This window comes from Mesorhizobium sp. B2-8-9 (assembly GCF_006439475.1).
Classification (GTDB): Bacteria; Pseudomonadota; Alphaproteobacteria; order Rhizobiales; family Rhizobiaceae; genus Mesorhizobium.
In genome coordinates, this window is sequence record NZ_VFTQ01000005.1 from 1 (window position 1) to 55,426 (window position 55,426).

Genomic DNA, 55,426 nt, shown 5'->3' on the forward strand with positions numbered 1-55,426 from the left:
GGAGTAGGGGAGTAGGGGAGTAGGGGAGTAGGTCAAGAGTTTCAGGCCACGTAGACGCCGCGAATTCCCATCGCTAACTTACTCACTACTCACTACTCACTACTCACTACTGCCTTACTCCCTTTCCCTCACACATGCACGTCGCCGAAGGACAGCTCGCCGTCATCGGCGCGGACCAGGAACGCTGCGGCGAGCAGCGCGAGGTAGCAGCCGGCCACGCCGCACACGACGACGACACCGGGGATTGGGCCGAGCGTCGCCACCCGGAACGTGTCGACGAGCGAGGCGCCGAAGCCGATGGGAGAGCCTTCGCGCGACAGGCTCGGCGTGGTGATCTTCAGGATCCAGGCAAGCAGCAGGATCGTGTACATGAAGATGTAGTTGCGGCGCAGCCGGCGGATCAGCGCCGCGCGCTGCGTGATCAGGAAACGCGGCGAGCGCAGGCCTTCGCCGAGGATCGCGAGCCAGTTGGAAGCATAGTCCGGCTGCGGCGAAAAGATCTGCGCGAAGTAGTAGCGCTCGAATTGCCGCACACGGGCGCGGTAGACGTCGAAGAAGCGGTAGCGCCTCGCCTCGATCCACAACAGCAGCGTGATCAGGAGCATGGCGAACAAAAGCACGCCATGATGCGCGCTGGGCGTCGACAGCGATACCGACAGCATAGCCGCCACCACCGTGATCGCCCAGTTGCTGGTGCGGTCGAGCCGGTCGCGCCAGCCGGCCATGCGCGCGATCTCGGCGCGATGGAAATGCGACAGCGTCGTGGTGAATTCAGGAGAGCTGAGCTTCAGCGCCAGCGTGTCGGAAGCGCGCGGCGGCGCGGCCTTCTCGGTGGATCTTGCCGGCGCAGCCGCCTCTGTCGGCCTTGCCACAGCTGCATCTGTGGATTTTGCGGCATTCGTCTGGGCCATTCTGCCGGGCGCCTCCCGCCGCCATGGCCGGTCCTCGCCTTGACATCGACCGGCCACACCCCTGTCGCTTCAACGTGCGGCCGGCCGGAATGTTCCCGCCTTTTCAGGCGGATAAGTCAGGTTGCAAGCGGGAGACACCACCGTTCGCGCGTCGCGGAAAGGGCAGCACATCGGCCATCGGCCTGGCATGCTGGGCTGCCGCCACTGCCTCGATCACAAGGTCGAGCGCCGCAAGCGCCGCGCGGCTCGTTTCATCGTCGCCGCGCAGGTAATGGCAGGCCCTGTCGAGGTGCAGGTGGGCGGCGGCAAAGTCGCTTTTCATTAGCTTCTCCTTATTGCCCGCCACGGCGCGAACATCGCCGAGTCGCTTTACCGGGAAGCAAAAATCCGCGGCGGCATTTGATTAGAATTGTAGGAAGCGGCGCCGGAACTGCTGATCTCCCCCCTTGTGGGGGAGATGCCCTGCAGGGCAGAGGGGGGCGCCGTAGAGCACCAACTTCTGCCTGTCTCTCTTGCTGCATGTCCGATGTCGGACCTGCAGATGTTAACGCTTCTGGCTGTGAAGCCGCGTTCCTTCGCGCCTCCCTCTGTCCCGCCGGACATCTTTCCCACGACGGGAAGATTGGCAGCTCCGACGCCGTGCAACCGAACCACCGGCCAAACCGTTATGACGCGAAATCGAGGGGAGACAGCTTGTCCAAAATACTCAATCGGCGCCGGTCGGTCGTGTTAGCCGCCGCTGCGCTTCTGCTGATGCCCGTCGTCGCCTTCGCCGCCGAGAGGACCGGCATGTCCTCGGAAGGCATTTTCGTCGCCGAACTCATCCTGCTCCTTGTCGTCGGTCGCGGCATCGGCGAGGTTCTGGAAATACTGGGCCAGCCGGCGGTGATGGGACAGCTGATCGGCGGCATCCTGCTTGGGCCTTCGCTGCTTGGCTGGGTCTGGCCGGCGGCCGAGCGGCTGGTCTTTGCCGGTGACGCCTCGCAAAAGTCGATGATCAACGCCATCGCCCAGCTGGGCGTGTTGATGCTGCTCCTGCTCACCGGCATGGAAACGGATCTGCGGCTCGTGCGCCGCGTCGGCCGCGCCTGTTTTTCCATTTCGGCCGCCGGCGTGGCGGTGCCTTTCGCGCTCGGCTTCGTCGCCGCCCAGTTCATGCCGGCCACGCTGCTTGCCGCAGGCAGCGAACGCATCGTCGCCGGGCTGTTCCTCGGCACCGCGCTCTCCATCTCCTCGGTCAAGATCGTCGCCATGGTGGTGCGCGATATGAACTTCATGCGCCGCGACCTCGGCCAGATCATCGTCTCGTCGGCCATCATCGAGGACACGATCGGCTGGGTGATCATCGCCATCACCATCGGCATCGCCACCCAGGGGCGGATCCAGATCGGCAACCTGGCCTTCACGGTTGCCGGCGTCGCCCTCTTCATGGCGTTTTCCTTCACGCTCGGGCGCCGCATCGTCTTCGACGCCATCCGCTGGACCAACGACACTTTCCGCTCCGAATATGCGGTCGTCACCGTCATCCTCGCCATCATGGGCGCCATGGCCTTGATCACCGATCTGATCGGCGTGCACACCGTGCTCGGCGCCTTCGTCGCAGGCATCTTGGTCGGCGAGTCGCCAATCCTGTCGCGCCACATCGAAGGGCAGCTGCGTGGCATCATCACCGCCCTTTTTATGCCGGTGTTTTTCGGCGTCGCCGGACTATCCGCAGACCTCACTGTGCTTCTCGATCCTCAGCTTGCGCTGCTGACGGTGGCGCTGGTCATCATCGCCAGCATCGGCAAGTTTCTCGGCGCCTTTATCGGCGCCGAGGTCGCCGGCATGAGCCGCGCCGAGGGCGTCGCGGTGGGCTGCGGCATGAACGCGCGCGGTTCCACGGAGGTCATCGTCGCCTCGATCGGCCTGTCGATGGGCGTGCTGTCGCACAACCTCTTCACCATGATCGTCACCATGGCGGTCATCACCACCTTGGCCATGCCGCCGACATTGCGCTGGGCGCTGCGCCGCCTGCCGATGGGCGAGGGCGAGCAGAAAAGACTGGAGCGCGAGGAGATCGACCAGCGCGGATTCGTCGCCAATCTGGAGCGGCTGCTGGTTGTGGTCGACGAGGGCGTCGTCGGACGCTTCGCCGCCTATCTCGCCGGCGTCATCGGCGCCGGCAAGCCGATGACGGTGCTGCATTCGAGCGGCGAGACCGATGCCGAACCGACCGAAGGGTTGCATCTGGAGGAAATCGAGAAAGGCGCCGAAGACAGCCGTGAGGCGGCGAAGCAAGGCGACGAGACGCCGGTGCGCGAGGCCCCGGTCACCCGCCGCCAGCATGAGGAGCTCTCGGCCGAAGCTGTCACCAAGGAGGCGCGCAAGGGCTACGGCATGCTGCTCGTCGGCCTCGGCCGCGCCGTCACTTCCAAAGGGGCCTTCTCGCATCGGCTGAACGAGGTCGCCGGCGCCTTCGACGGGCCGCTCTGCCTGGTGTTGAAGCCGGCCACCGCCGGCCGCCAGATGCCTCGGCTCGGCCCGCGATCGGGCAAGATACTGGTGCCGGTCAACGGCACGGCCGTTGCCCGGCGCGGCGCCGAGTTGGCTTTGGCCGTCGCCGCCGTCACCGGCGCGCCCGTCAAGACGCTCTATGTCGCACGGGCCGGCCGCGACGAGCTTCGCGACACCGTCTCGCACCGCCGCAGGGAAGCCGTGCTGAAGGACATCGTCGCGCTTGCCGACCGCTACGGCGTCGAGATCGAGACGGCGATCCGCAGCAGAGCCGCCGCCGCCGACGCCATCGCCCGCCAGGCCGGCCGCAACGTGGCGTTGATCGTCATGGGCGTGGCTCGGCGCCAGGGCGAGGAACTGATCTTCGGCGAGACGACGACGGCCGTCCTGCAGCGCAGCCCATGCCCAGTGGTGCTGATCTCTGACGAGCGGGTCAAGCGCGACGAGAGCGACCGCGAGGCGGTACGCACGGGCACGGGGACCGGGTGAGAGGACTGGCTAATCTCCCCCACAAGGGGGGGAGACCATCAGCAGTTCTCAAGCCATCTGCAGTTTCTGCCGGCTCGGCTGCGGCGGGAAGGCGATTGCGATGCCGGCGGCGCCCAGCCCGATCAGCGCCGAGCCGATGAACAGCCAGTGGTAGCTGGCGGTGGCGTCGTAGATCATGCCGCCGGCGAGCGGCCCGAGCGACATGCCGAGGCTGGAGAGCATCGTGGCCGCGCCGAGGATGGTGCCGATGATGCGCAGACCGAAATATTCGCGCGCCAGCACCGCGTAAAGCGGCATCACGCCGCCATAGGTGGCGCCGAAGATGACGGCCAGAAGGTAGAACTGCTCGAGCTGGCCGACGGTGAGATAAGCGGCGATCACCAGGCCCTGGATAGCAAGCCCGGTGACCAGCACAGGCTTGACGCCCAGCCGGTCGCCGAGCACGCCGTAGAGCACGCGCCCGCCAAGGCCGGCCAGCCCCTCTACGCTGTAGATCGAGACGGCCGCCATCGGCGCCACACCGCAGGACATGGCATAGCTCACCATGTGGAAGATCGGGCCCGAATGCGCCGCGCAGCAGGCGAAGAAGGTGAGGCTCAGCACGATGAATTGCGGCGAGCGCAGCGCCTGGCCGACGCTCATGCCTGGATCGTCGGTGACGGGCGCCGGCGTGCCGTCGCTGGCTGCGACCGCCGCCGGTGGCTGGCGCACCAGCAAGACGGCGGGCAACAAAAGCACCCAGGCCATGACGCCGATGTCGAACATGGCGGTGCGCCAGTCATAGGCCGTGATCAGCCAGCGGGCGAAGGGCGAGATCGTCATCGGCGCGACGCCCATGCCGGCCGAGACCAGTGAGACGGCAAGGCTTCGGTTGGTGTCGAACCAGGCGGTAGTGAGCGCGATCATCGGCGCGAAGAAGGCGCTGGCCGCCAGCCCGACGATGACGCCGTAGCTGAGCTGGAAGACCAGCAGCGAGGTCGCCCGGCTCGCCACCACCAGCGACAGTCCAAGCAGCACCGCGCCCGCAAGCACCACGGGCCTGGCGCCGACCCGGTCATAGATCGCGCCCCAGGCGAAGCCGCCCAGACCCATCACCAGGAAATTCAAGGTCATGGCGCTGGAAATGCCGGTGCGCGACCAGTTCGTGTCGAGCGACATCGGCTCCAGAAAGATCGCCAGCGAAAACATGGCGCCGAGCGCCACGCAGGTCATCAGCGCGCCGGCCGCGACGATGACCCAACGATAGGAATGGTTCATGGTTTTCTCCATGCCGTAAGGCATCCTGTTTGATGCGGCACGGTTTTTCCAGTCTACCGGGCCGCTTGCGTCCGAAGGACGCCGGGGCGGGAGCCGATCCTACAATCTGGTTGCATTTTTTATCCGGATTTTTTTAAGGGCCAATTTCGTTGTCCCAGGCGCTGTCCCGCGAGTGGCTGAAGTGTCAGCAGCCGGCAGTACCCGTCATTGACCGCACACCCGTCCCATCTAGATTTACCCTCTCAACCAGGAGCATCCCATGGAACTCTATCGCGGCCGGCTCATCGATCACCTTCACCTGGTGGTGCGCGACATCGAGGCCAGCCGGCGTTTCTACAGCAGCCTATTCGAAGTGCTGGGCATCCCGATCGGCGGTGGCGCTGAGGACCATTTCTGGGCCGACGAGCTGTTCGTCTCGACCCCCGACAGCCGTTCCGCCCAAGGCGTGCTCACCGGCCGTCACCATCTCGCCTTCCAGGCGAAGGACCGCGCCATGGTCGATGCCTTCTACCAGGCCGGGCTCGCCGCCGGCGGCAAGGACAATGGCGCGCCGGGCGAGCGCCCCTACCACCCCGGCTACTATGCCTGCTTCCTGCTCGATCCCGACGGCAACAACATCGAGGCGGTGTTCCACGGCGAGGCCAAGCGAAGTGCCGCCGCGGTGGAGATCAGTTTTTAGCGAGCGGCGGGCCGTCGCTGTCCCAGCCTGCCAGCTCGAGACCCTCGCGTATTCTTTCGCGGTCCTCGGATCGCTCGATGCGCGTTTCCTCGATGATTTGCGCGATGGTGAGGCCGGGCTCGAGGGCGCGTCCTTCACGCACGCAGGCCAGCGCCTTCCCGGTATCACCGGCCAGGGCGTGGCACGTTGCCAGTCTCGCCCATTGCCAGGCGCTCTTGCGGGGCAGGCATGAGAAGGACGCAGCCGCTTCGCGGTAGCGCCCGAGGATCAGCAGCGCTTCGCCCCGATCGTAATAGTACCAGGTCGGATGCATCGGATTGAGCTGGATGGCCTTGTCGAGCAGGGCCAGCCCGGCCTCGCCGTCGCCACGCAGCGCCCGGAAGAAGCCGGTTTGGGCGAGCGTGTCCGCATCGTAAGGGTTGAGATCAAGCGCGCGGGCGAAGTGCTTCTCGACTGCGTCGTATTCGTCGCGCCCGCGATAGAGAAGCGTCAGCGCCAGCATGCGGTGGCAGCGCGCCTCGTCCGGGCTGAGCGCGATCGCATGCAGCGCACGGTCGCGCGCCTGGTCGAGCGCGGCGCGCGGCGCGTCGTTATAGCCGCCGATAATCACTTCGGCGAGGGCAAGATAGGCATGTGCCAGCCCTGATTGCGGATCAAGCTCGATCGCCTTGAGGAAATGCTCGCGCGCATCCTGGTTGACCCGTTCGCCGTAGCTGCGCAGCAGCTCCTTCCCCCGCAGGAAATGCAGATAGGCTTCGACATTGGCCGCGGCTGCGGGTAGGCCGCGCCGCATCACTGCGCTTTCGATATTGGTAACCAGGGCCGTCACGATGCGTTGCGCCACCATCGTCTGGAACGTGAAGATCTCGCCTTTGGCGAAGGTGAAGCTCTGGCCCCAGACGCGTCGCCCGGACGTCGTCTCGGTAAGCACCACGCGTGCGCTGTATTCCGCTTCGGAAGTCTCGACGCTGCCCTCGGCGAGGTAGTCGGCTCCGAAGCGCACGGCGGTTGCCCGGATGTCCTCGCGCGAATGCTCGGCCAAAGCGAAAGCGGAATGACGCGCCAGCACGGCGACTGTCTTGAAGTAGGAGAGCGCATTGGTGATCTCCTCGACCGCGCCGTCGAACAATGCCTTGGCAGTGCCGTCGACCGGATCGACCTGGAACGGCAAAATAGCCACCATCGGCTCCGCCCGGGCAGCAGGCATGGCGCCGACGGGCGCTGGTGCCGCCTCGATCTCCGGCTGGAACAGGTAGCCTCGCCGCGGTACCGTGCGGATCAGCGCCTGCGCCTCGTCGCCGATCGATTTGCGCGCATCACGGATTGACTGGGTGAGCGAGTCCTCTGAGGCGATGACGTCCGGCCAGATCGCCTGTAGCAGTTCGTCCTTGCTCAGCACCCGGCCGGGGTTACGCGTCAGAAAGGCGAGCAACTCGAAAGTTTTTGGCCGGACCGGCACAATCTCGCCGTCGCGCCGGAGCGTACCCCGGTCAAGATCCAGAACCGCGCCGCCGATCCGTAGCGCCAACCCGCCGCCTCATCGCCGCGCCTCATTGCGCGCCGTTCATGGGAACGGCAAATGCGGCTGAGGTCAAGCCGGAAACAGGTGCAAGCGCGAGACAATGCCGCGAAGGCGCAGCCGCGGCCGGGGGTGCCCGGAGGTCGGATCAGCCGATGTCTCGCTGGATGCCGCCTTTTCAAGATAGTTTAGCATCTCGTTGCTCTCGCCGAAGCACGGGCCGGCGAAACCGGTCGAGAGGAAACGAAGCAATTCCTCTCGCGCCAGCTGGGCGGGAGAGAACGGCGCGTCAGCGTTGATGTTCATGACCGACCTCCAGGTGCTCGTCGCAGTAATCGAAGCGCAAGGATTGCCGCGGCGAGCTTATTTGTCCTGAACGGCTGCTGATATTTTGCTGAATTCGATCGCCGCGCCCGCTTTACGATAGCGGCAAAGTCGGTTGTGACGCGTCGAAACACCCCGATACTTTCGGCGTGCCGATGGTCTGGCGTCGGGCGATGCCATCGATGGCCTATCTGGCGGGCGGCTTAACGCGGAACTCTCGTCGTGTCCGCACCATCCGCGACGCGGCGACGCAGGCGCTGGTGCGCTTCTATTCCTTCACCGCGCCCGTCATCGATGAAACATAGTGCTCGACGAAGAAGGAATAGAGCACCACCACCGGCAGCGAGCCGATCAGCGCGCCGGCCATGAGCGCGCCCCATTCATAGACGTCGGAGCGAACGAGTTCGGTGAGCACGCCGACCGGCACCGTCTTCTTCTCCGAAGACTGGATGAAGGTCAGCGCATAGATGAACTCATTCCAGGACAAGGTAAAAGCGAAGATGCCGGCCGAGATCAGGCCGGGCACCGACAGCGGCAGCACGATCTTGGTGAGGATCTGCCAGCGGCTTGCGCCGTCGATGAGCGCGCATTCCTCCAACTCGAAGGGAATCGAGCGGAAGTAGCCCATCAGAAGCCAGGTGCAGAACGGGATGAGGAAGGTCGGACAGGTGAGGATCAGCGCGAACGGCGTGTCGTAAAGACCGAGATTGAACACCATCACCGACAGCGGAATGAACAAGATAGAGGGCGGCACGAGATAGGCGAGGAAGACGGCGAGGCCAACCTGCCGCGCCCCCGAAAACCTCAGCCGCTCGATGGCGTAGGCGGCAAGCACGGCAGCCGCCAGCGACAGGAAAGTTGCGGCGGTCGAGATGATGATCGTGTTGAGCAACCAACCTGGATAGGAGGTCTCGAAGAGCAAATAACGGATGTGCTCCAGCGTCGGATGCACGACCCAGAACGGATTGTAGTTCACATAATCGGTCATCTCGACGTTGGGCTTAACCGCTGTGATCGTCATCCAGTAGAAGGGGAACAGGAGAACGATCAGAAACACCAGCAGTGGCAGATAGACCGTCACCACCCGCCGCGGCAGGCTTTGCAGGTAGCCCATGCCGCCTTCGTCGGTGTCCAGGCGCTCGACTTCTTTGATCGCGGCCATGTCAGTCTCCGCCGCCTTGCTGCCATCTGCGCCGTTGCAGCCCGAAATAGCTGAACAGGATCGCGGCCAGCAGGAAAGGAATCATGGCAACCGCGATTGCCGCGCCTTCGCCCAGTTGGCCGCCCGCAATACCGCGCTGGAAGGACAATGTCGCCATCAGATGCGTGGCGTTCACCGGCCCGCCGCGGGTCAGCACGTAGATCAGCTGGAAATCGGTGAAGGTGAACAGAACCGAAAACGTCATCGTGATGGCTATGATCGGCGTCAGCAACGGCAGGGTCACGTAGCGGAACAGCTGCCAGCGGCTGGCGCCGTCGAGCGTAGCGGCCTCGTAGAGCGATTGCGGAATGGTCTGCAGTCCGGCAAGCAGCGTGATGGCGACAAAGGGAATGCCGCGCCACACATTGGCCGCGATGACCGAGGCGCGCGCATTGGTCGGGTCACCGAGAAAATTGATGCGGTGGTCGATCAGGCCCATCTGCTGCAACGCCCAGGACAGGATCGAAAACTGCGAGTCGTAGATCCACCAGAAGGCGATGGCCGACAGCACCGTCGGTACGACCCAGGGCAGCAGCACGACGGCGCGGAAGAATGACTTAAAGGGCAGCTTCTCGTTGAGGATGAGAGCCAGCCAGAGGCCGAGCACGAATTTTAGGATCGAAGCGCTGACCGTGTAGAGCAGCGTGTTGAATACCGAGAGCCAGAAGACGCTGTCGCTCCACAGATATTCGTAGTTCTCGACGCCGATGAAGATGCCCGGCCGGCCGATGCGCGTGTCCGTGAAGCCGAGCCAGACACCGAGCCCGAGCGGATAGGTGAGAAAGACCAGGAGCAGCGCCGCCGCCGGCAGCATGAAGCCGAAGCCGAGAGCGTTCCTGCTCTCGGCGAGCCTCGAACGGATCGACGGGCGCGTCTGAACGGCAACGGACGGCACGGCCATGGCGCGGGCTCCTTCTTATGCGGGTGGAACTGTGGCTGACCGCGCTTGGCTCGAGTAAGCCGCAAAGCGCGGTCATCCTGCTTCAAACTGCGCCAGGATCAGACGCGGTAGTAGCGATTGGCGCGTTTTTCGGCCTCCTCCATCGCTTCCTGCGGCGTCGCCTGGCCCGTCACCGCCTTGGCGAACATGTCCACCAGCACGTAGTCAGCCATTGTCGCGGCGGATGCATAGCCGAGCGGCCCGGCATAGCCGTTGGGGCGCAGCGTCGCCGAGGCTTTCGCGTAGGCTGCATTGTTAGGATCGGCCTTCCAAACCGGGTTGTTGTCGAAGGCTTTCAGCGTTTGGCAGCAATAGCCCGCCGACGAAGTGATCCAGTCGGACATTTGCGGGTCCTCAAACATGAACTGCAGATAGGCTTTGGCGGCATTGGGGTAGGGCGTGTAGTTGAAGATGACGGCCGTGGTCACCTGGAAAAGCTCGACCGATTTGCCGACCGGACCGATCGGCATGTTGGTCGTGCGGATGTCCTTGGCGATCTCGGCCAGCTTCGGGTCCTTGTCCTTGTTGATCTTCGCTGTGTTGTAGGCTGAGATGCCGTTGGCGATCACGCTCACTTCCCCGGCCAGGAATGCGCGGTTGTTGTTGACGTCGAGCCAGCTTTCGGTGCCGGGGATGAAGGTCTTGTAGAGCTCCTGCGCATACTGGATCGCCTTGAGCGTCTCCGGACTGTTGATCGTCACCTTGCCGGCTTCGTCGACCATCTGGCCGCCGTGGCTCCACAGCAGCCAATGCGCGTAATTGTTGCCGTCGCCGACGCCGTGGCCATGGGTGAAGCCGGCGGGATGGCCTTTCGCCTTCAATGCCTTGCAAAGTTCCAGGAAACTGGCCGTGTCCTTGGGGAATTCGGAGAAGCCTGCCTCCTTGACCCAGCTTTCGCGGTAGACGATGGCGTTGCCGATGGTGGCCAGCGGCAAGCCGATGAACTTGCCCTCGCGCGTGGCATATTGTTTCGGGCCGTCGTACCAGCCGCCATGCTTCTTGCCGAGATGATCACCCAGTTCCGTCACATCGAGCAGCTTGTCGGGATACTGGTGCGGGTCGTCGAACCAGACGAACATCAGGTCGGGACCGGAGCCGACATTGGCGGCGACCGCCGCCTTGGGACGGATGTCTTCCCAGCTTTCCTTGTCGACGCGCACCTCCACGCCCGTCGCCTCGGTGAACCGCTTGGTATTCTTCAGCCACTGATCCTCGTCGCCCTGCACGAAGGGCGACCAGCGCAGCAGCCTGAGCTTGGCGCCTTCCTCGGGCTTGTAGGTCACGCCTTCCTGGGCGAATGCGCTCGAGCCGACGAAGCGGCTGCCCAAGGCTCCGGCCGCCGCGGCTGCGGTCGTGCGGATTACATCGCGTCTGGTGAACTTCATACTCGTTTCCTCCTGTTGCTCTGCCGTTGCCTGGTTTTATCGCGCCGTCTCGATTCGCTTGCCGGTCACGCCGTGGAACAGGTGGATCGGACCAGGGTCGACCGACAGCCGAATGGTTTCTCCCGGCGCGAAGGAATGGCGCTCGCGGAAATTGGCGACGATGTCCTCCCCGCCGACCGTGCGGCCGATGATCTGCACTTCCGACCCGGTCGGCTCGATCACCGCCACCTTGACTGGAATGCCGTCGTCGGCCAGCCGCAGATGCTCGGGTCGTACTCCGAGCACCATGGCTTCGCCGTTGCCAATCGAGAGAGGCTTCGGCAAAGGCACGGAAATGCCTCCTGCACCCCTGAACAACGGTGGGCCATCATTGGCGAATGCGCCCTTGAGCAGGTTCATGGCGGGCGAGCCGATAAAGCTTGCCACGAACAGGTTGTTTGGCCGGTCGTAGAGCTCGAGCGGCGGTCCGATCTGCTCGACGAGGCCGTCATGCATGACCACGATCTTGTCCGCCATGGTCATAGCCTCGACCTGGTCGTGGGTGACATAGACCGTCGTGGTCTTCAGCCGCTGGTGCAGTTCCTTGATTTCGGCCCGCATCTGCACCCTCAGCTTGGCGTCGAGATTGCTGAGCGGCTCGTCGAACAGGAACACCTGCGGATTGCGCACGATTGCCCGGCCCATGGCGACGCGCTGGCGCTGGCCGCCCGAAAGCTGGCGGGGATAGCGCGACAGAAGCGGCACCAGCCCGAGGATTTCGGCCGCCCGTTTCACCCCGGCATCGCTTTCAGCCTTCGGGACGCCCTTGAGCATGAGCGAGAACGCCATGTTCTCGGCAACCGTCATGTGCGGATAGAGCGCGTAGTTCTGGAAGACCATGGCGACGTCGCGCTCCTTCGGCGCAACGTCGTTGACGATACGGCTGCCGATCGAGATATGGCCGCGCGAAATCTTTTCCAGGCCGGCGATCATCCTGAGAAGGGTCGATTTTCCGCAGCCTGAGGGCCCCACCAGCGTGACGAACTCGCCGTCGTCTATGTCGACACTGACGCCATGCAGGATCTGGGTGGCCCCGAACGATTTGTAGACATCGCCAATCGCGACAGACGCCATCGAACTCCTCCCGATGGTCCCTGCGAATCTCGCGGGGAGCCGTTCCAATCAAGGTGTGGCTGAAACGGGTGCCGGCAAGCACCCACCACTGGCGTCGGCGACGTTTGCCCCTATTCCCCCGGGGTCACGCGACTGTGAAACGGTAGCGCTACCACATCCACCTGTAAAGCGGCGGCGCGCCTTGCTTACTTCCATCGTTGAAGACAGTTGAGCGAAGGCTGCGCTGAAGCGAAGTGGATCCAGCCAGTCGCCGGAGGGCGGCCGATTGATCTTCAAACGCCGCCGGTAGATATTAGACATCGTTAATGTAATAGATTTCAGCGTGTCCGAGAAAAGCCGAATCCTGCCGATTTACATCGCCAACGGGATTGGTCGTTATCCATCCAGGACGCGCGCATTACTTCCGCCATAGCGCAAGGAGCAGGGCGGTCGCTGCCGCTCTTGCCTTCGTTGTCAGCCTCCGCCCAGAAACGCCGCGATCAGCTTCAGCATGTTGCCGTCTCGGCCGAACTCTATCTTGTCGAAATCGCGGCTGCCCTGGCGCTGCGCCTTCGAGAGTTGGTCGAGATAGGCTGTCAACTCCGCCCGGACCTTCTTGCAGCCGGGATCGTTCTGGGCTGTGAGGCCGGTGCTGAAGGCGACGATCTTGTCCACCATGTCGACGATGCCGGCGCCATGCACCTTCTCATGCGCGATCAGCCCGGCGGCGAAGGCGTCCCAGCGCGCTTGCAAGGCTGAGCCAAGTTTCCGCGCCGGCTTGGGCAGCGTATAGGTGATGATCAGCTTCGGCCGCGCCGTCCTCAGCACGCAGGCGCCGCCTTGCGGCTGGTAGTCGCGCTGCCAGGTCAGCTTGAAGAAAGTGTGCGCGATGACACGCCGTTCGTTGCCGGCCGAATCCTTGCCGATCACCGGGCCCTTCTTGCCGATCGAGAGATAGAGCTGCTCCGCGCTTTCGCCCGAGACGGCATAAGTCTCGATTTTCTCGACGGGCTTCCAGTCGGCGAGCGCCGGCGTGGACGAAAGCAGGGCGGCGAGGAGGAGGGCGGGCTTCATGGGCGAGCCATAGCATTGGGCCTCGTTTGGTAGAAGCCGGCCCGCGGATTTTCGGAACCGGCTTCACCGGTCGATCGTTTTCCTGGGCAATCGACCCATGGGGAAGGACAAGATGACCCGCAACGAGATCATTTCCGTGCTTGGACCGGTCGACGAGGCCGTCATCGCCGATATCGCGCTCACCGGCGCCAGCCTCGAGGAATTGCGCGAGGCCTTCGCCTGGATTGGCGCCGACGAGGCGCTAGTCAATGAAGGTCGCGCCATGCCTGGCGCCCGTGTGGCGAAACTGATCGAGATCCTCGAACCGCCCGAGGATGAGCCCGAGACGCCGGGCGCGATGGAGTAGGGCGGCTGCCCATAGGTGCTTCTCCCTACTTGCCGCTCGAACCCCTCCTGTCATAGCTTTTGCCGCCTTGGCGGGAGGAAAGCCATTTGGACACCAATGTCGTCATCATCGGCGCGGGTCCTGCCGGGCTCGCCGTTGCTGCCTGCCTCAAACAGGCGGGGCAGGACTTCATCATCCTTGAAAGGGCCAATGAGGTGGCGCCCGCCTGGCGGCGGCATTACCGGCGGCTGCACCTGCACACGGTGAAGTCCTTTTCGTCACTGCCGTTCGTGCCGTTCCCGAAAAGCCACCCGCGCTACGTGCCACGCGAGAAAGTGGTCGCCTATATCGATGCCTATGCCGGGCGTTTCGGGCTCAGGCCGCGCTTCGGCGTCACCGTCAAATCGGTCCGCCGCGAAGGCGAGCGTCTGCTGGTCCAGACCGACGCCGGGCTGTTCAATGCCCGCAAAGTGGTGGTGGCCACCGGCAACAATGCCGAGCCGATCACACCAAGCTTCCCGGGCATCGAAGCCTTCAAGGGCAAGGTGCTGCACAGCGCCGCCTATACCGAGGCCGCGCCTTATGTCGGCAAGGACGTGCTGGTCGTCGGCATGGGCAATACGGGCGCGGAGATCGCGCTCGACCTGGCTGAAAGCGGTGCCAGGCCCACAATCTCGGTGCGCAAGGGCGTCCACATCGTGCCGCGCCAGCTGTTCGGCGTGCCGATCCAGATGGTGGGGATCGCCAGCCGGGCAATACCGCAGGCGCTGAACGACTGGGTGTTCCCAAAGATCCTCGATCTGGCGCTGGGCCGGCTGGAGAGCTACAGCATCGTGCGGCCGCGGCAGGGCATCATGCGGGGGATCGAAGCCGGCCGCATTCCGGTGATCGACGTCGGCACGGTGGCGGCGATCAAGGCCGGCCGGATCGGCATCGCACCGGATATCGCAAGCTTCACCCCGGACGGTGTGAAATTCGCCGACGGGTTGGAGAAGAAATTCGACGCGGCTATTTTCGCCACCGGCTACCGCCCGGCCTATGACAGCTTCCTGCCGGCGGAGCTCAGGCCGGACAAGAGCGGCGTGAACGCCCGCGCGACGGAGCTCGGCGTCTATCTCGTCGGCTTCTACAATCCGGTCACCGGCCTGTTGCGCGAAATCGGCATCGAGGCGCAGGCGGTGGCGAAGGATATTGCGAGACGGTGAGGGTTCACGCGGCCACCATGATAGGCCGAGTTCCGTCACGGCGCAGACCTTTCTGCGTTGATCTGCGCCCCGCCTGAATCGGGTGGCGCCGTCATTCGCCGCATGGCAAGCCAATCCACCAGCGAGGAATGCACTCCATGCTCACGCTCTACGATTATCTCCCGTCGCAAAATGCCTGGAAGGTTCGCGTCCTGCTCGGGCTGCTCGGCATCGCCTACGACACCCGCATCATCTCGATCTTCGAGGGCGAGTGCCGCACCGAGACGTTCCTGAAGCTCAACCCGGCAGGCGCAGTTCCGGTGCTCGGGCTGGACAATGGCGAGGCGATCGCCGAGTCGAACGCGATCCTCGCCTATCTCGCCGAGGGCACACCCTACCTTCCGTCGGACCGCTTTGCCCGCGCCAAGGTGATGCAATGGCTGTTCTTCGAGCAGTACCATATCGAGCCGGTCATCGGCTCGTTGCGCTACTGGACGCTGACCGGTCGGCTGGAGCGTAACCAGGCGATGGTTGCCGGCAAGCGCGAGGCGGGCGTGCGCGCGCTTGGCGCGCTGGAGCGCAGCCTGGCCGACACGCAATTCCTGGTCGGCAACGCGCTCACCATCGCCGACATCGCCGTCTACGCCTACAGCCACCGAGCCGAGGACTGCGGTTTCTCGCTCGCCGACTATCCCGCTGTCGATGCTTGGATGGGACGCGTCAGCGAGACGATCGGCCCGGATTATCCTGTGCATCCTTACAGCATCGATCCGCATTCGCACGCCTGAGCCGCCGGAACACAGCGGCGGACAGGGCGTTTTCCAAAGGCAGCGTGTCGTGCGTCGCCCAATCGGCGCCCGCCTGTTTCGCGTTGCGTTCCAACCAGAGCCATGGAGGTCCGCAATGGTTCGCACCATCCTCGCCGCAATCCTCGCCACCGGCATCATGAGCCTACCGGTCATGGCAGCCGAGCAATACTGGGTCGCCAGAGACGCCGTGTCGAAGCAGTGCGAGATCGTGCCGAAGAAGCCCGACGGCACGCTTGTCGTCGATCTCGGCAAGAAGAAATACGCCAGCGAGGGTGAGGCGAGGAAGGCGATGGAGGCGATGTCGGACTGCAAGAAAAAATAGGGCCGTTGCCCAATCCTCCCGAGGGAGATTAGCCAGCTTCTACCGGTCCACCAGAGACATCGTCCGCTCGTTGTAGCGCGGCCCTGACACCTTGTCGGGCGTCAGTGCCATGTCGAGCCCCAGCATCTCGGTGGCGTCGAGCGCGATATCGGCCGCCGCGACGTTCTCTTCCAGATAGGCCCGGCGCTTGGTGCCGGGGATCGGCACGATGTCGATGCCGAAATCCGGGCCTTTGGCGAGCAGCCAGGCGATCGCGATCTGGCCGGGTTTGACGCCCTTTGCCGCGGCGATGTCGCGCACCGTGGCGGCCGCCGCGATATTCAGGTCGAAATTCTCGCCTTGGTAGCGCGGATCGCCGCGACGGAAATCGCCTTCGGGATACTCCTCCGCACGCCTGACGTCGCCGGCGAGGAAGCCGCGGCCGAGCGGAGCGAACGGCACCAGGCCGATGCCGAGCTCCTTCAGCGCCGGGATGATCTCGGGCTCGAGGTTGCGCTCCCACAGCGAATACTCGCTCTGCAGCGCCGAGACCGGATGCGCGGCATGCGCGCGGCGGATGTTGGCAATGCCCGCCTCCGACAGGCCGAAGAAGCGCACCTTGCCCTGCGCCACCAGTTCGCCGACCGCGCCCGCGACATCCTCCATCGGCACGGCGGGGTCGACGCGGTGCTGGTAGAGGAGGTCGATGCGGTCGGTGGCAAGTCGCGAGAGCGAAGCGTCGACCACCTCGCGTATATGCTCGGGCCGGCTGTCGAGCCCGGCCTGCTTGCCGTCGGCGATGCGGAAGCCGAACTTCGTCGCGATCGTCACCTGATCGCGCCGGCCTTGCAGCGCGCGTCCAAGCAGCTCCTCATTGGCGAAGGGGCCGTAGACCTCGGCCGTGTCGAGAAAGGTGCAGCCGAGCTCGATCGCCCGGTGGATCGTCGCGATCGACTCCGCCTCGTCGGCCGGGCCATAGGCCTGGCTCATCCCCATGCAGCCGAGGCCGATGGCAGAGACTTCGAGTCCCTGGCTGCCGAGTTTCTGTTTGCCGAGGCTCATGCGTCTTGCTCCGCCGAATTTTCGATCCGGCTAAATTATAGGGCCGGACATGAATGCGTCCAGCGCTGGCCCTATTGGCGGCGCAATCGTCGCCATCCTTGCCGGTGGCGATTCCACTGTGGTGACGGCCAATGCGGCACGACAGGCTTGTCCTAATATTGCTCTGGCGCGAGTTGGTCGCCGGCCTACGCGCAACGCGGCGCCGCGATCTCGCCTGGATTGCGCTCGGCGGCGGTGGACTTCTGGCCTATGCGATCGCGGATATCGTCGTCGCCCTGCATGCCGCGGGTCCGAAGCTGCGGCACGACCAGCTTCTGTGGATGCTTGGACTGCCAGTCGCTTTCGCCGCGCTGGGATGGCTGGCGGGCAATGCAATGTCGCGCCTTTGCCTTTCTCGCGCCTTTGCCCCCTTCCTCAAGGCACTGCCGCTCGCTTCGGCGGAGCGCCGTCGCATGGCGGCGGTGGGAGCCTTCGCGCTCGGCCTTCCACTCACGCTGATGATCGCCACGGCGGTCGGCTTCGCCTGCGCCGTCATCGGAAAGCCGTTGGCGCCGGCCTGGGGCTTGGGCGCGGCCACCCTGTTTGCCTTGAGCTTCGGCACGGCAGGCCTTTCGAATATGGCCGTACCGTTCTGATCGGCCTGGCGGCGCTGGTGTTTTTCTTGTGGCACCGAACCCGACAGAGATATCGCAATGGCTGAAGTCCTCACCGTTAAAGAGCTCAGCGCCGGCTATCGCGGGCGCATTGTCGTTCGCGGCATCGGTCTTTCGCTCCATCGGGGCGATATAGTCGGCCTGCTCGGTGCCAATGGCTCGGGCATCTAGAGCAATTCCAGGAAAAGTGTGAGCGGTTTTCCGCCTGGAATTGCGGCAAAAACAAAGCTCTAAGCCATCGGCAGCATGCGGCGCATGATCAGCGAGGCGTGACCGCTGACGCCGTGGGCCGCTTCCCGGCGTTCGACCACTTCGAAGCCGTGCTTGCGGTAGAAGGCGATCGCGCGGTCGTTGCCTTCTATCACCTCCAGCGCGATGCTGGGGATGCCGGCATGCGCGGCAAGCACCGCATGCAGAAGGTCGAGCGCAAGACCGCTGCCGAAGGCCTGCGGCTCGATGTGGAGCCGCTGCAGCATCACATCGCCTTTTCCGTCCATTGCCGCCATCGCATAGCCGGCAATCGAGCCATCGGCGCGCTCGGCGACGAAGGACATCTTGTCCTCGTCGTCGAGCTCGGCCGCGAGCCTTTCCGGCGCGTGCCTTTCGTCGGAGAGCCTGGCCACGGTCTCGTCGCGCATGATCGGCGCATAGGTCCGCCGCCACGATTGGCCGAGCAGCCGCGACACATCGGCCAGGTCGTTCCTCGTCATCGCCCGGATGCGGGTCATGGTCGCCATCCTTGTTGGAGTCTGAAGATAGGGCGAAGCGATGGGTACAGCCAATCTCCCCCCTTGCGGGGGAGATGCCCGGCAGGGCAGAGGGGGGCTGTCCCGCCAGCCTATCCGCGCTTGGGATCTCCGCTTTACGCCGCGCTCGGCGCCAGCAATTCTTCGCGACGGCTTATCTTGCGGTCCAGAATCACAAGCTGGCGCGCGGTGTTGTTGCGCAGGCGCGCCCAGCCGCCATTCGAGCCCTGTTTCCATGGCGATGCGCCTGGCGTAGACGCTGGAACGCATGCTGGCTTTGCCGGTCGCGACCTTCACCGGGTCCTCGTAGGATAATCCGCTTTGTGAGAGTCGCCATTCGATAGCCCGCCGCCGAACCGATAAAGGTGGCAGCGGGCCATTGGAGCGACGGGCGTGCTGTCCCGCCGAGCAGGAGACGCTGCTCGCCACGATCTAAACCGGCTTTGCCAGGGACCGCGACTTACGGATTGGTAAGATCGCTCACGATCATGTTCCCAGGCCGGCCGGTGCCTTGCTGGTTTGCTCGAAAGCAGTTCCCTCTGGGCCAGGTCCGGCATCACCCGATTTTCCCGCCTCGCGAAATCGACGGGCAAAGATCATCAAGCGCCGCGCGGTGTTGTTGCGCAGGCGGCGCAGGCGCCATTCCAGCCCGGTCTCGGTGGTGATCCGCCTGGCATAGATGCTGGCGCGCATGGCTCTTTCGTCGGCGGCGATCTTGATCGGATCGTCGTAGAAGGCGCAGATCTTGTCGGCCGCCATGCCCGGCGTTTCGAGCCAGGCGGGGATATGAGTCGAACTGAGGCAATAGACATCGGTCAGTACCCGGTGGATGCCGTCGCCTTGCGCCGGGCAGGTCGTGGCGAACGCATCGCCGATGAAGACGACACCGTCGCGCCGATGGCCCTGCGTCGTTGTCAGGCCGACCTGCCTCACCTCGACCTCGCTGGCGACGACGAAGTTGCCGCATCGAGCCGCGATCTCCGGCATCAACGCCAGGAGCATCCTTTGCGGATCCTCACGGAACGACCGCACCCACGGATCGGCGACGGTCCGGTAGACGAACATGTTCGCGCGCACCCGCTCGCCGATCCGGAAGATGGTAAGAAAGGCAATGCGATCGGCGATCCGCCTTCCGTAGAAGGTGAGGGACGGCAATCCGAATTCCTGCGGCGTGACCGCGAGATCGAACCCCAACGTCAGCGAATGCGCCTTCGATTCCTCGACGCGCTCGACGCCGATCGCGCGCCGCACCGCCTCGCTATAGCCGGTGGCCACGACCAGCAGCCGGGCATCGATCACGGAGCCGTCGGTGAGCACCAGCCGCTGCCGGTCCGGTCCCGTGGAGACGTCCGCGACCTTGCCGATCGTCAGCGGCACTTGCGGAGGCAGCGCCGCGCGCAGGCCGTTGACCAGCGGCGTGTAGGAAAAGGCGTACTCCCAGCTTTGCTTGCGCTCGAACAGCTGACCGAAGCGGAAGACATGGATGTCTGTCATCGGGGTGACGAGAGACCTGAAAACCGGGCCCACGCCGAGTTTCTCGAATAGTCCCATCTGCTCCGCCCGGGTTTTCTCGGCCCGGAATTCGTCATGGTGGATACGATGCGGATCGATCAGCGCGATCTTGCGGCCCGCCTTGGCGAGCGACAGCGCCAGCACGGTTCCGGCGAGCCCCGCGCCGACGATCGCCACTTCGACCTCGGCCTGGCCGGCCGGCACGGCGGGTGCTTCGCGGTCCTCTATGATGCTCATTTGTGGTCTCCACGGCCCGCAGGCATGACGTCGCGCCGTTGGATCTGCTTCCAGCGCGGCGCCATTGCCGAACCATCTATGAATTCGAGCCCGCCCGCCTCGTTGAGCGTGTGCAGCTTGCGGCCGGCCCAGCCGGCAACGGGGTTGAGGATCGTTTCGACGACCTGCCCAAAGCTGCTCTCGTCAAGCTGAGTGACGCGCGCTATGCCGAGCGCGGCGCCATAGCTCCTGCGGCAGTCCTGCACCGGGCGAAGGAGTTGGCCGCCGCGGCTGACAATGCGGCCCGCCGGCCGCGCCGAGGCGATGTCGATCATAACGGGGTTCTTCGGGTGCGGCGTCCACGGCCCGCGGAAATCCGGCGCCGACCACAGATGCAACTGGTCCGAGAAGGCGCCGCCGCCGTCGCGCACCGTGGCGAACATCCACCAGCGCCCGCCATGCTCGACAAGCGTGGCGTCGCTGGCGATGATGTCCGACAGGAGCGTCGCTTCCTTGACCCAGCCGCCCGGGAAGGCGGTGGCGCGGTAGAGGTCGACGGTCCGGTTGGCGGAGCTTTCCGGCACCATCCACATCTCGCCCTCGCGCTCGAACACGAAGGGGTAGGAGAGATGGTAGGGCAGCTCCAGAACCGGCTTCGGAGTGCCGACTGGGCCGGACGGGCCAAACGCCACTGCCGACAGGATCGCCTTGCCGGTGCGGTGGATGTAGTCCTCGACGAACAGCGTCACCTGGCCGCGGTAAAGCACCGGGAACGGGTCGGCGTAGAAGCGGCTGCCGTCGTCCGGCAAATCGCGCCAGCCGGATTGCGGATGGGCGCGCAGTTCGTAGAGATCCTTGCCGCCGGTCTCGCGCCAGCCGACCCGCCAATGTGGGGCGTTGTAGCACAAATGATAGATCTGCTGGACGATGCGGCGTGCCGTCGCCTTGGCCGCACGCACACCGAGCTTCGTGGCCGACGGCATGGCTGACGGCGCCGTCTCGGATGGCGGTTCGGGCAGCACCGGAAGCGATGAGCGGGCGGCGCCGTTGACCGCCGCGACGATCAGGCTGGCGCTGCGCGCCAGCATGTCCTGGAAGGAAGCCAGCGCGATGCCGTGATATTCGGTGCCGAGCCGTCCCTCGGCGACTGTCGCGCCGTTCTGTTCCAGGCGGGCCAGCGGCGTGCGGCCGGCAAGGATCAGCGCCAGGAGGGCCTCCTCGCCGCAGACGCCATCATAGGCGAGCCGCCAGACCCGTCTGTCCTGCGGCTCGACGTCGCCGATGAGATCGATTGTGAGGTCGGCCGGCGCGGACGCTCTCGCATGGCCGGCCAGTGCCGAAAGCGGCACACGCCTGGCCGTCCCATTGGCGGGCAGGCGATGGATCAGCGTCTCAAGCTGGAACAGCGCTTCGGCTGCGCGCGGCACGCCGCCCGCCGCCGGACGGCCGTCGACCGCAAGCTCCACGCCGGGCAGCAGCGACAACCGCTCGGCCAGCGCCACATGAAAAGCGCGCACGCAATCGCCGTCGAGGCGCAGGGTCAGGCGCATCGCCAGCCCCGGGCACATCCGGTGCCGCCGACCCGGCTGGCCAGATCAAATTCCCGCCGCATGCGCACGATGTCTCCAATTTAGGCTGCACTTAGATTCTATTGCGTTGGTGCAAACTTCGTGCCAGAGCGGCCTCAATTTATGAACATAATTAACAGTGTTTTAATCGTTGCCGGGAATAGCTAGACCAACGCCGCATTTCTCGTTTGCCGGCCGATGGAGCGTTCTCGGAGCGACCTTTGCAATCACCCCTGCTCATGGTGCCTCAGCAGAACGCTCCGGAGGCGATCGCGCCGGCGCCGGCCTATCACGCGCCTGCGCCCGCGCCCGCCACGGTCGAGCTTGGCGATCTCGGCCGCATCCTGCTGCGCCGCCGCAAGCTGATCTTCGCCACCGTCGCGTTGCTCACTATCGCGACGCTGATCTACGCCTTCCTGACACCGGCGCTTTATTCCTCGACGGCGCAGATCATCATCGATCCGCAAGACCTCCAGGTCGTCACCAACGATGTCAATCCCAGTCGCATCTCGCCCGATGGCGGCATCACTCAGGTCGAAAGCCAGGTGAGTGTGGCGCAATCGAACGGCGTCCTGCTGCGCGCCATCAAGGCGACCAACCTGACCGAGAACCCGGACTTCAACGGGCAGGGCGGGCTCGGCGGCTGGCTGGGCATGTTCTTCGGCGCCAGCGACGGCGATAGGACGGCTGAAACGCTCGACGCGCTGCGCCGCCGCCTGGCGGTGAAGCGAGACGACAAGGTGCTGGTGCTCAACATCATCATCACGGCCAAGAGCGCCGACCTAGCGGCCGAACTCGCCAACGCCATCGCGCAGGCCTATCTCGACGACCAGGCCGAAGCGCGTTCGAAGGCCGCCGCCGACGCCTCCGACGCGATCAGCGCCCGGCTGGAAGACCAGCGCAAGCGCGTCGAGCAGGCTGCCAACGCCGTCGAGACCTACAAGGCCGAGCACAACATGGTGATGGCGGCCGGCAATTTGGTCAGCGATCAGGAACTGACCGACCTCAACACGCAATTGACAGCCGCCCAGACCCGTACCGCGCAGCTCAAGGCGCAGGTCGACCAGCTGCGCCGGCAGGGCGGCGCGCCGGACGCGACCTCCGAGGCGATGCGCTCGCCGGTCATTGCGAGCCTCAGGGCGCAGGAGGCGACGCTGGTCGACCAGATATCGCAATTCGGCACCGAGCTCGGGCCACGCCACCCCTCGATGATCTCCGCGCAGCAGCAGCTCAGCGATCTGCGCAAGCTGATTTCGCGTGAGCTCGGCCGCCTCGTCACCGCCGCCGAGACCGATTACGAGCGCGCGTCGGCCAACCAGAAGGCCCTGGAGGCCAAGGTGGCGTCCCTGAAAGGCAAGTCGCTCGACACCGACCAGGCCTCGGTGAGGCTGCGCGAGCTGCAGCGCGATCTCGATGCCGTGCGCACCGTCTACGCCAATTACCTGCAACGCGCCCAGGAAACGCGCGAGCAGACCAACGTCAACAGCACCAATGCCCGCATCATCTCGCAGGCTATGCCGGCGCTGAAGAAGAGCTGGCCGCCGAAGGGGCTGCTTATCTTCGGCGCCATCTTTGGCGGGCTGGCGCTGGGCATCGGCATGGCGCTGATCGCCGAATATCTGTCGCCGACCGTGCTGTCCGCCAATCAGATGCAGTCGGCCATCGACGCGCCGGTGCTGGGCGTGCTGCCGGGCAGGGGGCGCCGCCGCTCCGGCGCTGCCGCCCAGAAGACCGACGCCGTGGCCGGGCTCGCGCTGCAGCGCATCGCCGCCGCCACCAGGCGCCCGCCGGACTGGCCGCTGGTACCATCCATCCTGGTGGCATCGCCGCCCGAGGATAAGGCTGAGCGGTCGAGGGTGGCATGGCAGCTCGCCAACGCGGCGGCGGCCAGGGGGCGCCGCGTGCTGTTCATCGACATAAATGCCGGCAAGGGCCAGAAGGACCCGCAGCCCGGCGTGCTCGACGTGCTGCGCGGCGAATACCCACTCGACGCGGTCAGCCGTTATGCGCCCGGCAGTTCCGTGGCGCTGGTCAGCCGGGGGCGGCCGACCGCGGTGTTCCAGGAAGCGCAGGCGCTCTATTTCGCCCATCGGATGTTGGCCGAGGCCAATCACAGCTTCGAGCTCGTCGTCATCGACGGCGGCGCGCTTGCCGACGACCTCAACGTCCTGCCGCTGGTCGCCATGGCTGACGAGATCCTACTCGTCGCCCGGCTGAATGCGACGCCGATGCGCGACGTCGCCGCGACCTCGGAAGCGGTATCCGTCATGGGGCGGCTGCCGACCGGCGCCATGCTGGTCGACGAGGCGGCCTGACATGGCCTCGATCCTGGCTGGTACCGCCCGGCCTGTTTCGGCTTCGGGCTATGGCATGGCGGGCCCGCGCACTGTCCCAGTCGACACGCTGACCCGTCTTGGCCTGACTATCGCGGTGCTGCTTCTGTTTTCCGTCTCCGGCGGCATGCTGTGGCTCGCAGGCTATAATTACGACGGCCTGCAAGGCAGCCCGCTGAGCAAGATCCACCCTTCCACCTATCTCTTCGTGCTCGTCTTCGTCTGGCGCTCCTGCATCTTCGGCAATCCGGTCGGCTATGTGATCCATGTCACGAACAGGCGGCCGGCCACGATGCTGATGGCGGTGATCTCGACCGTGCTTCTCTTCGTCGTCATCCTCAGGCAGCGTCCCGGCATGGCCGGCATGATCGACACTTTCGTCGCCCCGGCGCTGATCGTGCTGCTGCTGAGCGAGGATGACGAGAAAACCTTTGCCTGGCTGCAGGCGGTCATCCATGTCGTCATGACGGCGAACGCGCTGCTGGCGCTGTTCGAGTTCGGCACCAAACATCTGGTGTTCCCCTACAGGTTCGACGGCGCGGTGTTCGTCAACGATCTGCGCTCCACCGCGCTGCAGGGGCACCCGCTCTCCAATGCCACGGTCACCTCGATCTATGTGCTGTCGCTGCTATCCGGCTCGCGTTCCCTGTCGACGCCGCTCAGGCTGGCGCTTGTCGGCCTGCAGTTCTGCGCACTGGTCGCCTTCGGCGGCCGCTCGGGCATGGTGCTGACGATCCTGCTCAGCGGCGTTTATTTGCTGATCCAGGGCCTGGCGCAGCTCAGCACCGGACGCGTCAACCTCTTGGGCGCCGCGCTGGCGATCATGCTCGCCGCGCTGCTGCCGCTGGCCATCGCGCTTGCCGGCTATTACGGCTTCTTCGACGCGCTGCTCGAACGTTTCGTCTCCGACAGCGGCAGCGCCAACGCCCGCGTCGAGATGTTCGATCTCTTCAGGCATCTGGAATTGCGCGACCTGATCGTCGGGCCCGATGTCGACCTGCTCGACAGCATGCGCCGCATCACCGGCCTTGAGCAAGGCATCGAGAACCCGATCCTGCGCCTGACGCTCTACCAGGGAGCGTTCTTCACGCTTTTGATCTTCTTCGGCTTCGCGCTGTTCATGCACGAGGTCGCGCGCCGCTGCCATTCGGGCATCTGGCTGCCAATGCTGGGTTGGCTCATCCTGCTCAACACCTCCGAAAGCATCGCCTCCAAGACGACGCTGATGACCAAATTCGTGGTCATCGCGCTGGCGCTTTATCGGCCGGCGAGGCCTGTTGCGCGTCAAAGGACGCAGGCGAAGGAACGCGGCGAGTCTCGCTACGCATTCGCCGCCAGATGGAAACCAAACCCTTAGCGCGGTTTGGTGATTCAGCAAGTCAAGCGCGCGGCATCCTCAGCCCGAGCGCCTCGACCATCGCGGGATCGAGCGCGCGCGTGGTGTCGTCCATCATGCCCATGCCGTCGAACAGGTCCCAGAACGCCCAGGCAAAGCCGAATGCCTCGGCGCTCTGCCGGACATCGCCGATGTAGCGGGCGCGGTCCGGGTTGGGCGCGGCTGTGTATCGTGCATCGGTTCGCAACGCGCCGAACTCGCCCATGATGATGCGCTCGCGCGCGACGCCATGGGTCTGCGCCCAGTCACTCACCTGCTTGAGGTAGCGGTCGATGAAGCGGCGGTCGGGCTGCGCATCGAAATAGACCTTTAGCACCTTCTCTGTCTCGGCATAGGCGGCCTTCTTGGCTTCGTCGGACCTCTCGGAATCCTGCGCCATCCTTGTCCTGACAGAGGCCAGCGTTCTTTCCAGCGTCCCGGCGGAGGCTGGCCACGGCACATTGTTCAGCGCCCGGTAGACCGGCTCGCGCATCCACGGCGCGCCTTGATGGCTGAACAGGTAGGGCTCGTAGAAGTGGAAGGTGAACAGGATCGGCTCGAAGGCCGCCAGCGGTGCCGGATCGAGCGCGGCGAGGCCCCGCACCATCGAGCCGCAGCCGCCGGTGGCGAGCAGCGGCAGGTTGCGCGCCGAGTCCCGAGCCGCGCTCAGCAGAGCCACCTGCACCTTGGGCCACAGTCCGGAGGAGCAGTCCTGCGGCGGCTCGTTGACCGGCTCCAGCGCTATCCTGCCGGGCGCCATGTCCGCCAGCATGCCGGCCACTTCGCCGACAAAGACCTGGTAGCGCGCGAATTCCGGCGCGCCGATGCTGGAATACATGCGGTCGGGATTCCAGTAATGCGTGGCGCCGTTGGCTTGTATATTGACGATGACGCCGAGATCGGCGCTGAGCGCTGCCTCGACCGCCGCGCTCAGCATCGCCATGAGGTCGGCGCGCTGGCCCGCGTCGGCGGCCAGGAACGGCCCCGGATCGACAGGCAGGCGGATGAAGTCGAGCCCGCTGGCACGCAGCCGGGCAAGGTCGGCTGGCGTCGGCACCGGCCGCTGCGACTGGAAAGGCGGCCAGTCATAGTCGGTGCGGGGTGCAGGAAATTCGCGCGTCAGCGCAAACCAGGGCCAGGTATTGACGCCGCGCCTGAAAGGCCATGCCCCGGCGGCACGCGCTGGAGATGACAGTGGCGGAAGCGCGCTCGCCAGCGGCGCTATTGCCGCGACCAGCGTCGCGCCGAGGAACCGGCGGCGCGACCAGCCGGTCATGCGTGCTTGGCGCGGTCGGCTTTCGCCGGCGCGGCGGTGGTGACGCCGAGTTGCCGCAGCGCTTCCTTCTCGTAGGCAATGAGCACGTCTTCCCAGCGGAAAGCCTCGCGGGCCCGCGTTCGCGCCGCCTTGCTGCAGCGCGCCACCAGCGCGTCGTCGGCCAGCGCCTCGTCGATCCGCTGGCTCAGGCTGTCGGCATCGCTGAAGTAGATCGCCGCCTCGCCGGCGACCCAGCGATTGTAGCGGTTGTCATGCGCGATCACCATGTTGCCGGCGGCAAGCGCCTCGACCAGCGAGGGATTGGTGCCGCCCACTGTGTGGCCGTGCATATAGGCGCGCGCGTGGTAGCGCAGCGCCTTCACTGTCGCCTGATCGTAGATCGCGCCGGGCATGATCACCGTGCTGCCTGCCGCCGCGCGCACGGCGCGGTGGTAGGGAATGTCGTCGTTGAGCGTGCCGAGCACCACCAGCTTCATGTCGCCGCGATCGCGGCTGCGGAAGGCTTCGATGATCGGCAGGATGTTGTTGTCGGGTTCGATCCGCGCGATCGAGATCAGGTATTTACCGGGTTCGAGCCCGAGCGCGCGAACGGGTTCTTCCGGCGCTGAGGTCACCGGGTCCGCGCCATAGGCGATCGTGGCGATGGCGTCGCGCGGCCGCCTTGTTGCCAGATGGTCGGCGATCGCCGGGTGGTCGGCGATGAGCCGATGCGAGAGCCAGGCGCCGATCCATTCGTTGAGCCAGAACCAACTGCGCGCCGCCGGCCCCCATTTCGGCCGCCGCCACTCGATGCCGTCCATATTGGTGAAGATCTTGCGCCGCATGAGCCTGAGCCAGGTCAGGAACACCGCGCCATTGTAGCCGAGCACCAGGCACACGCCCGGCCGCCTGGCGGCGTCGAGCACACATTGCCAATCGAATTCCAGTGTCGCGCGGGGACCCTTGGAGGCGACCTGGATGGTGATGAGCTCGATGCCGCGCCAGGTCTCGCTCGTCACCCTTTGCCCGACGCGCTCGACCTCCTTCTGGCAGTAGACGCCGACCTTCCAGCCGCGTCCGGCCAGGAAAAGCGCCAGGCGCTCAGCGAAAGTCTCGAAGCCGCCGTGAGAAGCCGGAATGCCGCGCGTCCCCAGGATCAGGATCGAAGGCTTTTCGATCAGGGTGGAAGGTCGTTCCGGTTTCAAAATAAAGGAATCCCCAGGGTCCGGTCATAGTTGTTGTTACGGCAATGACACGCCCAGCAACTTCCGTGCCAGGGTACCCCCAGGGCGAATATTCACATGAAGGTGTAAAATTTCTCTTCAAGCTACATGGCTTGCTTCATCATCGGTCAACTTTCGCGACGTATCTGTATCGATATGGGGCACGGCTGAGGTTCCTGGGTCGCGGCCGGACATTCGAGACCCGGCATGATCCTTGCTCCCGGCCTGCAGTGGCCATCGCCGGGTAGAGCGGCGTGCGGATTTGGCATGAAGTTCCTTCCGCGCTTGAAAGGTCCGGTGCTGAGCGGACTCGGGGTGCAAGGTGGAAAGATAGCAATGCGCATAGCCTGCGTTCATCAGGGCTACGAGCTCTATGGTTCGGACCGCAGCTTCGCGGAGAGCGTGGCTGCGCTGCGCGCCGCTTTTCCGGCCGCCGAGATCGAGGTCGTGCTGCCGCGCGAGGGACCGATTGTCGATATCCTCAGGCCGCATGCCAGCCGCATCGTGTTCGAGCCGCTCTGGGTACTCAGGCGCCAGGCGATGCTCAGGCTCGCCACCGTCGAGATGGCGCGGTTGCCGACGGCGCTCTGGCGCGCCTGGCGGCGCATGCGGGGCAGCGACCTGACCTATATCAACACCTCGATCATCGCCGACTATGCGCTGGCCGCGCGTCTCCTGCCGCGCAAGGCGCTGCTGCACATCCATGAGATTCCCGAGGGCATCCTGCGCAAGGTGCTTGTCGCGCTGATGCGCTGGAGCAAGGCGGATCTCATCTTCAACTCGCGCGCAACGCGCGCCACCTTCGGCGATCCGCCGGCCCTCGATGCCAAGGGGCGGCGCACGCATGTCGTCTATAACGGCGTTGCCGGTCCCGTCGCGGCACTGCCGATGACTTATGACGGCAACCGGCCGCTCAAGGTCCTGCTGCTTGGCCGCGTCAACCGCATAAAGGGGCAGGAGGTGCTGCTCGAAGCCGTCGCCTCGCTCCCCGCCGAGTTGCGCGACCGTGTCGAGGTCCGCCTCGTCGGTGGCGCCTTCGAAAGCGTCGAGCGCGAGCAGGCGTTGGCCGAGTTGGTTGGGCGCATGGGCCTGACAGGGCATGTCGAGGTGCTGCCTTTCGTCTCCGACCCAACTAACCATTATCGCTGGGCCGACATCGTCGCGGTGCCGTCGCGTCGCCCGGAATCGCTCGGCCGCGTGGCCATCGAGGCGATGGGCTGGGGACGGCCGCCGCTGGTCTCGGCGATCGGCGGACTGGTGGAAGTGGTGGCCGACGGCGAGACCGGCTGGCATGTGCCGCCCGGCAATGCCGCCGCCCTTGCCGGCAAGCTCACGGAGATCATCCTGCGGCCGGACCTCTGGCGCGGCTTCGCCGCCGCCGGCCGGGCACGCTACGACGCGGTGTTCAGCGAACATATCGCCGCCGCCGCGATCGTGGCGATCGTGGCCGACAAGCTGAAGGCGGCAACGTCGCGACAGGGGCGGGCGCACATTGCCCGCGAGGCGGAGACGAGCCCGTGAAGTTCACCTTCCCGGCCCATCTGGTGCGGCGCCTCATGTTGATGATCGGCGGCGAGGCGATGCAGAGCGGTTTCCATTTCGCCCTGAACATCGCGCTGCTGCATCTTTTGTCGGCCGAAGGTTATGGGCTCTTCGCGCTGGCCATGGTGATGGGCGGCGTCGGCTTGTCCTATATCCGCTCGCTCACCGCCGTTCCCGCCACCATATGGATGAGCAAAAGCGCCAACAGCGCCGGCGTCGACGCCTACGACGTGACCTTCGGATCGGCGGCGCTTGTGGTGGCGCTGCTGATGGGATTGGGCACCGGGCTGCTGATGCGCCTCCTGGGCGACCCGAGCGGCATCGGCGCCGCCTGCTTCGTCGGGGCTTGGTCGCTGCGCAGCCATATGCGCACCGCCTTCTTCGCGCGCCGCATGCAGCTCGTCGTCTCCATCAGCGACGCCGCGTTCACGATCGCGGGCATAGTGCTCGCAGGAGCGGCGATCTGGTTCTTTGCGGACGCGCTTCAGGTCACCTTCTATGCGCTTGCCGTGGCCAATGTGGTCGGCATCGCCGTGCTGGTGAGACTGGCGCGCCGCAGGCTGCGTATCTCCTTTCGCGCGCCGACCTTGCGGCGCTATGCAAAGCTCTGGCCGCAGCTTCGCTGGTCGGGGTTCAGCGCCACAACCACCAACATCCAGGGGCAATGCCTGGCCCTGCTGGTCGCCGGCATCGCCGGACCCGCGGCCTATGCGCCGCTGGCGGCGGTGCTGGTGCTGTTTGCGCCGCTGCGCATCTCCAGCCTTGCCTTCTCCAACATGACCCAGCCGGAACTCGCAAAGCTGGTGCGCAACAAGGACTTCGACCGCGTGTGGACGCAGGCCAAGATCTGGGCGCTCGTCATGGGGCTCGGCAGCCTGGCCTATGGTTGCGGCATCCTGTTCATCCTGCCGATGATTAAATCCCAGGCGCTGCAGCATGCCTCGGTCGGGTTGATCGGGCTTTTCGCCATCGCCAACTTCGTGCCGATCATGGCCTATATCATGCCGCGCGTGGTCCTCGAGATCCTTGGCGATTTCCGCATCGTCGCCTTCATCACCATGGCCGGCGCGATTATCGGGCTGGCGGCGATTGGGATTCTGTTGGCCGTCGCCCCGTCGACATGGTCGCTGGCCGGAGCCGCGGTCTCCGAGATCTTCGTGCTAGTGGCCTCATGGTATTTCGCTGCTCACCGTATGTGGAATTCCAAGCACCCGAACGAGCAGCGCCCCAGCGTGTTCGGCGCCTGGCGCCGCGCGGCCACGCTGGCAGTGCAGAGACGATAGGAGAATGATGTGGCAAGCCAGGCAATGCCGATGGCCGCGATGACGACCGGCTTGGCCGGTGACGAGGCTGCAGTGCACGCCACCGGCGGCGCTTATGTGGCGCAGCTGCACACCAGCCTCGAAGCGGTCAAACCGCTCTGGCGGCGTCTCGAGACAGAGGGCGTGTGCACCGGCCACCAGCATTTTGCCTGGGCCGAAGGGATCGTCGAAGGGCTTGTGCCGCCAAAAGCCGATCTCGCCATCGTCGAGGTGAGGGACGCCGCCACGGGCGAGCCGAGGATGCTGGTGCCGTTGATGCGGCGCCGCGCATTCCAGCATTGGGTGATCGAGTGGCTGAGCTGCGGGGTGTGCGATTATTCCGCGCCGTTGCTCGCCGACGCGACGCCCTGGACCAGGCAATCAGCCGAGGCCGCATGGGCGGCGGTGCTTGCCGTGCTGCCGCCGGCCGACCGCATCCACATCGTCGGTATCCCGAAACAGATCGGCGGCATCGCCAATCCCCTGGCGCTGCTTTCTCCGGCGCGCGATTCCATACATTCCCACTACGGCATCGCCATCCATGGCGATGCCGAAACCGTCGTCAAGCGCATCTGTCGCCCGTCCTTCGTCAAGGCGCTCAACAAGGACCTGCGCCGGCTCGATCGCAATGGCGGCCTGGCCCTGGTCGAGGCCGACACGTCAGCCCTGGTGGATTCCACCTTCGACAAGCTGGTCGAGATGCGGCTCAGCCGTTTTCGCGAGCTCGGCCGCTTCGATCTCCTGGCGCAGCCGCCGGTCGTCGATTTCTACCGCAAGGCCGCGCATCGCGGCCTGACTGACGGTTCGGTGCGGATCTTCGGCCTGCGCGCCGGCGACGTCATGGTCGCGGTCCAATATCTGGCGGTCCATCTGGGCACCCTGCACGCGCTGCTGGTCGCGATCGACCAGGGCGCGGTTCCCAATGTCTCGCCGGGACTTTGCATCATGGGCGAGCTGATCAGATGGGGGCGCGGGCAGGGGTTCGACTATTTCGACCTGTCGGTCGGCAATCAGAGCTACAAGGAACACATGGGCGCAGTGAAGTCGGTTCTGTCCGAACTTTGCTACGGCATCACGCCGAAGGGCATGGCGGCGAGCGAGGCCATCAAATACCGTGGCTGGGGCGTGGCTTTCGTGCGCGCCAACCCGCGCCTGTTCAAGGTCGCGCAGGAGGCGATGCAGCGCTGGCGGCGGCTGCGTGCGGGGCGGTGAATGGGCCGCCTTCACCCGGCAAATTGACTCACATCCCGCTCTCCGCCATCCTTATGGGCAGCCGCTATCGGAGCGGCAGCGTGCTCGAGTGAGGCCATGGCCAGTCCCGTCGCCAGAGAAAAGTCCCGCCGCGCCGCGGTGAAGACCGCGCTTGAGCGCCACAAGGTCTATGTCACCGCGCAGCGCTTTTCCGGCGGCTCCTACAGCGCCCGCGTGCTGGTCGACGGCGAGGCCTACTGGGTCGACGAGTTCCGGCTTTCGCAACTGAGGCAAGGGCTGACGCCGGCGGAGCTGGAGCTGACGCCGGCTGTTGACGATTGATCCCGCTCCCTTGCTCCGCATCGATGTAGGAAAATCCGAGATGCTGGCGGGACAGCACCCCCCTCTGTCCTGCCGGACATCTCCCCCTCTAGGGGGGAGATTGGCTTTCACGCCGGCTTTCGCCAATCGCCGACGGTGTAAGGAGAGCGCGAACGCGCGGTCTGCTAATCTCCCCCCTAGAGGGGGAGATGTCCGGCAGGACAGAGGGGGGCGCGAAGGAACGAGGCGGTTGCCACTCTCCGCTCTGCGCCTCGGCGTCTGACTCATGCCGGCCAATCTCAAACCCTACCGCGCCAAGCGCGAATTCTCTCGTACCCCGGAACCCGCCGGCAGCCTTCCCGCCGAGGCCTCCAACCGCTTCGTCGTCCACAAGCACCACGCCACCGCCGACCACTATGATCTCCGCCTCGAAATCGGCGGAGTGCTGAAGAGCTGGGCCGTGCCGCGTGGGCCGTCGCTCAACCCGGCCGACAAACGGCTTGCCGTCGAGACCGAAGACCATCCGATCGAATATATCGACTTCGAGGGCGTCATCCCCGAAGGCGAATATGGCGGCGGGCCGATGATCGTTTGGGACACCGGTACCTGGGCGCCGATGGAGGATGTCGAGAAAAGCCTCAGGACCGGCGCGTTCAAGTTCCGGCTGGCCGGGCAAAAACTCAATGGCGGCTGGATGCTGACCCGGCTGAAGCCGAAGCCGGGCGAGGATGAGAACAAGAAGAACTGGCTGCTCTTCAAAGAGCGCGACCTCGCCTCCGATACAAAGCTCGACATTCTCGAGGCGCGCCCGGAAAGCGTGAAGACCGGCCGCCGCATCGAGGAACTGGCGGCGCCGCCGAGGAAGCGCGAGCGCCTGCCGCCGAAAGCCGGCTCGCTCAAACCGGGCGTGCTGCCCGGCGCAATTAGGGCTGAGCCACCCGCCCGCATCGAGCCGCAACTCGCCAGCCAGGTGCCGAAGCCGCCGGGCGGCACGAGCGTTGCCGAGGACACGGGCGAGCTCTGGTTGCATGAGATAAAGTTCGACGGCTACCGCACCATGGCGCATGTCGTGGGCGGCGAGGTGCGGTTGATCACCCGCGGCGGCATCGACTGGACGAAACGCTATGGCGATCTGCCGCAGGCCTTTTCGCGGCTGCCGATCGCCCAAGCGATCATCGACGGCGAGATCATGGTGCTCGACGACAAGGGCATCTCGCGCTTCGCGCTGCTGCAGGACGCGCTGGCCGAGGGCGCCGGCTCCAAATTGCATTTCTACGCCTTCGACCTGCTCCATCTCGACGGCTGGGATCTGCGCAAGGTGCCGCTGCAGAAGCGCAAAGCCCTGCTCGCCGAGCTGCTCGCCGGTCAGCCCGCCAATTCCGCCATCCAGTACAGCGACCATGTCGAGGGCGACGGCCAGGGCCTGTACGATCAGGCTTCGGACCTTGGGCTGGAAGGTGTCGTCTCCAAGCGCGCCGATGCAATCTACCAGAGCGGCCGCACCAAGAACTGGACCAAGGCCAAGGCACAGAAGACGGACGATTTCGTCATCGCCGGCTATACCGTTTCCGACCAGGCGGAAGGGCTGGCGGCGCTCGGCATGGCTGAGTTCGAAAATGGTGAACTGCACTATCGCGGCAAGGTCGGCACCGGTTTCGACGCAGACATGGCGACGGACCTGCTCGCCCGTCTGGAGCGGCTGACCGCCGGCGCGACCCCGCCCGAAGGCGTACCGCGCGAGATCATGCGCGAGATGCATTGGGTGAAGCCGCTGCTGTCGGCACGCGTCCGCTATTCGAACCGCACCGCCGATAATGCGATCCGGCACGGCGTCTTCCGCGGGTTGCGCGATATCGGCGGGCTGACCACGCCGGTGCCGGTCAAGCGAAAACGGCTGATCGCCGAATCCGACCTCGCCACCATCTGGGTCACCAATCCGGAGCGGCGGCTATTCGGTAGGACCGGGCCAACAAAACTCGACATCGCGGTGTATTACGCGCTGGTCGGCGATTTCATGCTGCCGCATATCATCGGCCGACCGGTGTCACTGGTGCGCTGCCCGACCGGCAAGCCGCAGGACTGCTTCTTCCAGCGCCACGCCTTCACCGGCATGCCGCCTTCGGTTGCTGTGTTCGAGTCGATCAATTCGGAAGGCGAGACAAAAACATATCTCTCGGTCGAGGACGCCAAGGGCTATCTGGCGCTGGCGCAATTCGGCGTGGTGGAATTCCATACCTGGGGCACGCACCGGTCAAAACTCGACAAGCCCGACCAGATCGTCTTCGATCTCGACCCGGGCGAAGGGATTTCCTGGCGCGAGGTGGTTGAAGCCGCGGTCCACATAAAGGGCGGGCTGGAGAGCCTGGGACTGGTGCCGTTCGCCAAAACCTCCGGCGGCAAGGGCATCCACATCACCGTCCCGGTGACCCGAAAGCAGAACTGGAAGAAACTGCACCAGGTCTCGAGCGCGATTTCGACTTTGCTGGCGGCAAGCGCGCCCGACACCTTCACCACCACGATGGGCAAGGAAAACCGCAAGAAGCGCATCTTCATCGACTTCCACCGCAACGCGCGCGGCCACACTTCAGCCGCCCCCTATTCGCTGCGCGCCCGCACCAATCTGCCGGCCTCGACGCCGGTGAGCTGGACCGACCTGGAGACGATCGACGCGCCGGAGGACCTGAATTACGCCTCGCTGCCGGGGCTGTTGGAGACATCCGGCGATCCCTGGGCGGAGATCGACGAGGCGGCGCGGGATTTGCCGGTGGTTGAGCGCTAGTTCCTCGCCCCCACAAAGTGGGGGAGAGGTGGCCGCGTAGCGGCCGGAGAGGGGGCAGCGCCAACGTATGTGATCGAGGCGCCAAAAGATATTCAGCTCCGCGCCATTCCCCCTCTCCGTCTCGGCTTCGCCGAGCCACCTCTCCCCCGCCTCCGCGGGGGCGAGGAACGGCGTCAGGGCATCGACGCTTTCTACAATTTGAATTATTCTCCGCGCCAACCGTCCCCAGAACGTTTCGCTAGGAATTCGGCACTATCATCAGGGGTCGGTGTAGGATTTCCACGGCGCTGATCGTCCTACGGACGAAGCGCTGCAAAGAGCATGGTCCTAAAAAGGCCGGAACCGGTTTTGGACAAGACCATGCTCCAACATAGTGTCAGTGCATGGCCGCGTAGGAGTTCATCATGGCGCCCAGGGCAAGTTGGAAAGGTTACCTCAAGCTCAGCCTCGTCAGCTGTCCGGTCCGGCTTTACCCGGCCACCAGCGCGAGCGAGCGCATTTCGTTCAATCAGCTGCACAAGAAGACGCACAACCGCATCAATATGAAACCGGTCGATCCCGAGCTTGGCCTTGTCGAGCGCTCGGACCTGGTGCGCGGCTACGAATATGAGGACAAGCAGTACATCATCATCGATGATGCCGACCTCGATGCGGTCCGGATCGAATCCAACCACACGATGAACATCGAGGCCTTCGTCGACGAGGACGAGGTCGACGTCATCTACCAGGACGCGCCCTATTATCTCGCGCCCGACGGCGCCATGGCGGAGGAAACCTTCGCGGTGCTGAGGGAAGCGATGCGCAAGTCCGGCAAGCTGGCGATCGCCCGCCTGGTGCTCTCCAGCCGCGAGCGCGTGGTGACGATCGGCCCGCGCGAGAACGGCATGTTCGTCTGCACCTTGAGAAATCCCAACGAAGTGCGCGGCACAGCTGAATATTTCGGCAACATTCCGGCCGGCAAGCCGGATCCGGAAATGCTCGAGCTGGCCCAGGCGTTGATAAAGCAGAAGGAAACCCACTTCGATCCGAAGAACTATGAGGATCGCTATGAGGTGGCGCTGATGGCGATGATTCGCGAGAAGCTGAAGGGCCACAAGCCGATCATCGCGGCCGCGCCCGAGCGCGGTAACGTCATCAACCTGATGGATGCGCTGAAGGCGAGCCTGTCGCAGCAGGCGAAACCCCCGGCCAAGTCGAAGAGCAAGGCCGAGGAAGCGCCGGCGAAGCCGTCCAAGAAGGCGGCCGCGGGCGGTGCGCCTGAGAACCCGCTGAAGGCGAACCTGTTGAAGGCTGTCGGCAAGAGCAAGAAGTGACGGGAAATGCCGGGCCAGTGATCGTTCCAGGCGCCGTCTTCGGCGTCATCGGCGCGCTGGCCGCCTTTCCGTTGCGTCTCGCCGCGCGCGAGGTCGAGCGCCGCCATGCGGAGCTGAGGCGCGGCGTCACGCGCCGCACCACTCACGTCGTGTTCGGTTGCACGTTACTTGCCAAGGCGGCGAAATCCGGCGATGCCGAGATCGAGCGCCGCGTGAAGGTGGAGCGCGAAGCAGGCCGTGCGCTGATCAGCGAGAGCGGTTTCCTGCGCCTGCTTGGGCTGATGAAGGCGCCCGGCGCCTCGTCGCTCTCCAGGCAGTCGCTGATCGACCAATCGCGGCTGGCGGGTGATGATCTCGACATGCTGTCGCTGTTCGATGCCTTCGAGCATGACGGCGAACCCTATTCCTTCCGCGACCTGATCCTCGCGCGCAAATATGCCGGGCTGATCGCCAGCGGCGCCACCTGGGGCGCGATCGCGCGCTCCGTGCATCGCTCCGGCCCGGTCGCCTCGCTTACCGCCAAGTCGCTCAATCTAGGCTCGCAGCATGGCCGCCCGGATGCGATCTATCTCGACGAAGGCAGGAGCGAGCTCGACGGCCAGCTTTTGTTCGACCTCGGTTCACCCGAGGATGACACGCTGGAGGAATTGTTCGCCGAGGCCGAGATGGCAGAAGAGGAGGGGCGCCACGACGATGCGGCCGCGCTCTACCAGCGTTGCCTGGCGATCGATCCCAAGGATGCGATTGCCGCCTTCAACCGCGCCAATTGCCTGCGCGGCGCCGGCCGGGTTACCGAAGCCGCGCATGATTATGCCCGCGCGATAAAGCTCGACCCCGGTTTCGTCGAGGCCTGGTTCAACCTCGCCGGCCTGATGAGCGACGAGGGCAGGGTGGCATCGGCGCGAAGGCACCTCCAGAAGGCTGTTGCGCTCGACAAGAGCTATGCCGATCCGGTGTTCAACCTGGCTCGGCTGGAATTCGATGCGGGTAATCTGATGGAGGCCCGCCGGTTGTGGGTCCGCTATCTGGAATTGGATGCCGAGTCCGAATGGGCGCGGACTGCGCAGAAGGGAATCCAGTTCGTGGACCTGCATATGGCGCGCACGGCGGGGTGAGCGCCTTTTCCTTCTCCCCTTGTGGGAGAAGGTGGATCGGCGCGCCAGCGCCGAGACGGATGAGGGGTGCTGGAAGGAATGAGACGTTGGTGACCTTGTCGCAAGTAGGAGTATTGAAGGGCGTATCCGCCAAGCTGGAGCACCCCTCATCCTTCCGAGCTTCGCTCGGCCACCTTCTCCCACAAGGGGAGAAGGAGAGATTGGCGCTCCCATGACCCACTTCCTCTTCGACGGCTTCGACACCGCTCCCGTCACCATCCTGCTCGCCCACGGCGCCGGCGCGCCGATGGATTCCGCCTCGATGGCCGCCACCGCCAAGGCGCTCGCCGCCGCCGGCTTTCAGGTCGCACGCTTCGAGTTCCACTATATGGCCGCTCGCCGCTATGGCCATCGCAAGCCGCCGCCGCGCGCCGAGACGGTGAACCCGGAATATGTGAAGGCGATCGCCGATCTGCGCGCCAAGGGCGTGACCGGCAGACTGATCATCGGCGGCAAATCGATGGGCGGGCGCGTCGCCTCCATGGTCGCCGACGAGATGTTCGCCAAGGGCGAGATCGTCGGGCTCGTCTGCCTCGGCTATCCGTTCCATCCGCCGGGCAAGCCGGAGCAATTGCGGACGAAGCATCTGATCAACTTGAAGACGCCGACGCTGATCTTCCAGGGCACGCGCGACGAGTTTGGCACCAAGGAGGAAGTCGCGACCTACGGCCTTTCTCCTGCCATCGAGGTGATCTGGCTGGAGGACGGCGACCATGATTTGAAACCACGCAAGGCGATCTCGGGCTTTTCGACGGGCGACCATCTGAAGACCGTGGCGGAGACGGTGAGGGCGTGGACAGAACGTCCATCTCGGTCGTCATCCTAGGGCGAAGCAAGGAGCGAAGCGACGCGCGCAGACCCTAGGATCCATGCCGTAACGCTAAGGCGTTGCAACGGTTTAGAATTCTGCCCCGCCGCGTTCAGCGGCGACGGTCACGGCATGGATCCTCGGGTCAAGCCCGAGGATGACGAAGCGCGAAGCGGCGGCACCCGCAAATGAAACTCGCCACCTTCAACATCAACAACATCAACGGCCGGCTGGAAAGCCTGCTCGCCTGGCTGGCGCGCGCAAAACCCGACGTCGTCTGCCTGCAGGAGCTGAAATCTCGCGACACCCAGTTCCCGCTGACGAAGCTCGCCAACGCCGGCTATGGCGCTGTGTGGAAGGGCGAGCCGACCTGGAATGGCGTCGCGATCCTCGCGCGCGGTGCCGAGCCGGTGCTGACGCGCGATGCACTGCCCGGCGCCGATGCCGACCGCCAAGCCCGCTACATCGAGGCGGCGGTCGACGGCGTCGTCATCGCCTGCCTCTATGCGCCGAACGGCAATCCTCGACCGGGGCCGAAATTCGACTACAAGCTCGCCTGGCACGACCGCTTTGCCGCGCATGCGGGTGAGCTCCTCGACACCGGCCTGCCGGTGGCGCTCGCCGGCGACTTCAACATCGTGCCCGAGCCGCGCGACATCTACCAGACACGCTCCTATGACGATAACGCGCTGGTGCAACCCGAAAGTCGCGCCGCCTTCGCCGCGCTGATCGCGCAGGGCTGGACAGACGCGTTGCGAAAGGTTTTTCCCAAGGAGGAGAAGCTCTACACTTTCTGGGACTATCGCCGGAACCGCTGGCCGCGCGACGCCGGCCTGAGGCTCGACCACATCTTGTTATCGAAGAAGCTCGCTCGAAAACTGAAAGGGGCGGGCATCGACCGCGAAGTGCGGGGAGGGGACAATCCAAGCGACCACGCGCCGGTCTGGGTGGAGTTGGCAACCTGACCTTCACCCGCAAGGTGAGAAGGGAAAGCTGGCGCTGTCCCGCCAGCATCTCAATCCTGACTCGTCCATCGCAATGACTTGCGGCATCGATGCCCAACGCTAATCTGCTGCAAACTTGGATGGGGGGACAATTTCATGCACGCGGTCTTGAACGGCGATCTCCAGCCATCGCCTCTCCGCCATGGTTGACACCGGCCTCGTCGCGCTTATCTCAGCCCTTGTCCTTGCCGGCGCCATCGCTCTCATTGCGATCGCGCTGCGCCGGCGCCGCAAGCGCCGCAGGGCGCGCGGCAATCCCGATCCGGCGGGCGACTACGCGCCGCGCGCCCACTGGGCGCCGACATCCGGCAAGCTCAACTTCTCGTCCTTCGTCTACATGGATGTCGACGGCGACGGCGCCTATGGTCAAGCCGACCGGCCGATGGCGGGCATCGTGGTGCGGCTCTATGACGAGCGCGGCATTTTCCTGGCTTCGGCGCGCAGCAACGCCGCCGGTTTCGCCAATTTCCCGATGTCGTCGAAGCGCCGCAGCGCGGCGATCCAACGGCCCGGCAGCTACCGCTTTTCCGTCTCGGTGCCGTCCGGCTGGCGCGCCAGCAGCGCCAACCAGGACCAGGCGGTGCGTATCGCGAACGCCCCAGGATCCATGGTCGGCCTCGCCGGCGAGGCCTTGCCGAAGCCGGTCGGGCTCGCGCCGGGGCGGACATTGAACGGCAGGACGCCGGCCGCGACGGTCGTCACGCTGTCGGTCATGGCCAAGGGTCAGTTGCTTGAGAGCCGGGCGCTGCCCGCCGACGCGGCCTTCCGCTTCCCGCTCGGCGCCGATGCCGATGAAATCGTTATTGCCGGTTCGGGGCTCGACCGAAGGCTCAAGCTGTCGGCTTACCCAGTCGATCTCGGCCTGTTGGCGCGCGGCGCGCTCGCGCCCGACGCTGCGCTCAAGGCCATCGGCTTCGACGACATAACCCCGCGCGGCCTGTGCAAAGTGCCGTCGGGCCATGCCGGGCTCGACTGGCGCAATCTCAACGCGATGGCGCGCGACCACACCGCCAACAGTGAGGGCTATGTAAACGGCAATGTCTCGGGTGCTTACATCGCCTATACCAGCAGCGGCCATCCGGCCGAGTTCGGCCGCGATGCGCCCTTCGGCTTCCACTCGGTGATGCTGACCGCGGCCTGGCTGGCCTCGGAAGGCGAGACCGTGCTTGTCGAAAGCTGGTTGGGGGAGGAGCTGATCGCCAGCGATGAGATCGCGCTGTCGGCACTAGCACCGGTTCAATACGCGCCCATGCTGCCGGCGGTGACGCGTGTCCGCATCTCCACCAGACACCACTGGCAGGCCGTGCTCGACGATCTGATCGTGGCGCTTTGACATATGCCGGCCAAAGCACTGCAATTCTTGCGAGTTCTCAAGCAAGACTAACCCGCGCCGCGTGAAGGTCTGCAACGCGTCTTTGGCTCAGAATACGACGGAAGCTGCACCGTTAGCGGTGATTGCCGAAAGCCTATCCTTCTTGACCAGCGTCGGCCTCACATAGGTCTTCTTCATCCACGCTCTCCCGAAAATTCCGCCGCATGATCTCATACGCACGTCTGCCGTCAAGCAAACGCCCGAGCAAGCGCTTCCCCTTTGCGTATTCCTGCTACTGCACTGAAATTATATCGTCAGGTAGCGCCATTGGTGATGGCGAGCGACGGACTTGCCACCACCGTCGAAAGCTTGCCCTTGCGGACGAGAATCGGCTTCTCGTAAATCTTTTTCATCCCAAATTTCCCCCGTTAATCAGTGCCGGCAAAAGCACCGATGATTTCATCAAACCGGCGAAGGCAGCGAACCCGCCACAACCGCTGAAAGCTTACCCTTGCGGATCAAAACCGGCTTCTCGTAAGTCTTCTTCATAAGATTGCTCTCCTGGAAATCCCCGGCGGATAATCTCACATAGGCAATTTCTGTCAATCACCGGCTCCAGCGGGCTGTTCTGTTCCTGGGGATAGCGTTCTACTGATGGAGCCGCCGCCCAATAGTGGGGCGACCGCGCCGGCCGGAACCGGATGCGAAGGATATCGCCCGGCGAAGCTGTGTGACGTCTTGCACTTAGCCTTGGCCGCAAGCTCGGCTAGGATGCCGGGGCCGGCCTGCTGCCGGTTGCAAGGCGGCGGAGTGGCGATGGGGGGAGACCGATGAAGAGATCGACCGAAAGGCTGCTGGCGCTGGCGATGCTGATCGTCGGCATTGCCTGTTTCGCCAAGCTCTATGCGGCGCTGGGCGGCAGGCCGCCGGCGACGGCGCGCCTGGAAGTCTTCGGCGCGGCCGGCGTGCTGTCGGTCCTTGCCGGGCTGCTTTTCCTCGCCGGGCTGCTGCCGGCCGCCGAGCATCCGCCCGCTCCTTTGTTCGGCCGCGACGCCGGGATCGCGCCGGCCGGCCATCCGCGGCTGCGCCGCGCAGCGCTCGCTTTGCCGCTGTTGGCCCTGATCGTCATCGTCGCCGACCAGTTCGGTTGGCGGGCGCCGGGCGCCGAACCGGCGAAGGAAGTCGCCACCGCGCCGGCAGATCCGGCGCCTCGATCGCCCAAACCGAGGCCCGAGCCGGAGGCGAGCGCAAAGCCAAACACGCCTGAGGCGAGCGTCGAGCAAGCCGCGCCCGCACCCGCACAGCAAGAGGCTGCAAAGCCCCCCGTTGCCCGAGCCGGTTGCGGCTCCCGTTCAGCCGGCGCCGACAGCCGCTCCACCGGCCGAGTCCGCGCCGCCGCGGCCTGCCCAGCCGGCAGAGCCGGTCCAGCCAACCCAGCAGACGGCGCTCGCTCCCGCAACGCCGCCGCAGACGGTGGCGCCGCCTCCACCGGCGCCTCCGGCCCAGCCGACCGCGCTGGAAGGCCACCGCGACGCCGTCGTCTGGCTGGCGGTGTCGGCCGACGGCCACCAGATCATGAGCGCCAGCACCGACCGCATGATCAAGCTCTGGGATATCGAGGGCAAGCGGCTGATCCGCGACCTTGGTGAGCACAAGGACATGGCGCGCAGCGCGCTTTTCATGCCCGATGGCAAGACCGTGCTCACCGCCGGCGACGACGGCGAAATCGTGCTGCGCCAGCTATCCGACGGCACGGTGCTGCACGTCTTCTCCTCAGGGGCGAACGGCGGCGTCAGGCAACTGAAGATAAGCCTGGACGGCAAGCTCGCCGTTAGCGGTCACGACACCGGTTCCGTCGTCGTTTGGGACCTGGGGAAGGAAGCGGTCTTGCATGTGCTGCCGGGCCACGACTGGTCGGTGAGTTCCGTCGCCATCTCGCCCGACGGCACCAGGGCGCTCACCGGCAGCATCGACGGTGAGCTGAAACTCTGGGACATCGTTGCGGGCAAGCAACTGCGCAGCTGGCTCGGCCACGAGCGAGGCGCCTATGGCGCGGTCTTCCTGGCCGATGGCCACCACGCGGTGACCGGCAGCGGCGATTACACGATAAAGCTTTGGGACCTCGACACCTTCAAGGAGGTCCGCCGCTTCGAGGGGCATTCCGACACGGTCTATGCGCTAGCCTTGTCGGCCGACGGCAAGCGCCTCGGCTCCGTCTCGCTCGACGGAACCGCGCGGATCTGGAACGTGGACACGGGCGCCGAGATCGCCGAATTCGACCCCGGCACTGGTCCCATGTACGCGGTCGCCTTCGCCGCCGACGGCACGCTATTGACCGGCGGCATCGACCGCGCCATCCGCGACTGGCCGGCGGCGGGCGGGGATGGCACGGTGCTGTTTGCCGGGGCGCCGGAGTGAGTGTGACGTTGGAGGTGGGCGAAAAGCGGCCTCGACAGCCGATCTCGCCCAAGTGGGGAAAAATGCCCGGCAGAGCAGATGGGGCGCCACGAACGGCGCCTGTTAGAAGGAGACCTGTACAAGGACTGTCCGAGCAGCCATCGTCGCCGCATGAGCAACACTGCCGAATCCACCTATTTTGTCCTGCAGCAGATCGATCCTGCGACCGGTTCGGCTATCGCTGAGGCTCGAATCCGCGTCTTGGACCTGAAAAAGCTTAGCGCGGTTCTGGGTTGCGGCAACACACAGCTATCAGGCTCATGGGAATTGGACCCGGGAGATATTCAAAGGCTGGGCGCGATATGCATCCCACCTCGCGAGCTTGATCCGAGGCTCAATCGCATCGAGCCCTGGCATCCAATCCGCGAGACACCGTATCTCGTTCACACGAATTTCGAGCTGCCGCTGATGCTTGAAGGTCGCAAGCCTCTGGCGGTGTTCCAAGACGCCTATCCGGTGGAGTGGTTGACGGAAATGCTGGCCCGCTTCGACCCGTTCGTCCGTTCGGGTCGGTTGGTGCGCCGCATAATCGACACGCCCTTCACCGAGGCCGAGCGCGCCCGCTTCCCAAAGTTCGAAAGATGGCGGCGCGCCTTTCGTACTCCCCGGCGAAGAATGGCGAATAGACGCATATCTGCTGGCATCGAAAGTCTCCGCCAAGACCGGCTGGAACGAAGTCCTCGAACGGATGGAGGGCTCGCTTCTCGGCTATGAGGATTGGCAGAATGATTGGTGGGTTGAGCGTAGAGCACGAGGGCGAGAGGCGGGCATTCGTCCGGAAAAATGAATAGCGCCCTTGGATTACCTAACAGGCCGGCTGGACAGCCCCCTGGCCTGCCGGGCATCTCCCCGCAAGGAGGAAGATTGGCAGTTCCTGCGACGGCACCCTCTCTGCAGCGTCGCCGATTGGCGAAGCCGTCGCGACATCCAATCTCCCCCCTTGCGGGGGAGATGCCCGGCAGGGCAGAGGGGGGTGTGACGGAACGCAGCTTCTGTAAGGGAATTCGATCCCCATCATGCTCCACCTCGTCGAAGCCTCGATCGCCGATCTGCGCCGCGCGCTGGAAGATGGCACAGTCACCAGCGTCGAGCTTGTCGCTGCGTATCTGCGGCGCATCGCCCATTACGACCGCCACGGCATCGCGCTCAACGCCGTGCCCATCCTCAACCCGAAGATGTTCGAGGAGGCCGAAGCGTCCGACCGGCGCCGGCGCGAGGGCAAGACGCTCGGATCGCTCGACGGCATCCCCTACACCGCCAAGGATAGCTACAAGGCGACGGGCCTGACGGTTGCCGCCGGCTCGCCGGCCTTCGAGCATCTCGTCGCTACGGAAGACGCCTTCACCATCGCCCGGCTACGCGCGGGCGGCGCGGTGCTGGTTGGCCTCACCAACATGCCGCCGATGGCCAATGGCGGCATGCAGCGCGGCGTCTATGGTCGCGCCGAAAGTCCGTATAACAAGGATTTCCTCACCGCCGCCTTCGCCTCCGGCTCGTCCAACGGCTCGGGCACCGCGACCGCAGCCAGTTTCGCCGCCTTCGGGCTCGGCGAAGAAACGTGGTCGTCCGGGCGCGCGCCTGCCTCCAACAACGCGCTGGTCGCCTACACGCCTTCGCGCGGCGTGATCTCGGTGCGCGGCAACTGGCCTTTGGTGCCGACCATGGATGTGGTGGTGCCGCATACGCGCACCATTCCCGACATGCTGGAGCTGCTCGACGTCATCGTCGCCGACGATGCCGAGACGCGCGGCGATTTCTGGCGCGTGCAGCCCTGGGTGCAAATCCCGAAAGCCTCGGCGCTGCGGCCGGCGAGCTACACCACGCTTGCCGTGCAGGGTGCGCTCAAGGGCAAGCGGCTCGGCGTGCCGAAAATGTATATCGGCAAGGATGACGGCGCGGAGCGCCCGATCGAGACGCGCGCCTCGGTACTTGAGCTCTGGCGGCAGGCGGCGCGCGACCTTGAATCACTAGGCGCCGAGGTGGGCGAGGTCGATTTCCCTGTCGTCTCCAACTACGAACGCGACCGGCCGGGCGCGCTGTCGATGGTCGACCGCGGCCTTGTGCCGCCGGAATTCGCCGAACGCGAGATCTGGGACCTGTCCATCTGGTCCTGGGACGATTTCCTGCGCGCCAATGCCGATCCGGCCATCCCCGATCTCGCTGCGGTCGACGGCGCAAAGATCTTCCCGCAGCCGCCGGGCACGTTGCGCGATCGCTATGGCGATGCCGATTTCGATCTGGCGCAGTATGTCGAGCGGGCGAAGCGGGGCGTGGCGCCGCTCGTGGACATTCCCACCATCGAGGCGGGCCTGAAGGGCCTGGAAACAACGCGCCGCGCCGACTTCGAAGACTGGCTCGATGCCAACCGGCTCGACGCCGTGGTGCTGCCGGCGGTCGCCGATGTCGGCCCGGCCGATGCCGACGTCGACGAGGCTTCCGCACGGCTTGCCTGGCGAAACGGCACCTGGGTCGCCAACGGCAATCTGGTCTGGCGGCATCTCGGCATCCCGACCGTGACAGTGCCGATGGGCACTATGGCCGATATCGGCATGCCGGTCGGCCTCACCTTCGCCGGCAAGGCTTATGACGACGTGGCGTTGTTGAGGATCGCCGGCGACTACGAGCGCGCCACGAAGCGCCGCACCGCACCGCCGCGCACCCCGCCGCTGGCCGATGATGTGTTCGAGGCCAGGGGCGCGGCAAGTCGTGTTGGCGATGCCCCGCTCACGCTGGCGCTCACGGCTGAGACGACCCGCGCCGGCGACACCGATGAGATCGCGATCGCGCTGGAGACCGGCGACGCGGCGGTGGTGAAAGTCCACGTCAACGGCGAGCCGGTTTCCATGCAAGGCAGCGCTAACCGATTCACCGGTCGCGTGATCGTACCGGCCACGACCCATCAAGGCTTCCACAGCGTCTGGCGCGGCGCCTATGGCTCCATCGTCACGGCCATTGTGAGGTCGCCGGATGGGCGCGTCAGCGGGGCGTATAGGGTGACGGGTGGGATTGGATAGCTTCCTCCTTCACAAGCGGAGAGGAGAAGATCGAGCTACTCGGTCCAATCCACCACCAGCGCCACCACCCCGAACAGCGCTCCAACCGCGCACACCGCGTTCCAGCCGCCCCAGGTCCAGGCGATGCCGGCAAGCAGCGAGCCGATCGCGCCGCCGATGAAGAAGATGCCGACGAACAGCCCGTTGATGCGGCGCGCCTTGGGCTGCAGGAGATTAACCGCACGGCGGCCCAGCGTCTGGTCGCCGGTGACGCCGAAATCGAGCAGCACGGCGCTGACACCCATCAGGATGAGCGGCAGCCATGCCCCGGCTTTGGCCGCCCCGGCCCATGCGGCGAGGCCGAGCGCCGCAATCAGCACGAGATGGCAGAGGATCGTGGCGGTGCGCGTAAAGCCGCGGTCGCCGGCGCGGCCGAAGATCGGCGTCACAGCCGCGCCGCCGGCGCCGACAAATGCGAACAGCGCAATGCCTTTCTGGCCAAGGTCGAAAGGCGAGGCGGACAGGCGTAGCGCCACCGCCGTCCAGAACACGCTGAAAGCCGCCATCACCAGGCTCGCGGTGAAGGCACGACGCCGCAGCACCGGCTCTTGGGCTAGAAGCCCCGACCAGCGAGGCTATGAGCCCCGCATAGCTCGTATGCGCCAGTGGCTTGCGCCTTGGCAAAGCGAGGCCGAGCAGGATGGCGAGCAGCGCCAGTGCCGCGGCGCTGATGCCGTAGAAGGCGCGCCAGCCGAAGGCGTCGGCGACGAGGCTGGCGATCGGACGCGAGAGCAGGATGCCGATCATCAGCCCGCTCATCACGTCACCGATAACGCGCCCGTCCTGTCCCGGAGGCGCCATCGAGGCCGCGACCGGCACCAGCACCTGGATGCAGGAACAGGCCGCCCCAAGCACGAACAGCACGGCAAGCAGCGAGGCGGCCGACGGCGCGAATGACGCGACCGCCGCCGCCAGCGCGGCCGCGCACAGCATGCGCAGCGCCAGCACCCGGTTCTCAACGAGATCGGACAACGGCACCAGGAAGAACAGCCCGGCGGCATAGCCAAGTAGGGTTGCCATCGACACCAGGCCGCTTTCCGATGCCGCCGCGCCCAGCGACGGGCCGATCAGCCCGACCAGCGTCTGGGGCGCGAACAGATTGGTGACGATGATGCCGACCGAAGCGGCGAACAGCAGCGTCTGGGATCGGGTGATCGTGCCGCCGCCGGCATGCGGCGACGGAACGGCGAACTCGGCCGTCGCGATCCGGGCGTTATCTGTTCCGTTCATGGGTAGCCTCGCTGTCTGCATATTTCGCGAGGACTTTATTCGCGCTGATCATAATGCTACAACTGAAATGATTTGATAATGATTATGCGAGATACGCATGAACATCCATGACCTTGAAGCCTTCGTCGCCGTCGTCGAAACCGGCTCCATCGTCGGCGCCTCTGCCAGGCTCAATCTCACCCAGCCCGGCGTGACGCGCCGGGTGCAGAATCTCGAGGAGCGGCTGGCGACGCCTTTGCTCGACCGCCAGTCGAAGCCGCTCAAACCCACCGCATCGGGTCGCGAGGCCTATGAGCATGGCCGTCGGCTGCTGCGCTCGCTGGAGGATCTGAAGGCGGGCGTCTCGCCGGCCGGCGAGGTGAGGGGCGAGTTCCGCCTCGGCATCATGCCTTACCTCTCGACCAGCGCGCTGTCGGAGCCGCTCGACGGTCTTCGCGCGGCCTTCCCCCAACTGACATTGAAGATCACCTCCAGCCTGTCGCCGCGCCTGGTGGAGCAGGTGCTGCACAGCGAGATCGACGCGGTCGCCGTCTGTCTAGCCGAGGGCGTCGCGCCGCCGCCGGAGCTCGTCGGCGACGACCTCGGCGTGCAGGCGGTGCTGCTGGTGGCCGCGCCAAGCCTCGGCGTGCCGAAGCCGGCCGAGCTCAACGATCTTGCGCGCTACCCCTGGGTGCTCAACGAAACCGGCTGCGGCTTCCGCGCCTTCATCCGCCATCGCTTCGAGGCGGCGCGGCTGCCCTTCCATGTCGGCGTGGAGGCGCAGGGCGCGGATCTGAGAATGTCGCTGGTGGCGCGCGGCCACGGCATCGGCGTCGTCACGCCGGGCGCGCTGTCCGGCAGCCAATGGCGCGACGCGGTCGAGGTGGTCGACTGCCCAGGCTTCAAGCCGCAGGTGCGCTGTTGGCTGCTCCACCGCCCGCCGGCCGGCAGGCTGGCGCGTCCGATCGCGGTGTTCCGCGACGCGCTGGCGGAGGCGCTGAAGGGGCCGATGCCGCTGATGTCGTGAGAGCCAAGCGCCTTATCTTCCCCCTGACAGTGGAAAAAGCGATTTCAACATCTTGGCAAAGCGAAGTGTTAGAGACTGCCAGAGGGAGTGGGTTGCACCGTCCGTCGAGTTCGCTATCTCCGGGTCTTGTGATCGGGGCAGGGAGGCGAGCCACGAATCCCAAAACTTCTGCTGCATCGAGACGAACACGGGCATCACGTCATAGCCATCGTCAAATATATTGACTAAGTCGCTCTTCTTGGGACGCTCGCCCGTTTTCACTTTGCAGACCACCAATCCTCGACTCATCTCTGTCACGGTGCCTTCAGGGAAAACATTGGCGCTCGCGCCATAACAAAAGGGTAGTAGTCCTTCCACTTCGAGCTGATTGCGGATTTGGCATAGGGCTTCGAAATAGTCGTCTTCTTCAGCAGCGATGACTTTATTGCGATAGCTGCAGGTGAGCCTGCATCGGGTCCCCGCATCGTGCGGCGTGAACACCGCCTGCTCGTCACCTCCCGTGCCTCCTCCGATCAGGAATACGGTGTATTGTTCATCCATTGTCATCCCCCGATCTCTCGATCATCTTAGTTGTGATTAATCCTGAATGCAACTCAAAATTGTAGATGGTTTGCGCAAGTTGCTGCTTGCTGGCTCCTGCCTCGTCCTTGACCCATCCCCCACCCACGCTATCTTCGCGCCATGCCAGACACAGCCCCCTCCGCCGCCGCGCCGCTGATCGTCATCGACCTGCAGACCGGCATGTTCGACGGTCGGTTCGATCCGCCGATCCATGACGCCGACACGATCGCCGAGCGTGCCCGTCGGCTGATCGACTGGGCACGGCGTTCCGGCCGCAAGGTGGCGTTTATCCGCCATGACGGACCGGAAGGCGATCCGCTGGCGCCGGGCGCTTCCGGTTGGCCGGTATGGCCGCTGCTCGGTCAGGCCGCCGACGAACCGACCTTCGGCAAGACCGTCGGCAACGCCTTCTCGAATCCCGAACTCGTTGAATGGGTGGCGGGACACGGCGCGAAGGACGTCGTGCTCCTCGGCGCCCAGACTGATTTCTGCGTCGCCGCCACCGTGAAGGGCGCCTTTGCCGAGGGATTTGGCGTCACCGTGGTTTCGGACGCGCATTCGACGCTGGATTCTTTGGAGGAAAACGCGCCCGACATCATTGCCCGCCACAACGAGGCTTTCGCGGGGCAGGGCGTGCGGATGGCGACGACGGCGGAGTTGATCGAAGGCTGAGCGCGCCTTCACCTTCTCCCGTTGTGGGAGAAGGGAGACCCCCAACCTCAGGAGCCCATCTTGCCAAGTCTTTCTCTTCCCGCCGAAGGAGGCTGCCGCTGCGGCCGCGTGCGCCTGAAAATCTCGGCAAAGCCGCTGCTCACCATGGCCTGCCATTGCACGGGTTGCCAGTCGATGTCGTCCAGCGCCTATTCGCTGAGCGCGGCGATCCCCTCGGAAGGTTTCGAGGTGACGAAGGGCGAACCGGTGGTCGGCGGCCTGCATGGCGCCTCGAAACATTATTTCTGCGGCTACTGCATGACCTGGATGTTCACGCGGCCGGAAGGGATCGACTGGTTCGTCAATCTGCGCCCGACCATGCTCGACGACCATACTTGGTTTGCGCCCTTCATCGAGACCTGGACGTCTGAGAAATTGCCCTGGGTGGCGACGGCGGCCGTGCACAGCTACGCGACGTTGCCTGCCTTCGAGGAATATGAGCCGCTGGTCGCCGAATACGCCGGCACCCAAGGCTGAGTAAAAGCGGCCGGTCGAAAAGGCGACCCAAGGCGCGGTCGCCGTTGGCGTTTCCGGTCATGGTCGACGCGGCCGTTGGGGGCGCATTGTTGGGGATGTGCTTGGGCGTCCGCGTCGACCACGGCGGCCTCATACCGCAGGCTTCACCATGGCACATTTGGCGCCCGCTGAAACTTCCGCGAAAACGGTATATGGCAGCCGTTGAACTTGCCTTCTTCCATAAGGAGAGAAGGCAAGGCGAAACACTTTCTATCCCTTGCCGCATTGACCTCGTCCGTTCGACCGGCGACGACTGACGCCTTCCTTGTCAGCGGATTGCATCGTGGATCAGACTCATTTTCTCAACGCCAGGCTTGCCGACGGCTCGCTCCGTGACCTCACCGTTGCCGGTGGCCGCTTCAGCGCCATCGCGCTTGCAGCCAATGCGACGATGCCGCCGTCCGGCGCTATCGACCTCGCCGGCCAGCTCGTCCTGCCGGCTTTCGTCGAGGGCCACATCCATCTCGACACCTCCTTCTACGACGATGTCTGGCGCCCGCACATTCCCTGCACCAACGGCTTCGACGTGCGCGAGCGGGTTGCCTTCCAGATGCGCAACCTCGAGCAGGCAGCACCCATGGCGGAGCGGGCGAGAAACCAGCTCGAGCTCTGCGTTGGCAATGGCAGCCTCGCCATGCGCAGCCATGTCATGGTCGACGCCGCGGTCGGGTTGAAGCATGTGGAGGCGATCCTTTCGGTGCGGGAGAAATACCGCCACCTCATCGACATCCAGCTCGTCGCCTTCCCGCAGAGCGGCATTCTGTCCTCGCCAGGCACCGCGGAGTTGCTCGACGAGGCGCTCAAGCTCGGCTGTGACCTGATCGGCGGGCTCGACCCGGCAAGCTTCGATCGCGACGTGAAGGGCCATCTCGATGTGGTGTTCGGCCTTGCCGAAAAACGCGGCGCCGGTATCGACATCCACCTGCATGACCGCGGCACACTCGGCCTGTTCGAGATCGAGGAGATCGCCGCCCGGACCGCGACAATGGGCATGCAGGGAAAGGTTGTCGTCAGCCACGCCTACGGGCTGGGCGACATCTCCGCCGATGCATTGGCCAAGGCTGGCGAGCGGATCGCCAGCGCCGGCGTCGCCATCATGACCAACGCGCCCGGCGATCATCCATTCCCGCCGGTGGCGGCGCTGCGCAAGGCGGGCGTCACCGTCTTCGCCGGTTCCGACAACATCCGCGATTCATGGTGGCCCTATGGCGATGGCAACATGCTGAACCGCGCCAACATGATCGGCTACCGCTGCGGCTTCTACGAAGATTGCGAGCTGGAGGCCGCCTACGACGTGGTCGGCCACGCCGGCGCCAAGGCGCTGGGACTCGAAGGCTACGGCATCGCTGTCGGCGCCAAGGCGGATTTCATTGCGCTGAAGGCCGAGCATGTCCCGGAAGCGGTGGTGGCGGTGCCAAAGGATCGCACCGTCTATCGCGCGGGCAGGGAAGTGGCGCGAGGCGGGAAAGTGGGGCCGAAAACCAGGTGAATTAGAAGCCGTTAATTTGTTGCCGAGCTACAACTCGCGCTATCGCCTCCCTCTCGGAGACGTGAATCAATCCATCAAGGCGACCAGCCCAAGCGTCTGACATGCAGGTCATGCAAGCTCCTGGTTTTCATGCAGACCGCGTGGCTGATCCTGCAAACTAATTTGCATGCATATGTTTCAAGCCGTTCCGGCTTCGTGAAGCATTTCACCGTTCGCGCGCAATCCACCGGTTACAGACGCATCGCAAAAGCGACGCCGGGAAGAGGCGGCACCGGTTTTCCGCCGCTGATTTAGGAGGTTTTTCATGTTCAAAAGTCTCAACCGAATCCGCGCCGCCTTCGCGCAGGCCAGCAAGCGCCGCCGCACGGCGCGCGAGCTTAACGAGCTGCCGACCGAGATCCAGAAGGACATCGGCTGGCCTGACAGGATCGAACCTGACGAGATCCGTTTGCCGTTCTAATCGCGCGGCCGCCGGAGCCGGAGCGCCGCGGCCCTGGCAGGCCGATCCGGGTGGCCGCTACGCCAGCCACCACCACAGGGCGCCGATGGCCAGCGCGATCAGGACCGCCACGCCGGCAAGCATCAGATAAGATCCCATGATCATCCCGTTGATGATCTTCTTGATGCTGGCGCGGTCGTTGAGGTTGGGGAAGGGTTCGTTGGGCATCGCGACGCCAAGGAAATTGCAGAGCGGCGCCCAGCCGTCGCTGACCTTGAAGACAAGCAGCTTCTCAGGCGGCACCGCCGCCTTCACCTCGTCGACATAGGCGTTATAACGCGCCACCGCTTTGTCGCGGTCGTTCATCACGCCCTTCAGCGTCCGGCCCCAGACCAGCTTGCGCGACATGTCGCCGAACTTGCGGCCGAACGGCGTCAGCCATTCCAGCACCCTGAACTGCCAGACATTCTCGGTGAAGTAGATCGTGTCGATGGTGCTGTCGTACCAGGCCTCGGCTCCGCGCGGATGCAGGGTCAGAAGCACCTTGGCTTCCGGATAGGCGGCCATCAGCTCGCGCCATACGCAGCAGCCCGGATTGTCGACGGTCGCCCGATAATTGGCGAAGACCCGGTTCCAGTCATGCTGCGCGCCGGGCGGGCTGTTCGCCACCTTGCGCCAGAAGTCGAGATGGCCCTTGTTGGCCTTGTTGATGATGACTTCCTGCATATGATAGCTCGGAAAGCCGAGCCTGTTCAGCGCGGCGAAAGTCGACCACGTGCCGGTGCGGCCGAAGCCGGCCCCGATGACCTCGAGCGTCATACGCGTTCCCCCATTTGCTCCGGATTGATTTTCTATCAACTTCCAGTTTCTGGTCATAATCGTGCGCTGGCCTTGCCGAGCGTGCAATGGCTTTTCATTAGCATTTGCGAAAATCTGTGGGCCAAATGTTGCCTGGACGATGAGCCATGACCGTTTTGTGTATTCACGCGAAAGGCCAGGCCTGATAATAGGTCAACTAACCTGACCTAAATAGAAGCACGCTGCGGGAGGTGCGTCTTGACCCTGTTGAACCTTCTGGCCTCGCGTTCCTCGCGCATGAAGGCTTCGGAAATCCGCGAGCTGTTGAAGCTGCTCGACCAGCCCGACATCATCTCCTTCGCCGGCGGCATTCCCGACCCGTCGCTGTTTCCGGCCGAAGCCATCGGCGATGCCTACCAGGCCGTGCTGGGCGGCAAGGAGGCGGGCGCCGCGCTGCAGTACCAGGTCAGCGAGGGTTTCCTGCCGCTGCGCAAATGGCTGGCCGCCTATATGGGCAAGCTTGGCGTTCAGTGCGACGAAGGCAACATCTTCATCACCTCCGGCTCGCAGCAGGCGCTCGACTATCTCGGCAAGCTCTTTTTGTCCCCCGGCGACACTGCGCTGGTGACATGGCCGACCTATCTCGGCGCGCTGCAGGCCTTCAACGCCTATGAGCCGCGCTACGACCGGCTGAACCCCGCCGGCGGCAACATGACGCCCGAGGCTTATCGCGCGGCAGCGGCGGCAAATGGCGGCAAGGTGAAGTTCGCCTATCTGGTGCCGGATTTCGCCAACCCGACCGGCAATACGCTGGATGCCGAGCAGCGCGAGGCGGTGCTCGACCTCGCCGGCGAGCTCGACATCGCCGTCATTGAGGATGCCGCCTATCGCGCGCTGCGTTACGACGGGGAGGGCGAGCCGCCGATCCTGGGGCTCGACTGCGCCCGCGCCGGCGGCATCGATCATGCGCGCACGCTCTATTGCGGCTCCTTCTCGAAGATACTGTCGCCCGGCATGCGCGTCGGCTGGGTCTGCGCGCCGCGCCATGTGGTGGAAAAACTGGTCCTGATGAAGCAGGCCTCCGACCTGCACAGCCCGTCGATCAACCAGATGGTCATGCACCGCGTCGCCGAAACCATTTTCGACGCCCAGGTGGAAAAGCTGATCGGCGCCTACCGAAAGCGCCGCGATGCGCTACTTTCCGCGCTGGAAGCCGACATGCCCGCCGGCATTTCCTGGAGCCGTCCGGACGGCGGCATGTTTGTCTGGCTGACGCTGCCGCAAGGTACGGATGCCACCGAGTTGCTGGCGCGCTCGATCAAGGAGGCGCGCGTCGCCTTCGTGCCGGGCAACGCCTTCTACGCCGACAGCACCGGCCGCAACACGCTGCGCATGTCATTCACGCTTGCCGACGACCACGCGGTGAACGAAGGCGTGCCGAGACTGGCAAAGCTGCTGCGGGGCTGATCTTCCTCCAGGGAGATCAGCAGCCGGCCGTCCACTCGCGCAGGCGTGATTGGTCGTGCGCAGGCGTGATTGTCCGCGCGCCCGATTCCTCGGCTAGTGTCGCGATCGATCCAACCCCCTGGATCGACCCGGCCGTGGGGTCCCACCTCCACGGTCCGAACGAAAGAGCCCCGACGGCCTCCACCGGCGGGGCTTTTTCATTGTCCCGGCAGGCGGCCGCGCTAACTTGCCCTTTTTCGGGCCGCTTTTCGGCTACGCTACGTCATTCAGGGAGGATCAGATGACCTTGCGCCTCGGCTTCACTTTGCTTGCCCTTGTCGCCTTCGCCAGTCAGGCGGCGGCCTTCGAGATATCCAGCCCGTCGGTGTCGAACGGCAAATGGGACGCGAAATATCTCGGCGACAAAGCCGGCTGTGGCGGGCAGAGCGTCTCGATCGCGCTTGCCTGGAAGGATCCGCCGGCCGGAACGAAAAGCTACGCGCTGACCATGTTCGACACCGATGCCAATGGCGGCAAGGGCTTTTGGCACTGGCTGGCCTGGAACATCCCGGCGAGCGCCAAGGGTCTGCGCGAGGGCGCCGGCGCGCAGGGCGGCAAGCGCATGCCCAAGGGCTCCGTGCAGGGCAAAGGCGGCGTCGGCCGCGCCGGCTATTTCGGCCCGTGCCCGCCGCCCGGCAGCGGCGACCATCACTATGTCTTCACGCTCTATGCGCTGGGTGAAAAGACATTGCGCATACCGGCCAACCCCTTGCCGGAGATGATCTCGGTCGCCGCTAAAAGCTCTGCGCTCGGCCAGGCGACCGTGACATACACATATGGGAGGTAACGGGGCGGCCAATCTCCCGCACGAGGCGAGATTACATTACTCCGCCGCTTGCAGCTTATCCTGCGTCTTCGTCTCGAAGTCGCTGGCGTCGTGGCGCTCGCGCAGCTGGAAGGCCGGATCGCCGGACATGCGGTTGACCATGCGGCCGCGCTTCACCGCAGGCCGCGCGTCGATCGCGTCGGCCCAGCGCTGCACATTCTTGTATTCGTGCACCGAGAG

The 55,426-nt window shown here is 65.0% G+C and carries 55 protein-coding genes and 1 pseudogene (1 of these 56 cut by a window edge); 32 read left to right on the forward strand and 24 right to left on the reverse strand.

The genetic code is table 11. The features are described 5' to 3' along the window. Nucleotides 1–128 precede the first annotated feature (128 nt). Nucleotides 129–911, reverse strand: coding sequence for a DUF2270 domain-containing protein (locus FJ423_RS07750; RefSeq protein WP_095768325.1), 783 nt, complete (start codon nt 909–911; stop codon nt 129–131). Between the two features lie 103 nt (nt 912–1,014). Then, on the reverse strand, nt 1,015–1,233 hold the full coding sequence (locus FJ423_RS07755; protein ID WP_140840561.1) for a hypothetical protein: 219 nt from the start codon (nt 1,231–1,233) through the stop codon (nt 1,015–1,017). A gap of 431 nt (nt 1,234–1,664) precedes the next feature. Here FJ423_RS07755 and FJ423_RS07760 point away from each other — a divergent pair, with 431 nt between their 5' ends. Beyond that, nucleotides 1,665–3,896, forward strand: coding sequence for a cation:proton antiporter (locus FJ423_RS07760; RefSeq protein WP_140841053.1), 2,232 nt, complete (start codon nt 1,665–1,667; stop codon nt 3,894–3,896). 48 nt (nt 3,897–3,944) lie between these two features. Here the strand turns inward: FJ423_RS07760 and FJ423_RS07765 are convergent, their stop codons facing one another. After that, nucleotides 3,945–5,153: an MFS transporter gene (locus FJ423_RS07765; protein ID WP_140840563.1), complete on the reverse strand. Its 1,209-nt coding sequence runs from the start codon at nt 5,151–5,153 to the stop codon at nt 3,945–3,947. 259 nt (nt 5,154–5,412) lie between these two features. On the opposite strand from FJ423_RS07765, the gene FJ423_RS07770 reads away from it, so the two are divergent. Next, entirely contained in the window at nt 5,413–5,832 is a 420-nt protein-coding gene (locus FJ423_RS07770; RefSeq protein ID WP_140840565.1) for a VOC family protein, read from the forward strand. On the opposite strand, the gene FJ423_RS07775 is transcribed toward FJ423_RS07770, so the two are convergent. The 7 genes from FJ423_RS07775 to FJ423_RS07805 all read right to left on the reverse strand — a co-directional run bounded on the left by FJ423_RS07775 (nt 5,822) and on the right by FJ423_RS07805 (nt 13,367). Next, on the reverse strand, nt 5,822–7,360 hold the full coding sequence (locus FJ423_RS07775) for a winged helix-turn-helix domain-containing protein (RefSeq protein ID WP_140840567.1): 1,539 nt from the start codon (nt 7,358–7,360) through the stop codon (nt 5,822–5,824). The two genes, FJ423_RS07770 and FJ423_RS07775, sit on opposite strands and share 11 nt — an antisense overlap. 63 nt (nt 7,361–7,423) lie before the next feature. Continuing rightward, nucleotides 7,424–7,657, reverse strand: coding sequence for a hypothetical protein (locus tag FJ423_RS07780; RefSeq protein ID WP_140840569.1), 234 nt, complete (start codon nt 7,655–7,657; stop codon nt 7,424–7,426). A gap of 286 nt (nt 7,658–7,943) precedes the next feature. Beyond that, nucleotides 7,944–8,837, reverse strand: a complete 894-nt coding sequence (locus FJ423_RS07785; RefSeq protein WP_140840571.1) for a carbohydrate ABC transporter permease — start codon at nt 8,835–8,837, stop codon at nt 7,944–7,946. A gap of 1 nt (nt 8,838) precedes the next feature. Further along, nucleotides 8,839–9,777 (reverse strand): sugar ABC transporter permease, encoded by a 939-nt coding sequence (locus tag FJ423_RS07790; RefSeq protein ID WP_095768331.1) that lies wholly within the window; start codon nt 9,775–9,777, stop codon nt 8,839–8,841. A 98-nt stretch (nt 9,778–9,875) separates the two neighbouring features. Beyond that, complete coding sequence (locus FJ423_RS07795; RefSeq protein WP_140840573.1) at nt 9,876–11,201, reverse strand: ABC transporter substrate-binding protein; 1,326 nt, start codon at nt 11,199–11,201, stop codon at nt 9,876–9,878. Between the two features lie 36 nt (nt 11,202–11,237). Continuing rightward, a complete protein-coding gene (gene ugpC, locus FJ423_RS07800) occupies nt 11,238–12,314 on the reverse strand; it encodes a sn-glycerol-3-phosphate ABC transporter ATP-binding protein UgpC (protein ID WP_140840575.1) in 1,077 nt (358 codons plus the stop codon). A 453-nt stretch (nt 12,315–12,767) separates the two neighbouring features. Next, nucleotides 12,768–13,367 carry a DUF922 domain-containing protein gene (locus FJ423_RS07805; protein WP_140840577.1) on the reverse strand — a complete coding sequence of 200 codons (600 nt, stop codon included), beginning with the start codon at nt 13,365–13,367 and terminating at the stop codon, nt 12,768–12,770. A gap of 112 nt (nt 13,368–13,479) precedes the next feature. On the opposite strand from FJ423_RS07805, the gene FJ423_RS07810 reads away from it, so the two are divergent. From FJ423_RS07810 to FJ423_RS07825, 4 genes are all read left to right on the forward strand, one after another. After that, nucleotides 13,480–13,713, forward strand: coding sequence for a hypothetical protein (locus FJ423_RS07810; RefSeq protein ID WP_095768487.1), 234 nt, complete (start codon nt 13,480–13,482; stop codon nt 13,711–13,713). Between the two features lie 86 nt (nt 13,714–13,799). Continuing rightward, the gene (locus tag FJ423_RS07815) at nt 13,800–14,897 is read left to right on the forward strand and encodes an NAD(P)/FAD-dependent oxidoreductase (RefSeq protein ID WP_140840579.1); all 1,098 of its coding nucleotides are present in this window, start codon (nt 13,800–13,802) and stop codon (nt 14,895–14,897) included. Nucleotides 14,898–15,034: 137 nt separating this feature from the next. Then, nucleotides 15,035–15,664, forward strand: coding sequence for a glutathione S-transferase family protein (locus tag FJ423_RS07820; RefSeq protein ID WP_140840581.1), 630 nt, complete (start codon nt 15,035–15,037; stop codon nt 15,662–15,664). A gap of 115 nt (nt 15,665–15,779) precedes the next feature. Then, entirely contained in the window at nt 15,780–16,007 is a 228-nt protein-coding gene (locus tag FJ423_RS07825; protein ID WP_140631530.1) for a hypothetical protein, read from the forward strand. 39 nt (nt 16,008–16,046) lie between these two features. On the opposite strand, the gene FJ423_RS07830 is transcribed toward FJ423_RS07825, so the two are convergent. Further along, nucleotides 16,047–17,048, reverse strand: coding sequence for an aldo/keto reductase (locus FJ423_RS07830; RefSeq protein ID WP_140840583.1), 1,002 nt, complete (start codon nt 17,046–17,048; stop codon nt 16,047–16,049). A 131-nt stretch (nt 17,049–17,179) separates the two neighbouring features. Between FJ423_RS07830 and FJ423_RS07835 the strand changes: the two genes are divergently transcribed. Beyond that, nucleotides 17,180–17,683: a hypothetical protein gene (locus tag FJ423_RS07835; RefSeq protein ID WP_181174743.1), complete on the forward strand. Its 504-nt coding sequence runs from the start codon at nt 17,180–17,182 to the stop codon at nt 17,681–17,683. Between the two features lie 57 nt (nt 17,684–17,740). Continuing rightward, nucleotides 17,741–17,872 carry a hypothetical protein gene (locus tag FJ423_RS34585; RefSeq protein WP_281408948.1) on the forward strand — a complete coding sequence of 44 codons (132 nt, stop codon included), beginning with the start codon at nt 17,741–17,743 and terminating at the stop codon, nt 17,870–17,872. A gap of 59 nt (nt 17,873–17,931) precedes the next feature. On the opposite strand, the gene FJ423_RS07845 is transcribed toward FJ423_RS34585, so the two are convergent. The 3 genes from FJ423_RS07845 to FJ423_RS07855 all read right to left on the reverse strand — a co-directional run bounded on the left by FJ423_RS07845 (nt 17,932) and on the right by FJ423_RS07855 (nt 21,725). Then, on the reverse strand, nt 17,932–18,429 hold the full coding sequence (locus tag FJ423_RS07845) for an N-acetyltransferase (protein WP_140840585.1): 498 nt from the start codon (nt 18,427–18,429) through the stop codon (nt 17,932–17,934). Between the two features lie 504 nt (nt 18,430–18,933). Then, nucleotides 18,934–20,196, reverse strand: a complete 1,263-nt coding sequence (locus FJ423_RS07850) for an NAD(P)/FAD-dependent oxidoreductase (protein ID WP_140840587.1) — start codon at nt 20,194–20,196, stop codon at nt 18,934–18,936. Then, nucleotides 20,193–21,725: a formyl transferase gene (locus FJ423_RS07855; RefSeq protein ID WP_140840589.1), complete on the reverse strand. Its 1,533-nt coding sequence runs from the start codon at nt 21,723–21,725 to the stop codon at nt 20,193–20,195. The genes FJ423_RS07850 and FJ423_RS07855 overlap by 4 nt, the downstream gene beginning before the upstream one ends. A gap of 239 nt (nt 21,726–21,964) precedes the next feature. Between FJ423_RS07855 and FJ423_RS07860 the strand changes: the two genes are divergently transcribed. Beyond that, nucleotides 21,965–24,058 (forward strand): Wzz/FepE/Etk N-terminal domain-containing protein, encoded by a 2,094-nt coding sequence (locus tag FJ423_RS07860; RefSeq protein WP_140840591.1) that lies wholly within the window; start codon nt 21,965–21,967, stop codon nt 24,056–24,058. A 1-nt stretch (nt 24,059) separates the two neighbouring features. Then, nucleotides 24,060–25,433 (forward strand): VpsF family polysaccharide biosynthesis protein, encoded by a 1,374-nt coding sequence (locus FJ423_RS07865; protein ID WP_210239549.1) that lies wholly within the window; start codon nt 24,060–24,062, stop codon nt 25,431–25,433. A gap of 22 nt (nt 25,434–25,455) precedes the next feature. Here FJ423_RS07865 and FJ423_RS07870 read toward each other — a convergent pair whose 3' ends face one another. Then, entirely contained in the window at nt 25,456–26,727 is a 1,272-nt protein-coding gene (locus FJ423_RS07870) for a cellulase family glycosylhydrolase (protein ID WP_140840593.1), read from the reverse strand. Continuing rightward, complete coding sequence (locus tag FJ423_RS07875; RefSeq protein ID WP_246680104.1) at nt 26,724–27,911, reverse strand: DUF1972 domain-containing protein; 1,188 nt, start codon at nt 27,909–27,911, stop codon at nt 26,724–26,726. Before FJ423_RS07875 ends, FJ423_RS07870 begins: the two co-directional genes overlap by 4 nt. 354 nt (nt 27,912–28,265) lie before the next feature. Here FJ423_RS07875 and FJ423_RS07880 point away from each other — a divergent pair, with 354 nt between their 5' ends. The 10 genes from FJ423_RS07880 (at nt 28,266) to FJ423_RS07930 (ending at nt 40,675) form a co-directional block, all read left to right on the forward strand. After that, on the forward strand, nt 28,266–29,450 hold the full coding sequence (locus FJ423_RS07880) for a glycosyltransferase family 4 protein (protein WP_140840597.1): 1,185 nt from the start codon (nt 28,266–28,268) through the stop codon (nt 29,448–29,450). Further along, complete coding sequence (locus FJ423_RS07885; RefSeq protein WP_140840599.1) at nt 29,447–30,754, forward strand: hypothetical protein; 1,308 nt, start codon at nt 29,447–29,449, stop codon at nt 30,752–30,754. The genes FJ423_RS07880 and FJ423_RS07885 overlap by 4 nt, the downstream gene beginning before the upstream one ends. 9 nt (nt 30,755–30,763) lie before the next feature. Next, nucleotides 30,764–31,984, forward strand: a complete 1,221-nt coding sequence (locus FJ423_RS07890) for a GNAT family N-acetyltransferase (RefSeq protein ID WP_140840601.1) — start codon at nt 30,764–30,766, stop codon at nt 31,982–31,984. Between the two features lie 96 nt (nt 31,985–32,080). After that, nucleotides 32,081–32,305: a hypothetical protein gene (locus FJ423_RS07895; RefSeq protein WP_140840603.1), complete on the forward strand. Its 225-nt coding sequence runs from the start codon at nt 32,081–32,083 to the stop codon at nt 32,303–32,305. A gap of 265 nt (nt 32,306–32,570) precedes the next feature. Then, the gene (gene ligD, locus FJ423_RS07905) at nt 32,571–35,063 is read left to right on the forward strand and encodes a DNA ligase D (protein ID WP_140840605.1); all 2,493 of its coding nucleotides are present in this window, start codon (nt 32,571–32,573) and stop codon (nt 35,061–35,063) included. Nucleotides 35,064–35,467: 404 nt separating this feature from the next. Further along, entirely contained in the window at nt 35,468–36,376 is a 909-nt protein-coding gene (locus FJ423_RS07910; RefSeq protein WP_095768347.1) for a Ku protein, read from the forward strand. Beyond that, a complete protein-coding gene (locus tag FJ423_RS07915) occupies nt 36,373–37,491 on the forward strand; it encodes a tetratricopeptide repeat protein (protein ID WP_246680105.1) in 1,119 nt (372 codons plus the stop codon). Before FJ423_RS07910 ends, FJ423_RS07915 begins: the two co-directional genes overlap by 4 nt. A gap of 211 nt (nt 37,492–37,702) precedes the next feature. Then, nucleotides 37,703–38,356, forward strand: coding sequence for an alpha/beta fold hydrolase (locus FJ423_RS07920; RefSeq protein WP_140840607.1), 654 nt, complete (start codon nt 37,703–37,705; stop codon nt 38,354–38,356). Nucleotides 38,357–38,526: 170 nt separating this feature from the next. Next, on the forward strand, nt 38,527–39,303 hold the full coding sequence (locus tag FJ423_RS07925; protein ID WP_140840609.1) for an exodeoxyribonuclease III: 777 nt from the start codon (nt 38,527–38,529) through the stop codon (nt 39,301–39,303). Nucleotides 39,304–39,484: 181 nt separating this feature from the next. After that, a complete protein-coding gene (locus FJ423_RS07930; RefSeq protein ID WP_140840611.1) occupies nt 39,485–40,675 on the forward strand; it encodes a hypothetical protein in 1,191 nt (396 codons plus the stop codon). Nucleotides 40,676–40,762: 87 nt separating this feature from the next. On the opposite strand, the gene FJ423_RS07935 is transcribed toward FJ423_RS07930, so the two are convergent. The 3 genes from FJ423_RS07935 to FJ423_RS34070 all read right to left on the reverse strand — a co-directional run bounded on the left by FJ423_RS07935 (nt 40,763) and on the right by FJ423_RS34070 (nt 41,260). Then, the gene (locus FJ423_RS07935; protein ID WP_140840613.1) at nt 40,763–40,852 is read right to left on the reverse strand and encodes a putative RiPP precursor; all 90 of its coding nucleotides are present in this window, start codon (nt 40,850–40,852) and stop codon (nt 40,763–40,765) included. A 116-nt stretch (nt 40,853–40,968) separates the two neighbouring features. Next, a complete protein-coding gene (locus FJ423_RS07940) occupies nt 40,969–41,067 on the reverse strand; it encodes a putative RiPP precursor (RefSeq protein WP_140840615.1) in 99 nt (32 codons plus the stop codon). Nucleotides 41,068–41,116: 49 nt separating this feature from the next. Beyond that, a complete protein-coding gene (locus FJ423_RS34070) occupies nt 41,117–41,260 on the reverse strand; it encodes a hypothetical protein (RefSeq protein ID WP_224710046.1) in 144 nt (47 codons plus the stop codon). A gap of 224 nt (nt 41,261–41,484) precedes the next feature. On the opposite strand from FJ423_RS34070, the gene FJ423_RS34075 reads away from it, so the two are divergent. The 4 genes from FJ423_RS34075 to FJ423_RS07960 all read left to right on the forward strand — a co-directional run bounded on the left by FJ423_RS34075 (nt 41,485) and on the right by FJ423_RS07960 (nt 46,125). Further along, nucleotides 41,485–42,303, forward strand: a complete 819-nt coding sequence (locus FJ423_RS34075; protein ID WP_246680106.1) for a hypothetical protein — start codon at nt 41,485–41,487, stop codon at nt 42,301–42,303. After that, on the forward strand, nt 42,206–43,072 hold the full coding sequence (locus FJ423_RS34080) for a WD40 repeat domain-containing protein (RefSeq protein WP_246680116.1): 867 nt from the start codon (nt 42,206–42,208) through the stop codon (nt 43,070–43,072). The genes FJ423_RS34075 and FJ423_RS34080 overlap by 98 nt, the downstream gene beginning before the upstream one ends. Nucleotides 43,073–43,222: 150 nt before the next feature. Further along, a complete protein-coding gene (locus FJ423_RS07955; RefSeq protein WP_140840617.1) occupies nt 43,223–43,825 on the forward strand; it encodes a hypothetical protein in 603 nt (200 codons plus the stop codon). Between the two features lie 302 nt (nt 43,826–44,127). After that, complete coding sequence (locus FJ423_RS07960; RefSeq protein WP_140840619.1) at nt 44,128–46,125, forward strand: amidase; 1,998 nt, start codon at nt 44,128–44,130, stop codon at nt 46,123–46,125. 35 nt (nt 46,126–46,160) lie between these two features. Here FJ423_RS07960 and FJ423_RS34765 read toward each other — a convergent pair whose 3' ends face one another. Together FJ423_RS34765 and FJ423_RS34770 are read right to left on the reverse strand one after the other, a co-directional pair. Then, nucleotides 46,161–46,670 carry a hypothetical protein gene (locus FJ423_RS34765; RefSeq protein WP_348642886.1) on the reverse strand — a complete coding sequence of 170 codons (510 nt, stop codon included), beginning with the start codon at nt 46,668–46,670 and terminating at the stop codon, nt 46,161–46,163. A gap of 148 nt (nt 46,671–46,818) precedes the next feature. Beyond that, nucleotides 46,819–47,319, reverse strand: a pseudogene (locus tag FJ423_RS34770) (MFS transporter); the annotation flags it as partial. On the opposite strand from FJ423_RS34770, the gene FJ423_RS34085 reads away from it, so the two are divergent. Together FJ423_RS34085 and FJ423_RS07970 are read left to right on the forward strand one after the other, a co-directional pair. Next, nucleotides 47,273–47,470 (forward strand): hypothetical protein, encoded by a 198-nt coding sequence (locus FJ423_RS34085; protein WP_246680120.1) that lies wholly within the window; start codon nt 47,273–47,275, stop codon nt 47,468–47,470. The pseudogene FJ423_RS34770 and the gene FJ423_RS34085 overlap by 47 nt on opposite strands. 21 nt (nt 47,471–47,491) lie before the next feature. Further along, nucleotides 47,492–48,400, forward strand: a complete 909-nt coding sequence (locus FJ423_RS07970) for a LysR family transcriptional regulator (protein ID WP_140840621.1) — start codon at nt 47,492–47,494, stop codon at nt 48,398–48,400. 12 nt (nt 48,401–48,412) lie between these two features. Here the strand turns inward: FJ423_RS07970 and FJ423_RS07975 are convergent, their stop codons facing one another. Next, a complete protein-coding gene (locus tag FJ423_RS07975) occupies nt 48,413–48,940 on the reverse strand; it encodes a hypothetical protein (protein WP_224544605.1) in 528 nt (175 codons plus the stop codon). A 141-nt stretch (nt 48,941–49,081) separates the two neighbouring features. Here FJ423_RS07975 and FJ423_RS07980 point away from each other — a divergent pair, with 141 nt between their 5' ends. The 4 genes from FJ423_RS07980 to FJ423_RS07995 all read left to right on the forward strand — a co-directional run bounded on the left by FJ423_RS07980 (nt 49,082) and on the right by FJ423_RS07995 (nt 52,137). Next, on the forward strand, nt 49,082–49,633 hold the full coding sequence (locus FJ423_RS07980; protein WP_140840623.1) for an isochorismatase family protein: 552 nt from the start codon (nt 49,082–49,084) through the stop codon (nt 49,631–49,633). Between the two features lie 60 nt (nt 49,634–49,693). Continuing rightward, a complete protein-coding gene (locus FJ423_RS07985) occupies nt 49,694–50,149 on the forward strand; it encodes a GFA family protein (protein ID WP_140840625.1) in 456 nt (151 codons plus the stop codon). A gap of 322 nt (nt 50,150–50,471) precedes the next feature. Next, complete coding sequence (locus FJ423_RS07990; RefSeq protein WP_181174744.1) at nt 50,472–51,677, forward strand: amidohydrolase family protein; 1,206 nt, start codon at nt 50,472–50,474, stop codon at nt 51,675–51,677. Nucleotides 51,678–51,981: 304 nt separating this feature from the next. Next, nucleotides 51,982–52,137, forward strand: coding sequence for a DUF1127 domain-containing protein (locus FJ423_RS07995; RefSeq protein WP_140840629.1), 156 nt, complete (start codon nt 51,982–51,984; stop codon nt 52,135–52,137). 57 nt (nt 52,138–52,194) lie between these two features. Here the strand turns inward: FJ423_RS07995 and FJ423_RS08000 are convergent, their stop codons facing one another. Beyond that, a complete protein-coding gene (locus tag FJ423_RS08000; protein ID WP_140840631.1) occupies nt 52,195–52,935 on the reverse strand; it encodes a sulfotransferase family protein in 741 nt (246 codons plus the stop codon). A 276-nt stretch (nt 52,936–53,211) separates the two neighbouring features. Between FJ423_RS08000 and FJ423_RS08005 the strand changes: the two genes are divergently transcribed. Further along, complete coding sequence (locus tag FJ423_RS08005; protein ID WP_181174763.1) at nt 53,212–54,381, forward strand: PLP-dependent aminotransferase family protein; 1,170 nt, start codon at nt 53,212–53,214, stop codon at nt 54,379–54,381. Between the two features lie 280 nt (nt 54,382–54,661). Continuing rightward, the gene (locus tag FJ423_RS08010; protein ID WP_140840635.1) at nt 54,662–55,207 is read left to right on the forward strand and encodes a YbhB/YbcL family Raf kinase inhibitor-like protein; all 546 of its coding nucleotides are present in this window, start codon (nt 54,662–54,664) and stop codon (nt 55,205–55,207) included. A 36-nt stretch (nt 55,208–55,243) separates the two neighbouring features. Here the strand turns inward: FJ423_RS08010 and yghU are convergent, their stop codons facing one another. Beyond that, nucleotides 55,244–55,426: the end of a glutathione-dependent disulfide-bond oxidoreductase gene (yghU, locus tag FJ423_RS08015; protein ID WP_095768495.1), read on the reverse strand. 687 nt of this gene lie beyond the right edge of the window; only the last 183 of its 870 coding nucleotides appear in the window; its start codon lies off the right edge, out of view; the stop codon is at nt 55,244–55,246.

Excerpts from the sequence above, each read along its gene's own strand:
- FJ423_RS07935 (WP_140840613.1), bottom strand. The coding sequence starts at position 40,852 with ATGAAGAAGACCTATGTGAGGCCGACGCTGGTCAAGAAGGATAGGCTT.
- ugpC (WP_140840575.1), bottom strand. The coding sequence starts at position 12,314 with ATGGCGTCTGTCGCGATTGGCGATGTCTACAAATCGTTCGGGGCCACC.
- FJ423_RS07920 (WP_140840607.1), top strand. The coding sequence starts at position 37,703 with ATGACCCACTTCCTCTTCGACGGCTTCGACACCGCTCCCGTCACCATC.
- FJ423_RS07970 (WP_140840621.1), top strand. The coding sequence starts at position 47,492 with ATGAACATCCATGACCTTGAAGCCTTCGTCGCCGTCGTCGAAACCGGC.
- FJ423_RS07755 (WP_140840561.1), bottom strand. The coding sequence starts at position 1,233 with ATGAAAAGCGACTTTGCCGCCGCCCACCTGCACCTCGACAGGGCCTGC.
- FJ423_RS07765 (WP_140840563.1), bottom strand. The coding sequence starts at position 5,153 with ATGAACCATTCCTATCGTTGGGTCATCGTCGCGGCCGGCGCGCTGATG.
- FJ423_RS07785 (WP_140840571.1), bottom strand. The coding sequence starts at position 8,837 with ATGGCCGCGATCAAAGAAGTCGAGCGCCTGGACACCGACGAAGGCGGC.
- FJ423_RS07865 (WP_210239549.1), top strand. The coding sequence starts at position 24,060 with ATGGCCTCGATCCTGGCTGGTACCGCCCGGCCTGTTTCGGCTTCGGGC.
- FJ423_RS07975 (WP_224544605.1), bottom strand. The coding sequence starts at position 48,940 with ATGGATGAACAATACACCGTATTCCTGATCGGAGGAGGCACGGGAGGT.
- FJ423_RS07855 (WP_140840589.1), bottom strand. The coding sequence starts at position 21,725 with ATGCGCCTGACCCTGCGCCTCGACGGCGATTGCGTGCGCGCTTTTCAT.
- FJ423_RS07795 (WP_140840573.1), bottom strand. The coding sequence starts at position 11,201 with ATGAAGTTCACCAGACGCGATGTAATCCGCACGACCGCAGCCGCGGCG.
- FJ423_RS07895 (WP_140840603.1), top strand. The coding sequence starts at position 32,081 with ATGGCCAGTCCCGTCGCCAGAGAAAAGTCCCGCCGCGCCGCGGTGAAG.
- FJ423_RS07820 (WP_140840581.1), top strand. The coding sequence starts at position 15,035 with ATGCTCACGCTCTACGATTATCTCCCGTCGCAAAATGCCTGGAAGGTT.
- FJ423_RS07940 (WP_140840615.1), bottom strand. The coding sequence starts at position 41,067 with ATGAAAAAGATTTACGAGAAGCCGATTCTCGTCCGCAAGGGCAAGCTT.
- FJ423_RS07960 (WP_140840619.1), top strand. The coding sequence starts at position 44,128 with ATGCTCCACCTCGTCGAAGCCTCGATCGCCGATCTGCGCCGCGCGCTG.
- FJ423_RS08010 (WP_140840635.1), top strand. The coding sequence starts at position 54,662 with ATGACCTTGCGCCTCGGCTTCACTTTGCTTGCCCTTGTCGCCTTCGCC.
- FJ423_RS07880 (WP_140840597.1), top strand. The coding sequence starts at position 28,266 with ATGCGCATAGCCTGCGTTCATCAGGGCTACGAGCTCTATGGTTCGGAC.
- FJ423_RS07780 (WP_140840569.1), bottom strand. The coding sequence starts at position 7,657 with ATGAACATCAACGCTGACGCGCCGTTCTCTCCCGCCCAGCTGGCGCGA.
- FJ423_RS07870 (WP_140840593.1), bottom strand. The coding sequence starts at position 26,727 with ATGACCGGCTGGTCGCGCCGCCGGTTCCTCGGCGCGACGCTGGTCGCG.
- FJ423_RS34585 (WP_281408948.1), top strand. The coding sequence starts at position 17,741 with ATGGCTGAAGTCCTCACCGTTAAAGAGCTCAGCGCCGGCTATCGCGGG.
- FJ423_RS07910 (WP_095768347.1), top strand. The coding sequence starts at position 35,468 with ATGGCGCCCAGGGCAAGTTGGAAAGGTTACCTCAAGCTCAGCCTCGTC.
- FJ423_RS07805 (WP_140840577.1), bottom strand. The coding sequence starts at position 13,367 with ATGAAGCCCGCCCTCCTCCTCGCCGCCCTGCTTTCGTCCACGCCGGCG.
- ligD (WP_140840605.1), top strand. The coding sequence starts at position 32,571 with ATGCCGGCCAATCTCAAACCCTACCGCGCCAAGCGCGAATTCTCTCGT.
- FJ423_RS34085 (WP_246680120.1), top strand. The coding sequence starts at position 47,273 with ATGATGCCGACCGAAGCGGCGAACAGCAGCGTCTGGGATCGGGTGATC.
- FJ423_RS07980 (WP_140840623.1), top strand. The coding sequence starts at position 49,082 with ATGCCAGACACAGCCCCCTCCGCCGCCGCGCCGCTGATCGTCATCGAC.
- FJ423_RS34765 (WP_348642886.1), bottom strand. The coding sequence starts at position 46,670 with ATGGCGGCTTTCAGCGTGTTCTGGACGGCGGTGGCGCTACGCCTGTCC.
- FJ423_RS07750 (WP_095768325.1), bottom strand. The coding sequence starts at position 911 with ATGGCCCAGACGAATGCCGCAAAATCCACAGATGCAGCTGTGGCAAGG.
- FJ423_RS07830 (WP_140840583.1), bottom strand. The coding sequence starts at position 17,048 with ATGAGCCTCGGCAAACAGAAACTCGGCAGCCAGGGACTCGAAGTCTCT.
- FJ423_RS07810 (WP_095768487.1), top strand. The coding sequence starts at position 13,480 with ATGACCCGCAACGAGATCATTTCCGTGCTTGGACCGGTCGACGAGGCC.
- FJ423_RS07850 (WP_140840587.1), bottom strand. The coding sequence starts at position 20,196 with ATGAGCATCATAGAGGACCGCGAAGCACCCGCCGTGCCGGCCGGCCAG.
- FJ423_RS07925 (WP_140840609.1), top strand. The coding sequence starts at position 38,527 with ATGAAACTCGCCACCTTCAACATCAACAACATCAACGGCCGGCTGGAA.
- FJ423_RS34075 (WP_246680106.1), top strand. The coding sequence starts at position 41,485 with ATGAAGAGATCGACCGAAAGGCTGCTGGCGCTGGCGATGCTGATCGTC.
- FJ423_RS07845 (WP_140840585.1), bottom strand. The coding sequence starts at position 18,429 with ATGACCCGCATCCGGGCGATGACGAGGAACGACCTGGCCGATGTGTCG.
- FJ423_RS08005 (WP_181174763.1), top strand. The coding sequence starts at position 53,212 with ATGAAGGCTTCGGAAATCCGCGAGCTGTTGAAGCTGCTCGACCAGCCC.
- FJ423_RS07825 (WP_140631530.1), top strand. The coding sequence starts at position 15,780 with ATGGTTCGCACCATCCTCGCCGCAATCCTCGCCACCGGCATCATGAGC.
- FJ423_RS07955 (WP_140840617.1), top strand. The coding sequence starts at position 43,223 with ATGAGCAACACTGCCGAATCCACCTATTTTGTCCTGCAGCAGATCGAT.
- FJ423_RS07835 (WP_181174743.1), top strand. The coding sequence starts at position 17,180 with ATGCGGCACGACAGGCTTGTCCTAATATTGCTCTGGCGCGAGTTGGTC.
- FJ423_RS07760 (WP_140841053.1), top strand. The coding sequence starts at position 1,665 with ATGCCCGTCGTCGCCTTCGCCGCCGAGAGGACCGGCATGTCCTCGGAA.
- FJ423_RS07995 (WP_140840629.1), top strand. The coding sequence starts at position 51,982 with ATGTTCAAAAGTCTCAACCGAATCCGCGCCGCCTTCGCGCAGGCCAGC.
- FJ423_RS07790 (WP_095768331.1), bottom strand. The coding sequence starts at position 9,777 with ATGGCCGTGCCGTCCGTTGCCGTTCAGACGCGCCCGTCGATCCGTTCG.
- FJ423_RS07930 (WP_140840611.1), top strand. The coding sequence starts at position 39,485 with ATGGTTGACACCGGCCTCGTCGCGCTTATCTCAGCCCTTGTCCTTGCC.
- FJ423_RS08000 (WP_140840631.1), bottom strand. The coding sequence starts at position 52,935 with ATGACGCTCGAGGTCATCGGGGCCGGCTTCGGCCGCACCGGCACGTGG.
- FJ423_RS07770 (WP_140840565.1), top strand. The coding sequence starts at position 5,413 with ATGGAACTCTATCGCGGCCGGCTCATCGATCACCTTCACCTGGTGGTG.